Raw genomic sequence first — 55,638 nt, 5'->3', positions numbered from 1 at the left:
CTGGCTGGCGAGTGAGGCGTCGCTGCCGGCGTCGCGTTCCTTTTCACCGCGGCGCTCCCAGCCACGGGTATGAGCGACGCCACGGACCCGACGGCCCGAAACCGACTCGACGAGGCGGAGAGCCCGTATCTCCGCCAGCACGCTGACAATCCGGTCAACTGGCAGCCCTGGGACGAGACAGCCCTGGAAGCCGCCAGAGAGCGGGACGTTCCCATTTTCCTCTCGATTGGTTACGCAGCGTGTCACTGGTGTCACGTCATGGAGGAGGAGAGCTTCGAGGACGAGGCCATTGCCGAACAACTCAACGAGAACTTCGTCCCGATAAAGGTCGACCGCGAGGAGCGGCCGGACCTCGATTCGGTGTACATGAGTATCTGTCAGCAGGTGACCGGTGGCGGTGGCTGGCCGCTATCGGCCTGGCTCACGCCGGAGGGGGAGCCGTTCTACGTCGGGACATACTTCCCGCCGGAGGAGAAGCGCGGGCAGCCAGGCTTTGGCGACCTGCTCCAGCGCCTTTCAGGCTCGTGGTCGGACCCCGAGCAGCGCGAGGAGATGGAGAACCGCGCCCAGCAGTGGACCGAGGCCATCGAGAGCGACCTCGAAGCGACGCCGGCAGACCCTGAGGACCCCGCAGAGGACATCATTCAGACCGCCGGCACCATCGCCCATCGCGGGGCCGACCGGCAGGACGGCGGCTGGGGCTCCGGCGGCCCAAAGTTCCCCCAGAACGGGCGACTACACGCATTGCTGCGGGCATATGCTGACGGTGGGCAAGAAGACTACCTGAACGTCGTCGAGGAGACGCTGGACGTGATGGCCGACCGGGGGCTGTACGACCACGTTGGTGGGGGCTTCCACCGCTACGCGACAGACCAGCAGTGGGCCGTGCCGCACTTCGAGAAGATGCTGTACGACAACGCCGAGATTCCGCGGGCCTTCCTCGCCGGCTATCAGGCCATCGGCTCGGAGCGCTACGCGTCGGTCGTCCGGGAGACATTCGAGTTCGTCCAGCGCGAGCTGCAACACCCCGACGGGGGCTTTTTCAGCACGCTAGACGCCGAGAGCGCACCTCCTGATGACCCGGATGGTGACAGCGAAGAGGGGCTGTTCTACGTCTGGACGCCCGAGGAAGTCCACGAGGCTGTCGACGACGAGACGGACGCCGAGGTTTTCTGTGACTACTTCGGCGTCACGGAGCGGGGCAACTTCGAGGGCGCGACGGTGCTGGCTGTCCGAAAACCGGTAGCTGTGCTGGCCGAGGAGTACGACCGGAGCGAGGATGACATCACGGCGAGTCTCCAGCGCGCGCTAAACGAGACGTTCGAGGCCAGAAAGAGCCGACCGCGACCGGCCCGCGACGAGAAGGTGCTGGCCGGCTGGAACGGCCTGATGATTCGGACGCTCGCTGAGGGCGCGATTGTCCTCGACGACCAGTATGCAGACGTGGCCGCCGACGCCCTCTCGTTCGTTCGGAAGCACCTGTGGGACGCCGACGCGGGACGACTCAATCGCCGGTACAAGGACGACGACGTGGCTATTGACGGCTATCTGGAGGACTACGCGTTCCTCGGCCGCGGCGCGCTGACGCTGTTCGAGGCGACCGGCGACGTCGAGCACCTCGCCTTTGCGATGGACCTCGGCCAGGCAATCACGGAGGCGTTCTGGGACGACGAGCAGGGCACGCTCTTCTTTACCCCGACCGGCGGCGAATCGCTGGTCGCACGGCCCCAGGAACTGACCGACCAGTCGACGCCGTCGAGCACGGGCGTCGCCGTCGACCTCCTGCTGTCGCTGTCCCATTTCAGCGAGGACGACCGCTTCGAAAGCGTGGCCGAGCGGGTCATCCGAACCCACGCCGACCGCGTCTCCTCGAACCCGCTCCAGCACGCCTCGCTCACGCTGGCGACGGACACCTACGAGCAGGGCGCGCTGGAGCTCACGCTGGTCGGCGACCAGTCAGACTACCCGACTGAGTGGACGGAGACCCTCGCCAAGCAGTACATCCCGCGGCGCTTGCTGGCTCACCGGCCAGCCGAGAAAAGTCGTTTCGAGCAGTGGCTCGACACACTGGAGGTGGACGAGTCGCCGCCGATCTGGGCCGGCCGCACGCAGGTCGACGACCGACCGACGGTGTACGCCTGCCGGAACTTCGCCTGTTCACCGCCGAAACACGACCTCGTGACAGCGTTAGACTGGGGCGAAACGGCCGACGATTCGGAGTAAAGTTACGCCATCGCGTTTTCGATTTTGTCAGCGAGATACACCGCAATAGGGACCGGCTCTTCCTCGACGAATCGGGCGATCTCCTCGCCGTCGTGTTCGACGACGACCGTCGGAATGAGTTCGATGTCGTACGCCTCGACCTCCGGGCCGGTCTTCGAGCCGTCGTCTTCCTTCTCGACGGGGTAGTGGTGGACCTGCCCCTCTGGGACACCCGCGGCTTTCAGCGCCGCCCCGAAGTCGGGAAGCTGCGCCCGGCAGTCCTTACACCAGTCGCCGCCCCAGATCTTGTACTCGAACTCGTCAGCGTAGCGTGTGAGAACGTCGACGGTGTCAGCGTAGGCGTCTTCGACCCACACCGGATTCGGCTCCATGGTTTCGAGCGTCTGACTCATAACCGGCTGTATGTAGTCAGGGGGCTTGAAATCCCCGGCCACGAATTCCGCGAGTCAGACGAGCTTCAGCTAATACATCGGGATTTCAGTTGGGATAGGGCTGGACGCGCTAGCGGTCGACTGGAACAGTCGTCCGAATGTCTCGCGACGACCGGCCGATTTCGACGGTGTACGTTCCGGTGTCGACCGTCCAGCCGGAATTCGGGTCGTACCGGGAGAACGCCAGGTCGTCCAGCGTCAGTGCTACCGTCTTCTGTTCATCAGCATCTAACTGTACAGCCTCGAACCCGGCGAGTTCGCGCCGCGGGCGGTCGACGCCGTCCACGGACGGCGGTCGGACGTAAGCCTGAATTACTTCTCGGCCCGGCCGGTCGGCGGCGTTCTCGACTGGAACTGCGACCGTCCGCTCGCCTGTGGTTTCGGCATCGCCGTATTCGAACGTCGCATACGAGTGGCCGTGACCGAACGGATAGGTCGGGTCGGCGTCTTCGTCGTCGAAGTGTCGGTAGCCGATAAAGACGCCCTCATCGTAGTGGACTTCGTCGTCGACACCGGGGTAGCGGCGTTCGGCCCCAGCGGTCGGATACTCGCCTTCTGGGGCGAACGTGACCGGGAGCCGACCGCTCGGGTCACGGTCACCATAGAGGACGGCGGCCGCTGCGTCCCCGTCCGCCTGCCCGGGGTACCACTGTTCGAGGACCGCGGCCACGTCCTCGCGCCACGGGAGTTCCACGGGGCCGCCGGACCTGACGACGACCACAGTGTTCTCGTTGGCGGCCGCGACGGCCGAGAGGAGGTCGTCTTGCTGGCCCGGGAGCGCCAGTGAATCGCGGTCCCGCGCCTCCGTCGTCGCATCGCGGACAAACACCACGGCGACATCGGCTGCCGCGGCCGCGTCGACAGCGTCGTCGAGTGACGGGTCCTGTTGGGCGATGTCCGCTGCCGTACCGTCGGTATCGTCGTCCTCACCGACAAACGGCAGGAGGTCGAACAGCGAAACGGACTCTATCTGCGGGACGCCGAACGCTGTCGTGACTGCGCCCTCGGCGCGGGATTCGATTCCCGCGACTGGTGTAACCGAGTGGACCGGCGTCGTTTCGGAAGAGCCGCCCCCGCCCAGTTTCGGCTCGTCGATGTTTGGTCCGATGACAGCCACGTCCGCTCCGTCAGCCAGCGGCAGGACCCCGTCGTTATCGAGCAACACCGTTCCGCGGGCCGCCACGTCCGCAGCGATATCTCTGTGTCGCTGGCTGTCGAGTTCGCCCGCTTGGTCGTCGCTTGCACCGTCTTCGGCGGCGGTACGGCTGCCGTCCAGTCGCCCGAATCGGTCCATCTGACCGAGAACCCGCCGGACCATGTCATCAAGGCGTTCGGCCGGAACCTCGCCGCTGTCGATGGCTTCGACGAGCGGGTCGCCGAACAGGCCTGCGCGGGTCGCGTCCGGGATGCCGTCGGGCCACTCGAACTCCTCGGCATCATCCGCAGTGTCGCTGTTGGCGGCTTCCGCTGCCCCGGGGGCCGCCACCCCGGGCATCTCTACGTCCATGCCTGCGTTCGCCGCGCCGACAGTGCTCTCCAGCCCGTACCAGTCCGAGACGACGTAACCGTCGAACCCCCACTCGCCTTTGAGTACGTCGCCGACGAGGCGCCCGTGGTCACTCATGTGTGTGCCGTTCACTCGGTTGTACGCCGTCATCACCGACCCGACGCCAGCGTCAACAGCCGAATGGAACGGTGGAAGATACAGCTCTCGGAGCGTCCGTTCATCCACTTCGGTGCTGACGGTCGTGCGATGTGTCTCCTGGTTGTTGGCGACGAAGTGTTTCACTGTGGCGACGACATCAGCGGACTGGATGCCGTCGATAAGGCCGGCCCCGACAGCGCCGGCGTGGACTGGGTCCTCGGAGAGATACTCGAAGTTGCGGCCGCAGTGCGGGACCCGGATGATGTTCACGCCGGGCGCAAGCAGCGCGTCCTGTCCGAGCGCCGCTGCTTCGCGGCCCATCGCCGCCCCCTGTTGTCGGGCCAGATCGGGGTCAAACGTTGCTGCTGTCGCAATTGACGCCGGAAAGGCAGTCGCACGCTGTCCCTCGGCGCGGATTCCCAGCGGCCCGTCGACGAGGCGAAACGGCGGAATCCCGGCTTCCTCGACACCCGAAAGGTACCCCGTCGCTGTGCCCTCCGGGTCGGTTGCACCGCGAACGAGAGCGAGTTTCTGTGGACGGGACAGCCGGGCAAGTACCGCTTCAATGTGGTCGTCATCGGCCATACCGGAGTTCACGGCCGGGCAGGCCTTAGAGTGTCGACTGGTCAGGACGGCGTCTCGGGCGATTGGACCGACTGCGTTTCGAGCCCCGAAACAACGAGTTTCGCGCCACCGGACCGGCTTTCGGTCATCTCGACGGCCCACCCGTGAGATTTGACGACGTGCTGGACGATTGCCAGTCCGAGGCCGGTTCCCGACTCGGAGCTGGTAACGCCGTGTGTGAATATCTCCTCCCGTTCCTCGGGTGGGACACCGGGGCCGTCGTCGCCGATTGTGAACCCGTCCGAGGTGGCGTCAACACGTATCGTTACTCCTGTGCCCGCCGGTTCTACGCTGTTGTCGGATTCCGGCCGACTGTGCCCGTGCTCGGTACTGTCGTCGCCCCCTGGTCGACCGCCTGTGGAGCCATGCTCCACGGCGTTCCGAACCACGTTTTCGAACAGCTGTAGAAGTTGGTCACGGTCGCCGGTAATTTCTCTGTCACCGTCGATTTGCAGCGTTGCCTCGCCGGTGTCGACGTGGGCCCAGGCCGCCTTTGCCAGCGCCGAGAGCCGTAGCTCGACTCGGTCGGTCGTCTTCTCGTCGCGAGCGAAGGCAAGCACCTCGTCGATGAGGCTGCTCATCCGTTCGTGGGCTTCCTCGACGCGGTCGAACTCCTCGGGGTCATTGCGTTCTCGGGCCAGTGCCAGTCGCCCCGAAGCCACGCTCAGTGGGTTCCGAAGGTCGTGTGAGAGGACGGCGGCGAACTGGTCGAGCTGCTGGTTCCGGCGTTCGAGTTCTCGCTCCCGCTGCTTTTGTTCGGTGATTTCGTGGACGAGAAACACGCGCCCGACCAGTGTGTCGCGGGAGTCATACAGCGGGGTGAGCTGGACATCGAAAAACCGGTCGCGCTGCTCGATAACGGCCTGTGTTTCCTTGGCGTCGTCGTTCAGACCGCGGTACTTTTCCAGTAGCTCGGGCGACGTTTCGAGCGCGTCCTCGACGGATTGGCCGACGATAGTCTCCTCTCGAAGTAGCTGGCGGCCGGCGTCATTGGCCTCGATTATCTTGCTGTTCGTGTCGACGACGAACACGGCGCTGTTGAGCGACTCGACGACCTCTCGATAGGCGACCGGTGAGATGTCCAGCAATCGCCCCCTGAAGAACGCCCACGAGAGGGTGAGCCCAGTGCCCGCCAGCAACAGCGGTGTGAGTTCGATGCTGGTGTCGCCGAAGATGCTGAGGACGCTCCCGAACCACGGGAGGCCGATGGCCAGCAGGACGGCGTACACCTGCTTCCGGTACAGACCGCCGGAAACGAGTGCGTAGTGGATGATGAGCGCACTTGACACGGCGATAAGTGCGTAGGAGTACACCAGATGACCCCAGAAAACAGGCCCGCCGGTGATTTCCCAGCCGTACATAGCAGCGTCTGTCGGGCCAGAGATACTGTATATCGCGCCGTCGGGGCCGACAAACAGTGCAGCAAAGAACACGATGGGTTCGACAGTCAGTAGCGCGACGGTCCGCCGGCTGAGATAGCGGTCGCGGTCGGTGTAGGCCAGCGCAAATGCGAACAGGCCGGCCATCGCGGGCATCACACCGACGAACACGCCGTACGCGAAAAGCAGCGCCAACTCGGTTCCGCGTGTCAGAACACCGGCCGCAGCACAGAGGTCCCATATCGAGAGGCCGGCGAGCAGAACCGCGAGTGCGGTCCCGCCGCTGTAGTCGCGCCGCCCCCATGCGTACACCGACAGCGTCCCGAGGACAACGGCCACAGCCAGCAGGAGAAAGGCGTACGCAACGAGCAGCGTGGCCATTACCGTATAATCCGGCCCAGCAAGTAAATGGGTTCCGCCCAGTTCGAGGGGTTTACACACTCGCTCGGCATACCGGCGGGTATGCCTGTCGACAAGCAGGAGTTCGACGAGATACTGTCGTTCGAGCTCCACGAGCCCGCGGACATTCTCGACCCCGACAAACTGTACACCATCCCGGAAATCGCCCGCCTGCTGCAGGGCCTCCCGGCAGATGCCCAACTTAATGAGGCCAACGAGTCCGTGTTCATCGACTGGGCGATCCCGTGGATGATCTTCAATCAGGACGACCTCGTGATCGCCGACCCGCAGGACGATGATGTTGTCGGGCTGTACGGCCTCGCTGAGTCATGAAGCTCCTCGTTGCCGGCAGTGACCGGGTCGACGCGGGCAAGACCACGTTCAGCGTCGGCCTGCTCGAACGGACCAGCGCTCAGGGGTTCAAGCCCAGAGCGGGCAACAACTACTGGTTCGACCACGACGACTATCAGCGAGCGACAAACGAGGGGCGGCTGTACGGCAAGGACGCCAAGCGCCTCGCGGCCGCGTCACCGAGCGATGTCGCACCGGAAGAGATCAATCCGATTCACCGCCTCTGGCACCCCTCACCGGGAGCCGAGACGGGCCTGCTCGGGAAAGAAAACCAGCAGTTCGTCGTGGACCGGGTCGGCCGCCCGAGTACGGAAACGGGCGTCGAGTATGTCGTCAACGGGACTGTCGACATTCCGGAGTCCGTTGCCGAGCGACTCCCGCTTGCCGATGCGCCACGAGTAACCTCGATCGCCGATTTCAACGACCTGATGCGGGTGATGCACGTCGAGGCGCTGGAGTCGGTCGCCGCGGATATCGAAGCGACGGACCGGGCAGTCATCGAATCCTACGGCGATGTGGCTCGGCCGCTGTCAGGTATCGAACCAGATGCCGTGGCCGTCGTCGAACCCGGCCGAGCCCGCATCTACGACGGCGACCGATACAGCAAGGCCTGTCAGATCGCCACCGGTGGTCCCGGCGACGGGCAACTGGAGGAACGAGTGCCGAACGTCGTCGACCTCATCGAACAGGTCGCGGCAGTACGGCTCCCCGCGCTCGACAGCGAGCAGCGCAGTGACCCGGCGGCTGTCGCCGATGCGTACGACCACGCCTACGACGCCTTGCTGGCCTGTGCGTTCGACTAAAAGCTGTGCGCTGTCCCGCGATCTCAGAACTTCGCGGCCTGCAGCGCCAGTTCGATGTCCTGGTACGGCGCGTCGGTGATGCTGGGTCCGTGACCGGTGTGCATCTCCTGTAAGTCCTCGTCGGTGACCGACAGCACCCGCTCGATGCTGTCGACGAGCAGGTCCCGGTTGCCTTCGTCGAGGTCGGTCCGGCCGAAGCTCCCGTTGGCGAACACGAGGTCGCCGGCGAACAGGACGCCGGCGTCGTCCGAGTAGAAGCAGAGATGGTCGTTCTTGTGGCCGGGCGTGTGCAGCGCCCGGTAGTCGTGGTCACCTAGCTGTATCGTCTCATCGTCGGCGATAGCGTACTCGACGCCATCCTGATCCGTATCGTAGCCGTACACCGGTACGTCGAAGGCGTCGACGACGCTGTCGAGGTTCTCGACGTGGTCGTAGTGGGTGTGGGTGACGGCGACAGCGTCGATATCGTCGACGTGCTCTTCGACAGTCGACACCACGTCGAATTCGTTGCCGACGTCCACCAGCACAGTTCGGTCCCCAGTGACGAGGAACACGTTGCTCGTGAAGGCCTGTTGCCCACGGGCGAGATTTCGAATCATTACCCGCCTATTTGCCGTCGTCCCGGATGTGGGTATCGTTCTGTTACCGGTCGAGACGCGCTGCACGCCCGCACCCACAGGGCTATGTACGTGGATATGCAAACGAGGGATAGTAGAACATTATGTCAGATTCGGACCTACCTGTGGTGCTTATCGTCGAAGATGAACCAGATGTTGCCGAGACGTACAAACTGTGGCTGCAACAGGAGTACGAGGTCCGCATGGCACAGAACGGCGACGAGGGCCTGGAGCAACTGGACGCGGATGTCGATGTGGTGCTGCTCGACCGGATGATGCCCGGACTTTCTGGAGACGAAGTGCTTGAGCGCATTCGCGAGCGTGATCTTGGCTGTCGGGTGGCAATGGTCACCGCTGTCGAACCGGACTTCGATATTCTTGAGATGGGCTTTGACGCATACCTCTCGAAGCCGATCCGGAGCGAACAGCTACATGAGACGGTCGACAATCTGCTCGACCGCTCCGAATACGACTCGCTGCTGCAGGAGTATTACGCACTCGTCGAGAAGCAGGCGACGCTCGAAGCGACAAAGTCGAGCGCGGAACTGGCAGAAAGCAGTCAGTACGACGAGCTGAGCCAGCGAATCGCGGAGATGCGAGACGACCTCTCAGATACACTTGGTGGCATCGAAGACGACTCCGATTTCATCGCAACGCTTCGCGGACTGAGCGACGATGAAGACAACTGAGCGACAAACAATGTATGATCTCACCTCAGTACTAGAGTTCGATGCGCTCAGTGAGGTCCGGCCAGGGTCAAGCATCCTGATATCCGGCCCAGCAATGAGCGGGAAGGAACGACTCGCATACGATATTCTCGCCGACGGGTTGGACAGAGGTGACGGCGCGGTGGTCGTGACGACCGGTGACGGCGCGGGTAGCGTCGTCGAAGAGTTCCGTTCGCTCGTTCCCGACCTCGACGACTCACAACTCGGTGTCATCGACTGCCGGGGGGAGAGTGGCACGGACGAGGAGGTAATCGGTAACGCTCACGCGCATCACGTCTCTTCGCCCGGTGATCTCACCGGCATCGGTATCGGTATCACAAAGGCGCTTGAGGGGCTGCACAACGCCGGCAACGAACAGGGCCGTCTCGCCCTCGTCTCGCTGTCGACAATGCTGACCTACACGGACAAGAAGACCGTGTTCAAGTTCTGTCACGTGCTGTCCTCACGGCTGGACTCTGCTGGCTACATCGGCGTGTTTACCATCGACTCGGGAGCCCACGACGACCAGACCCTGCAGGTCATCAAGCAGGCGTTCGACGGGATGATCGACGTGCGCGACGCCGAGGGCGGCGGCCGCGAGGCCCGCGTACTCGGGCTGTCCGGCGAGCCGACCGACTGGCAGGACATCTGAGTACGGAGCCATCCACGGGCAGTCCGAAACGCCGTGTCGGTCCGGGAAGGAAGTATTTTGCCGCTCCGGGACACCCACCCGATATGGACGTCAAGCTGCTCGAAGCGACAGACGACCCCGAGGATCTTATCTGCAAGGCAGCACGCAACGACTACAGCGACACCTCCGTCGGCAGCCAGTCGTTCGAAGCGACGATGGCTGAGGTCGACGGAGACTCCCTTGAGGAAAAAAAGGAGACGCTCATCGGGCATCTCCTCGACCACGGCCACTTCGGCCCCTTCGAACACGCGCAGGCGACTTTCGCCGTCGAAGGCGTTTCCCGCTCCTGTATGGCCCAGATCACCCGTCACCGACACGTCTCATTCGATGTGCAGTCGATGCGGTACGTCTCCTTCGACGACGTGGACCCCGAAGCCGTCCGCGAGGGTGAACTGGTCGTGACGCCGCCGTCTGCGACGGATCCGGACTGGATCGGCCGGAACCAGCAGAAGGCAAGCGTCTCCGACGAAGAGTTCGAAGAACGCGCGGAGATATTCAAAGACACCATCGAGCAGGCGGTCGAATCGTATCAGGAGCTGCTTGAGCTGGGAATGCCGCCGGAAGACGCCCGGTTCGTACTGCCAATCGGCACCAAGGTGAACATCGTGATGTCGATGAACGCCCGAATGCTGATGCACGTCGCGGATATGCGAGCCGCGGCGGACGCACAGTGGGAGATCCGAGAGATGACCGAGGAGATGCTCGAGTTGGCGGCCGACTGGTGTCCCAAGACCTTCGAGTACTACGAACAGGAGATGAAGGGGCGCAAGAACCGGCTCGCCCCCTGACAGGTCCGGCACTTCTCTCGGCGGTTCAGAGCGACTGTCTCCGGCTACGACCATCGACAATTGTTGAATCGACCTTGATACTCACAACGGCAATAGCAAGACACAAGTCGTTTTGTTGCATAAACGGCCGGGTTTCAGAGTATCAAAAGACGAAACGAGTACGACACATTCATTACCGCACATCCTAGATGAACAATTGTGTCTTACGAGGTTGAACGTCCCACCCGTCGGTCGGGAACTGCGTCTGATGTGATGTGTACTGTCGACGATGTCGACGGCCAGCAGCGGTTCGTCATCGCCGATATTGCCCACGATGACACCTGGATTTCGATGGTAGCGGACGAGACCTGTACACTTACAGCCTGGCGATAACGGACGACCACCGGCTGAAAAGTTTTTGTTGGCTGCTCTGTGACGTAGGAGTATGGAATACGACGACATGCTTGACCGGGCGATGGAAGAGACGCCCGAGATTGATGGCACAAGCGAGCGGTTCGAGGTCCCGGACCCGGATATCCGACAGGAGGGGAACGTCACCGTCTACGAGAATTTCCAGTCGACGTGTTCCCGGCTTGGACGCGAGGACGACCACGTGATGAAGTTCCTCCAGAACGACCTCGGAACGAGCGGCCACATCGACGAGAGCGGTCGAGCGCGCCTGACCGGTGAATTCGATGCCACCCGTATCGAGGCGTCCATCGACGAGTACGTCGACGAGTTCGTGCTCTGCTCGGAGTGTGGACTGCCGGACACGCAACTGGAGCGGGAACAGGGTGCGCTGTTGCTCCGCTGTGAGGCGTGTGGCGCACGCTCGGCGACGAGCGAGTAGTTACTGCAGTCCTTTCAGCGTCTGCAAGTCGTTTTCTGTACGGGTGAAAACAGCGAGCCGATGGCTCGCGTGACAGTTCGGGCAGTGGAACGTCGTGTCGTGTCGCGGCAAGTCTGTCGGCGTCGACTCCCAGTCTTTCTTACACTCAGGACAGAGCAATCGCACGTACGCTTCCTCCATGTATGTTACTCACACACATAGCCAATGATAAAAAGCCTTGTCGTCTCCCCATTAGTCTGCCTTCATCCGAGCGTCAGGCCGGAAGGTCCTCGGCTTCGAGGAGTTCCTTGTATCGGTTTCGGATGGTCACTTCAGAGATGTCAGCGACGTCGCTGACCTGGCTCTGTGTGACCTTCTCGTTGGTCAGCAACGCGGCGGCGTAGACAGCCGCAGCGGCGATGCCGACCGGCGATTTGCCGGAGAGCATCCCCGACTGACGAGCACCTTCGACGAGGTCCCGTGCCTGTCGCTGGGTCTCCTCACTGAGGTCCAGGTCGGAGATGAACCGTGGGAGGTAGTGTTCCGGGTCCGCCGGCTGAACTTCGAGACTGAGTTCCCGGACAATGTAGCGGTAGGTCCGTGTGAGCTCCATCTTTTCGACGCGGGAGACACGGGCCATCTCGTCCAGCGACCGGGGGTTCCCGGCCATGCGAGCGGCCGCGTACAGCGCAGCGGTCGCAACGCCCTCGATAGAGCGACCCGGAAGGAGGTCGTCACCGAGTGCGCGGCGGTAGATGACGCTGGATGTCTCACGGACGTTCTGGGGGAGCCCCAGCGCAGAGGCCATACGGTCGATTTCGCCCAGTGCCTGCTTGAGATTGCGCTCCTTGGAGTCACGGGTCCGGAACCGTTCGTTCCAGGTCCGGAGCCGCTGCATCTTCTGGCGCTGTTCGCTGGAGAGGGAGCGCCCGTAGGCGTCCTTGTTCTGCCAGCCGATGTTCGTCGAGAGACCCTTGTCGTGCATCATGTTCGTCGTCGGCGCGCCGACGCGGGACTTGCGGTCCTTCTCGGCGGAATTGAACGCACGCCATTCCGGCCCGCGGTCGATCTCGTCTTCCTCAACGACCAGTCCACAGTCTTCACAGACTGTTTCGCCGTGCTCGGTATCCGTAACGACGTTGCCACTACATTCGGGACAGGTCTCTACAGCCTCCTGTTCCGTCGACTCGGTGATTTTCTCGTCTCGTTCTCGTGTGCTTGTCCGCGTTGTTGATTCACTCATGATTGGAAGTCCTGTTCTGCCGGGTGCAGAAATTTTAAGACTGGTTGGGGATTTGTCTTACCCTATAGTTAGTCCGTAAAGTATATAAATCTTTCGCCGACTTCTGGCATAAACCGCAGTACAGCGTCGTGGTAGGGTATAGCATGTCTCGATATAGGGATGTATAAAGTTGACGGTGGCCGCCAACGTCCGGACATAACGCATAATCGGGGGACTGCAACGCCGTGTGACTCCGTCGGTGCAGCGCTGAACGACCAGCCCACACCTTGCTCCAGTCATTCCAGTTCAGTCGAGAACGGCGAGTGGGTCCCGAAATTACCAGGTCAGCGGGAGTCACAGTGTGGTTCCGCACATCGTGGGGGAGTGATATGATGTAAAAAGCGATGTTACCGAGTAACACAGCTTAGCTACGGTTGTATACCAGATAGATACATACGGTGATGATGACGCCCTGTCACTGGAGCGGCCCACGACCGATTAATCGGGGGCGACCCAGACCACAAGGCCACCGAACTCAAGTGCCGCAACGAACGTCATCGTGCGACTGGAGCGAGGGGCCGTTTCGCAGTAGGGCAGCGACCTGCGGTTCGAACAGATAGTATTAGACGGACAGACAGCTCTCTGTGAGCGCCAACCACAGATCCATCTGGCCGCGGTTTCAGACAGTGAACAGATGTCCCTCGGTCGGGACATCAAAGAGCCCGATACGTGCGCCCGCGTCCAGCCACGCGTGCCCGTACGAGAACGACGCTAAGGCGTTCACGAGGTCGTCGTCGTCCCTGAAGTGACGCCCATCTTCAAGATACGCTGACGCCATCTCCTCGCACTCCAAGGCGGCATTGTGCATCGGTGTCCCTTCAGGGGGTGCGACTGATGCCGCATCAAGTGCCTCCGCGAGTAGTCCTTCGTAGCGGTCAGTCTTCTCTTCGATATCGGCAGCCATACCCTCAGCGAACGGTGGCAGCGGCCTAAGCGTGTCGTCCCAGCCCGCGTTCGGCGCACGACAACACAAGCTAAATACGGCCCGGTAGTCTAACTTGGCTAATGACAGAATCGGTCGAACACCGACGACTCATCGTCGCTGGCACAGGCGCAGCGGGACTGACAGCGGCCATCTACGCCGCCAGGAGCAACAACGACCCACTCGTTCTCGAAGGCGACGAACCCGGTGGGCAGCTCACGCTGACTAGTGAGGTCGAGAACTTCCCCGGCTTCCCGGAGGGCCTCTCCGGGCCGGACCTCATCAACAATATGAAAGAGCAGGCTGAGCGCTTCGGCGCTGAGCTGGAACACGGTATCGTCGCCGACATCGACGACAGCGAGCGGCCGTTCCGCGTAGAGCTGTCAAACGGCGACGTGTACACCTGCGACGCCTTCATCGCCGCCTCCGGAGCCAGCGCCCGCACGCTGGGCGTCCCCGGCGAGGACGAACTCATGGGCTACGGCGTCTCGACGTGTGCGACCTGCGACGGCGCGTTTTTCCGTGGCGAAGACATGCTCGTCGTCGGCGGCGGCGACGCAGCCATGGAGGAGGCCCACTTCCTCACGAAGTTCGCTGACACCGTCTACATCGCGCACCGCCGCGAAGAGTTCCGCGCCGAGGACTACTGGATCGACCGCGTCCAGCAGAAGGTCGACGAGGGCGAAATCGAGATCATGCGCAACACCGAGCTGCTGGAAATGCACGGCTCCCCCGAGGACGGCGTCGACCACGTCACCCTCGCACAGAACGACGAGGGCCATCCCAGCGAGAAGCTCGACGCCGACGGGACCGAAACCTTCGACTTCGACGTTGGTGCCGTCTTTATTGCAATCGGTCACACGCCTAACACCGACTACCTCGGAGACACCGGCGTCAAGCTGGACGACACCGGGTACATCCAGACCCACGGCGGCACCGGCGGCGACCAGACCGCCACCGACGTGGACGGTATCTTCGGTGCCGGCGACGTGGTCGACTACCACTACCAGCAGGCCGTCACCGCTGCCGGGATGGGCTGTAAAGCCGCCATCGACGCTGACGAGTACCTCGAAGCACAGGCCGAAGCTACCGCAGAGGCAGAGTCCGAAGCCGCCGCAGAAGCCGACGACTAGCGCGCCTGTTTCTCCGTTCTCACATCCACAGACCCTTTAGGATAGCCCCCGGAGTAAACCGCATGGCAACAGACACTGTCACGCTGACTATTGACGACGGCGAAGAGACCGACGAACTCACAGTTCCGAGCGAACTCGTGGACATCCTCCGCGAGTCACCGGACGAGACGGACCCGCAGGTCGTCGGCGACATCGCGATGTTCGGCATGACCCAGCGGATTCACAGCGCTGTCCACCACGCGCAGGGCGAGCCAGACGAGCAGATCGTCGCGCTCGAAGAGGAAACCGGCGAACTGTTCGAAGAGCGCTTCGGCCAGTCCTTCGCCGAGCTGACCGGCCACGACCACTAATTCTGTCGGCCAGTTCTTAGAACTGCCAGTGTAGCACCACGCCGTCGTCGACCCGTTCGACGTCGGCTAGCTCCGGCTCCGGGAAGTCCTCGATGAAGCCGTCGCCGTCGGCCAGCGTTGGCGCGTCCCGGCCGCCGATAACCTTCGGACCAACGTAGACGAACAGTTCGTCGACCAGCGCCTCCTCCAGCAGGCCGAAGATGAGTTCGCCGCCACCTTCGACCATGAGCTGGTCGATACCATCGCCTTCCAGCTTTGCAAGCGTCGTCGTGAGGTCGACCCGGTCCTGACCGGCAGCGATGACGTACGCGCCGGCGTCTTCCATCTCCTCGATGAAGTCCGGTGGCGCGGCTTCGCTAACGAGGAGGTAGGTCTGTGCGCGGCCGTCAAGCACTGTGGCGTCCGGCGGCGTGCGGATACGGGAGTCAGCGATGACGCGCGCGGGGTTTTCGGGGTCGCCACGCTCGGCCCGAGCGGCGCGGCGGTCGGCGTCGTCGACGGTCAGCGAAGGGTCATCGGCGAGAATTGTGCCGACGCCGACCATCACCGCGTCGCTGTCGGCTCTGAGCTGGTCGACGCGGTCGAAGTCGTCCGGGCCGGAGATAGCTATCTGTTCGCGGCGGCGAGAAGAGAGTTTCCCGTCCACACTCATGGCGGCGTTGACGACGACGTGCATACTCGTTCGTGCCGGCGACACGTCAAACGGCTTTTGGGTTACAGTCAGGAAGATGTTGTCTCGGGACGCTTCGAGAGCTTCCGGACGTCGAGTTTCTTTACCGTACCATCGGCGGTTTTCAGCTTTAGCACCGTCTTTTTCAGCACCAGTTCATCGACGTCAAGCGTCGTCTCACTGTTCCAGCCACGGAGTCGAACCACCCCTTCCTCGTCGATTTCAACGAACGTACGGGGCTTGCGCTGTGAGCCCATCGTCCACTCCTCGTCGCCGACGGAGAGTTCCTGTCCCCCGCTTTTCGACCAGCGGAACACGCAGGCGAACTGCTCGCGGGGTTCGTCCGCACGGTCATGGTCAACGCGGGTCCACTGCTCGAAGTCGACGCCGAAATGGGCGGCCCACAGTTCCAGATACTCGAAATCGAACTTCTTTTTGCCGTCGTTGTTCCGGCCACTCCGCCAGATGACGTGGGCCTCTGACGGCTTCGACCCGAACACGCTCCCCATGGTCAGGCTCCCCTATGCCCACACTCGCTATCAGTGGCGATAACTTTCTGTCCGGTTAGCTTGACGTGGCCAGTAGCGGAATTTTCGGCCGTTTGAAATGCACTAACTCGGTCAGGGAGCATATGCTGAGAGATTACAGTATCATAAATAAGAATTTTGGGCGATTTCAAACAGGTATCGACGGCTGTACCCTGCACGGCTGGCCGAAAACGCTTTTGAGTGCTCCCGTCGAACCGTCAGTCGATGTCTCTTGAAGACCATGCCGAGGAGCTCGCCTCCGACCTCGGTGTTGACAAAGAGGAGGTCACACGCGACCTGGAAAACCTCGTGAACTACTCCGTCCCGATGGACGAGGCCAAGCAAAGCCTCAGACGGAAGTACGGCGATGGCAGCTCGGGCGGCGATAGCACGCCGTCGAGCAAGGCCATCAACGAGGTTTCGACCGACGACTCGAACGTGACAGTCACCGCCGTGGTGCTCACGTCGGGTCGCCGGTCCATCCAGTACAACGGGGAACAGCACGTCATCCGCGAGGGTGAACTCGCCGACGAAACGGGGAAGATATCCTACACGGCGTGGGACGGCTTCTCGGGCGACCTCCAGCCCGGCCAGACCGTCCAGCTCGGCAACGCCGGCGTCCGTGAATGGGACGGCCAGCCGGAGCTTAATCTGGGCGACAGCACCGACCCGGAAGTCGTCGACGAGACGCTCGACATCGACTACGAGGTCGGCGGCCGCGCCGCGCTACAGGACCTCGCACCGGGTGACCGCGGCATCACTGTCGAGGTGCAGGTGCTGGAATGCGAACAGAAGGTCATCGACGGCCGCGACGGCGAGACGACGATTCTCAGCGGCGTCCTCGGCGACGAGAGCGGCCGGCTCCCGTTCACCGACTGGGAGCCCCACGACGAAATCGAGGAAGGGGCGTCCGTGCGCCTCGACGAGACGTTCGTCCGTGAGTTCCGTGGTGCGCCATCGGTGAACGTCTCGGAGTTCTCCGCGGTGACCGCGCTGGACCGCACGGTCGGCGTCACTGAAGACGCACCGCGGTTGTCAGTCCGTGAGGCCGTCGAGAGCGGCGGCCTGTTCGACGTGGAACTGGCCGGCAATGTCATCGAGGTGCGGGACGGCTCCGGCCTCATCGAGCGCTGTCCGGAGTGTGGCCGCGTCATCCAGAACGGCCAGTGTCGCTCCCACGGTGCGGTCGAAGGCGAGGACGACCTGCGGACGAAGGCCATCCTCGACGACGGAACCGACACCGTCACCGCGGTGCTCGATGACGAACTCACCGCCCGCGTGTACGGTGGCGACCTCGACGACGCCCGCGAGCACGCCCGCGATGCGATGGATAAAGAGGTCGTCGCCGAGCGCATCAGCGACCGCATCGTCGGCCGCGAGTACGTCGTCCGCGGGTCGCTGTCGGTCGACGAGTACGGCGCGAACCTCACTGCCTCGACCTTCGCCGAGGCCGACGACGACCCGGCGACGCGTGCGCAGGCCTTGCTGCAGGAGGCAGACACATGAGCGAATCCGGAGATAGCGGCCCCGGCCGCCGGGAGGTCGCCCATCGACTGTTCGCCGCGGAGTTCGATGACGCCGACTTCTCGTACTCCGAATCCGACGAGGAACGGGCCCCGAACTACGTCGTCACGCCGACCGGCGCGCGGGTCAACCGGCTGTTCCTCGTTGGCGTTCTCACCGAACTCGAACAGGTCAACGACGACGTGTTGCGCGCTCGCGTCGTGGACCCGACCGGCCCGTTCGTCATCTACGCTGGTCAGTATCAGCCCGACGAACTGGCCTTCCTCGAAGCCGCTGACCCGCCGATGTTCGTCGCCGTCACGGGCAAGGCTCGCACCTTCCAGCCCGACGACAGCGACCGGGTGTTCACTTCGGTGCGACCCGAGAGCATCAGCGAGGTTGACGCGGATACGCGGGACCGTTGGGTCGTTCAGGCCGCCGAGCAGACCGTCTCGCGCGTCGGACAGATGGCCAGCGCGAAACAGGCCGGTTTAGCCGGCGACGAACTCCGCCTTGCGTTACTCGACCGGGGCATCGACGAGAGCGCCGCGGCCGGCATCACGCTCGCGCTGGACCACTACGGCACGACCGGCGACTACCTCGACGCGCTCCGGACGACGGCGCTCGACGCCGCTCGCGTCGTCGCCGGCGACACGGACGAGGCGCAAGGGCTGTCGTTGTCACCAGACGACGGGACCGACGACCCGATTCCGCTCCTTGCCTCTCTCGACCTCGATACTGACGTTTCCACCCCGGAGACGGCGACTGAGGACGCAGAGGGAGACGCGACGGCAACCGACTCCGGCGCTACTGAGCCGACGACAGACGAAGAGGTGGCCGACGCGGCGGAAAAAGGTGCGCCCGCAGACGCTGCCGACGCCGAACCCGCGCCCGGTTCGCCCGGCGCACCGGCCGGCGACGAGTCGACAGAGCCAGACGCCGGCGCGGCCACGAGTGACGCACCCGTCGAGACGCCCGAGACAGCGACCGACGCCGCAGCCGACGAAACCACGCCGGGTGAGTCCGTGGGTGAGGACGTGTCCTCGACGCCTGAACAGAGCGAGCCCGTGGACGGACCACCGGTGTCGAGTGATCCGGTGACCGACGCCGACGCGATGGGACAGGACGAACCGGAGTCGTCGTCCGAACCCGACGACGGCGGTGACCTCGGCGACTTCGACACCGAGTTCGAACTGGACGAGGACGAACGCGAGGAAATCGAACAGGAGTACGGCACTGACTTCCAGAGCGGGACAGAAGTGGATGAGCCCGGCGAGGCCGACATCGAGACGCCGGACCACGAAGAACTGGCCGACGCGGCCCAGGAGGGCGCGCCCGCAGACGCCGCCGACGCCGAGCCCGCACCCGGTTCGCCCGGTGCACCGGCCGGCGATGAGTCCCCTGAGCCGACCGCTGACGCGGCCACAAGCGACGCACCCGCCGAGACGCCCGAAACAGCGACCGACGCCGCAGCCGACGAGACCACACCAGACGAGTCGGCGAGCGAGGACGCGCCTACCGAGGACGTGGACCTCGAAGACGCCGTCATGGCGGTCATGGATGACCTCGACGACGGCAGTGGGGCCGACCGCGAGGAACTCCGCTCGACGGTCGTGAGCCGCCACGGCGCGGACGCCGATGCCGTCGAGGACGCCATCCAAGACGCGTTGATGGGCGGACGCTGCTACGAGCCCGAGGACGGCAAGCTCACACCCATCTGACGCACCGAGCCGCGGTCCTTTTCTCCCCTGCGACCCAACCGAGCGCAGATGCGTGTCGAACCGCTTCCCGACGTCCCGGCGGCCACCGTCGATACTGACGGGGAGCGACTGCTGGCGGTGGCCGATTATCACGCCGGCATCGAAGCAGGACTCAGATACGAGGGGGTCGAACTCCAGTCGGCCGCCGAGGCCCGCCGGGAGCGGTTGCTGACATGCCTGAGACGCGCCCGGGCCGACCGGCTGGTCGTCATCGGCGACCTGGGCCACGCCATCGGCGACCCGTTCGCAGACGAGCGAGCGGAGCTCGAAACGCTGTTCGACGCCCTTGACGTGCCCGTGACACTGGTGAAAGGGAATCACGACGGCGGTCTGGAGCCAGTCTTGTCTGACCTCGACGCCGATGTTGAGGTAACACCGGGACACGGAACCCGTCTCGGTTCGGTCGGGTTCGCCCATGGCCACACCTGGCCTGCGCCGGACGTGCTCGAAGCCGACGTCGTCTGTGTCGGCCACGAACATCCCGTCGTCCGACTCGAAGACAGCGTCGGTGGGGCCCAGAAGGAGCGGGCCTGGCTCCGCGGCTCGCTGGTGACTGAGCCCTTTGCCGAACAGTTCGACCAACCAGTCGAGAACGCGCCGGACATCGTCGTCTTTCCGGCGTTTAACGACCGCTCCGGCGGGACGTGGGTCAACGTCGACGGCCAGGAGTTCCTCGCCCCGTTCCTGCCCGAGGGCATGGCGGATACCGAGGCGTTCCTGCTTGATGGCACGCGGTTAGGGGCCTACCGACAGGTCTGAGCCAGCGTTCTGTACCCGCCTATATTTCCGAAAGCGCCGCTTCGAGTTCGTCGACCAGTTCTGTGTTCCCGAGGAACGTCGGCGTCCGGTCGTGGATACCGTCCGGTTCAACGTCGAGCAACGACTGCGAGCCGTCGCTAGAGGCCCCACCGGCAGCCTCGACGAGGTACGCGAGCGGCGCTGATTCGAAGTGGACCCGGAGCTTGCCGTTTGGATACCCCGACGTCACCGGATACCCGAACAGCCCGCCGTATTCGAGCACCTGTGCTAGGTCGGCGACGGTCGCGCCGCCGTAGCGGAGCTTCAGGTCCCGCTCGAAGGACTGGGCGATGTCGTTGAACGCGTCGCTTCGCTCGCCAGTCTTGCCCGCTAACCCGACAACAGTCGCCTCTGCAGGCAGTTCGAACTGGCCCCAGCGCTCGCTGTGCCCATCCCGGAGGAGGTGCTCCTGAACGACATCGCGGTCGGACCGGGCGATTGTCAGCGTCGTGTATGGGCCGTACAGCACCATCAGCGATGCGACCATTTCCCGGCCCGCCGCGGGCAGTTCAGCGTCGTAGACCCCGATTATCGTCCCCACGGAGTTGTTCGAGGCGAGGTTCGAGGAGCCATCGAGCGGGTCGATGGCGATGCTGTAGCCCTCGCCACAGTCGACCACGTCGCTACGTTCCTCGCTCGCGTACGCGCCGATGCCGTCGATGTACGCGAGTGCGTCGAAAAACAGGTCATCGGCCCACACGTCGCCACCGACCTGTTGCTCCCCACTCGGGTTCTCGCCAGCGGCTCTGTTGGCGTAGTTCGCCAGGTTCCCGCTAACGTAGTGGGCCGTGTCCTTTACCGCCCGTTCGATCTCATCAAGCGTGTTCACAGGCCATCACCGGCCGCAGTTGCACAGGCGTCAGTCATGGTTCCACATATCCCAGGGCAACGACATAAGGCTGTACCCGTTCTCCCCCGCAACGCCCGCAGTGCTCTGGTTACCGATGGGGGACGAGAGAATGTGACACAACGTGTTTAAACCGGTGTAGTCGCTAGAGAGGGGCGATGACTGACGGGGTCGCTCGCGGCGATGACGCCTTCACTGCGCTCGGGCCGGCCGTCCGCAGTGCGCTCTCCGAGCGCGGTTTCACGACGCCGACCGACCCACAGCGAAAGGCGATTCCAACTCTGGCTGACGGGCGAGACGCGCTAGTCGTCGCCCCGACCGGAACCGGAAAAACTGAAACGGCGATGTTGCCGGTCTTCGACGCGCTGGCCGAATCCGAGGACCGCTTTGGCATCGGCGCGCTGTACATCACGCCGCTCCGGGCGCTGAACCGCGACATGCGCCAGCGCCTCGACTGGTGGGGCGAAACGCTCGGCCTCGAAGTGGACGTTCGCCACGGCGACACGACTGACTACCAGCGCCAGAAGCAGGCCAACGACCCGCCGGACGTGCTGGTGACTACGCCGGAAACGCTACAGGCGATGCTCACCGGGTCGAAGCTCCGGACAGCGCTAGAGGATGTCGAGCATATCGTTATCGACGAGGTCCACGAACTCGCCGCGGCCAAGCGCGGCGCACAGTTGACGGTCGGTCTGGAGCGACTCCGGGAACTGTCCGGGCGGTTCCAGCGAATCGGCCTCTCGGCGACCGTCGGCGACCCACACGAAGTCGGCCGGTTTCTCACTGGCGGCCGAACCTGCGCCATCGTGGAAGTGGACATCGGCAGCCGGCTAGATATCGAAGTGGTTCGGCCCCAGATTACTGACCGGGACGAGGAACTGTCGAGCTCCCTCGTCACCGACGCGGGAACGGCTAGCCACGTCCGGTTCATCGCGGACCTCATCGACGAAAACGAATCTGTCCTGCTGTTTGTCAACACCCGACAGACAGCGGAGGCACTGGGCTCGCGGTTCAAAGAGCTGGGAACCGACCTCGGCGTTCACCACGGCTCGCTGTCGAAAGAGGCCCGGATCGACGTGGAGGACCGCTTCAAAGCCGGCGACCTCGATGCCCTGCTGTGTACGTCCTCGATGGAGTTGGGCATCGACGTGGGCCACGTCGACCACGTCGTCCAGTACGGCAGCCCCCGGCAGGTGTCCCGCCTCGTCCAGCGGGTCGGCCGCGCCGGCCACCGCCGGGACCTCGTTTCCTCGGGCACGGTCGTTACGACTGACACCGACGACACGCTGGAGGCGCTGGCGATTGCGAGACAGGCCGAAGCCGGCGATGTCGAGCCCGCCGAAATCCACGACGGGAGCCTCGACACAGTTGCCAACCAGATCGCCGGACTGGTGATGGATACCGGCGAAATTCGGGCGATGCGGGCCTTTGATATACTTACCCGTGCGTACCCGTTCCGGGACCTCGACGAGGCCCAGTTCAAGCAGGTCGTCGAGGAACTCGCGGCGAACAACGTCATCTGGCTGGACGAGGACCGGGACACCTTAGAGAAGCGCCGCGGCACCTGGCAGTACTTCTACCAGAACCTCTCGATGATTCCCGACGAGGCTACCTACGACGTGGAGGACGTGGCCTCAGGCCAGCAGGTCGGGACCCTCGATGAGAAGTTCGTCGTCAACTTCGCCACGCCCGGCGAGGTGTTCGTCCAGCGCGGGGAGATGTGGCGCATCACGAATATCGACGAGGAAGAGGAAGTCGTGACCGTCTCACCCATCGAAGACCCCGCCGGTGAGGTCCCGTCGTGGGTGGGGCAGGAGATTCCAGTTCCGAGAGCCGTCGCCGCGGAAGTCGGCGAACTCCGTCGCGTGGCTGGTCGGCAACTCCAGAACGGCGCGGACACCGAGGCCGTCGCCAGAGACGTGGCGACTCGCTATGCCGCCGGCCCCGAAACCGTCGTCGACGGGCTCTCACAGGTGAAAGAACACGAAGGGCCGATTCCGGACGACACGACTATTCTGGTGGAGTTCCATGGCCGGGAGGTCATCGTCAACGCTTGCTACGGGCACAAAATCAACGAAACGCTGGGCCGGGTCCTCTCGGCGCTGCTCGGTCAACGGGCAGGGTCATCGGTCGCAATGGACGTCGACCCGTACCGGATTACGCTGGAGGTCCCGCGCCGGATCACCGCCGGCGATGTCATCGAAGTCATCGAGGACACCGATCCTGACCACCTCCCAGCGCTCATCGAACTCAGCCTGAAAAACGCCGACGCGCTGAAGTTCAAGCTCGCGCAGGTGGCGACGAAGTTCGGCTCGCTCAAGCGCTGGCGGGGCCGGGGGTCGACTGACTTCGGCCGTGACCGCCTGCTGGCAGCGCTTGAGGACACGCCGATGTATGACGAAGCCCTGCGCGAGGTTCGCCACGAGGACCTCGCTATCGAAGCGACAGCCGACCTCCTCCGAGATATCCAGCGCGGCGACGTGGCGCTGGAAACGGTGGGCGAACACACGCCAATCGGGACCGGCGGGAACTCATCCGGACGGGAACTCCTCTCACCGGAGAACGCCGACGCGAGCGTCATCAAAACCGTCAAGGAGCGCATCCAGAGTGACCGCGTCATCCTCGCATGTCTGCACTGCAAGAAGTGGGACCGCAAACAGCAGGTCAAGCGCGTGCGGGATCAGCCGTCGTGTCCGCAGTGTGGCTCGACCCGCATCGCCGCGCTGAATCCGTGGGCCGAGGAAGTCGTCTCGGCCGTCCGGACCGACGACAAGGACGAGGAGCAGGAGAAGATGACCGAACGAGCCTACCGCTCGGCCTCGCTGGTCCAGAGCCACGGGAAACGGGCGGTGGTCGCGCTGGCCGCCCGCGGGGTCGGGCCCCACAACGCCGCCCGCATTATCAACCGCCTGCGAGAGGACGAAGACGAGTTCTACCGGGACATCCTCCGACAAGAGCGGGAGTACGCACGGACGCAGTCGTTCTGGGGTTGAGGGCGGCACAGTACGCCAGCAGGCTAACTCAGTTCCCGAATCGCTTCCGCAAGTCGTGGCTCGATAGCGTCAGGGTCAGGGGCTTCTATCGTGAGTTTCGTGTGTCGCTCGTCGGCATCGGTCATCTCCGAGAGCAGCCCGGCATTGCGGTCGACTTCTAGGTACACCGTGAGCCGGTCATCGTCGAACACCGGGACGATTTCGACCTCATCGACCTGGTCGGCGAACTCGCCGCGCTGGGGCCGGAACTCGAACTCCTGCGCGAAGTTCGCCGAAGTAGTGAACAGGCTCCCGGCTGTCGCCTCACAGGCCGAGGCATGGAGCGAGAAACCGAGCGAATCGAGCGCGTCGAACACCGCCTGCGTGCGGTGTGTCGGTTCGACTTCGATGTAATCCTCGTCGCCGGGGTCGACCGCCATCGAGATGTCGAGGCCGGTTTCGATTTCAACGGCCGTCGAGCGCGTGGTCACCGGCGTCTCCCGGGGAATATCGATAGTAGTCTCGAAACGTCGTTTCTCGCCCGCTTCGATAGTGAACGGCTCCGTGAGCTGCCACTGGTCGATGATGGCGTCCTTGTACCCCTCGTCGGACTTGTATTCAGTTTCCAGCGCGAAGTAGACCGCATCGATGTTCTGGTCTGTCGATCCGCCCTCAACATGGACTTCGGCCCGGACGGATTCACCGGCTCTGACGGAATCTGTGGGCAAAACCGTGTCTACCGTAGCAGACCCGATGCCGATTCTGGAGAGCACGTCTTTCATTGGCATTGTTCAATTCAGCCGTCATATGGTATAAGGCTCAGGGAGTTGCAGGGCGAATAAATAGTCTGTCGGCGGATACAGACACGTCTGCGTATGGCGGCCGGTCAGCACACAGGGCCGGCCACAGTGACCGGCATCTGCAACAGAGAGACACTCGATCAGGTATCAGAAACATCCTGACCAAGTATGACAAGCCCTGCAGTGTTGTTGTCCAGATCAGTCAAGGAGTGAGCGCGGAACTCATACCGCTGTTGCTGACCGCTGTCGAGGCAGAGGCTGGCCGTGATAGTCGTTCGGCCAGTGCGGAGCGCATCGTCAACCGCGTCAGCAATCGTCTCCCGCTCTTCGTCGGGAAACAGGGCAGTTATCGGCGTTCCGACGGCTGTCTCTTCGGTGTTCCCGGTAAGCTTGAGTGCACGATGGTTACAATGCTTGAGGCGGCCATCTATATCGGTGACGAACAGCGGCTCATCGAGCGCATCAAGCGCCTGTTGCATGACGGCCCGTTCTTCGCGTAACTTCTGCTCACGGGTGTAGCGTTCGGTGATATCGGTAAACGCGACGACAAGCTGCTCAACCTCGCCGTCTCTGATGATCGGCGTGGTATTGACTTCATGAACAACGTCGCCGACTGGATGAGTAAGTGTCACCGTATATGTAATTGTCTCACGCATGGCGACACATTTCCGATACGCGCCGGCGACCGCTCTGGAATTCTCGTAGCCGAGTGCCTCCTGTGGGGTCTTCCCGATAAGTTCCGACTCTGCAAGTCCGGTAAACTCAAGCACCCGTGAATTACACCGCCGGAAGCGAAACCCGTCTTGTTCGACATCAACAAGCAAGAGCCCGTTCCGCGCGTTCTCGAAAACGGCAGCATACTCCTCTTTGGTCTCGCGTAGCTGTTGTTCTGAGCGATTGCGGGTGACAGCGTTGTTAATGCGGTTGGCCAGTAGCTCGTACTGCTCAGTCCCGGATTGTTTCTGTAAGTAGTCAGTTGCACCGGCAGAGATCGCATCGCTTGCGATTTCTTCGCTTCCTCGGCCAGTAAACAGGATGAATGGGAGCTTAGCGTGTTCCGCCCGGACGGCCTCTAAAAACTCAAGTCCGTCTATCCCGGGCATCTCAAAGTCAGAGACAATGCAGTCAGGGGAGAGGTCGCTGAGCAGCTGTAGCCCTTCTGTCGCGCTTGCGGCAGTCACCACGTTGAACCGACTGTCCTTGCGTTCAAGTAGGTCGGCAGTCAGGCTAGCAAGCCCCTTGTCGTCGTCAACGTGTAGAATATCAACGCCCCCCATATGTCACGGTGGGCTTGTACTGGATTATTTCTTTCTATCACTTAGAATACAATCTTCAGCCGGAAACCCACGGCAGAGACAGCGATTTGACTGCATGGGTCGTGCTACACTGTGATAGAGTATTAGCGCTCCCCACATCTGTATTCTGCTAATATGACACTATCCGGGTCACTCAAACCGCTCGATGTGTAAAGGAGAATATGACCGAGTGGCGTGACGCGTCGGACCCCGCCTGCCCGGAATGTGGCGAGCCGCTGGAGCCCACGGCAATGGCCTGTCCACACTGTAACGCGTCGCTACTCACTGACGAACAGGCCGAAATGCTTGACGAGCGCCTGACCGAGACGCTGGAGTCGATGGATTCCGGGACGCCAACGTGGGCGGTCGCGCTCACTGGCCTCTCCCTCGGTATCGCCATTGCGCCGCTCGTGCTGTACGCCGTCGTCATCCTCGTCGGCGACCTCTCGCTTCCCGTGGCCGTCGGCGTCCTGTTAGCGGGCTGGCTCGGCCCGGCGGCGTATCTCTCGCGGCTTCGCAATCCCAGTGAGGTGCTTGCCCGCGGGCTATACCTCGTCGTCGCCGGCGTGGCCGTGGTTGTGCTTGTGGTCGGCTACGAAGTCCTCCTGTCAGATGGGCCGTCGGTGGTCTCGGAACAGACCGCGCTTGTATCGCTCGGTCTGGCGATTCCGGCAGCACTGGGGGCGCTCATCGCACGCCGTGCCGCTCGGCGGGCTGACCGGCAGGCCCGCGGGGAACCGGGGCCACTGCACGAGCGCTTCGGTATCGACGACGACGAGCCCGACAACTGAAAACGCCTAAGCGGGCCGCCGTTCTCCACCCGTGCATGCGACTGGAGGAGTACTGGGGCATCGGCCCGAAGACGTCCGAACTGCTCACCGAGGAGCTAGGCGTCGAGCGGGCCATCGAGGCCATCGAGTCGGCGGATACACGAGCGCTAACTACGGCTGGCCTCTCCCGGGGGCGAGCGACGCGCATCCTCCGGCGGGCGACCGGGGCCGAGTCGATGGACCTGCTCGCCACCAGAGATACCCGCGACGTGTACAAGGAACTGCTCGACCTCGCCGAGGAGTACGCGGTCACGGCGGATGCGGCGGACAGCATCCGGGTGCTGACGCCGCTGCCGACCCGCGAGGCGATGGCCGAGCGGCTGGACGACGTGCTCGAAGCGCGGGACACCTGGGCTGACCTCTCCGAGTCGGACCAGCGGGCCGTCCTCAGCGCGTTCAGCGCGTACGACGCCGGTGGGGGTGAACTGGCCGCGGTCGACGTGGCGCTCGCCCTCCGGGACACCGGCATTGAAAACGGCGTGTTCGAACCGCTAGCGGCCCTCGACGGCGAGTCGCTGACGGCCGGACGGGCGGCGCTCGCCGGGCTCGCGGGCGACGGCGAGTCCGTCGGCGAAGGGGCCGATGAAGAACTCGACCGCCTGCGCGACCAGCTCGGACAGATAGAGGACCTTGCAGCGGCATCGATGGAAGTCGTCGAAGCCGTGCAAGAAGGCGCACGGCGACCCGACGAGTTCCAAGACGCGCTCGTCCGTCATGTCACGAGCGAGACGGGCATCGACGCCGCCCGCGTCCGGGATGCGATGCCCCGTGAGGCGACCGACGCGCGGGACTTCGTCGACGTGGCGCTCCGAGACCTCCGGAACACGCTACGAAGCGACGTACAGAAGCGAGAGGAAGCCGTTGCCGACCGGCTGGAAGACGACCTCGCGGACGCCCGTGAAGACATCGACGCCGCAGTCAAGGCGGTGGACGACATCGCCTTTTCTGTCTCGCTCGCCCGCTTTGCCATCGCGTTCGACCTGACAAGGCCCAGCTTTGTCGAGGACCGCAAAACTATCGCGGTGAAGCGAGCACGGAACCTCACCATCGCGGACGTAGAGAGTGTCCAGCCGGTCACCTACGCTATCGGCGACCACACGCTAGAGTTGGACCGGGCGAACCAGCCGCCCAGCGGCGACCGGGTGGCTGTCCTGACCGGCGCGAACTCCGGCGGGAAGACGACCCTGCTGGAGACGCTGTGTCAAGTGCAACTGCTGGCCCAGATGGGGCTTCCGGTTCCCGCTGAGGCCGCCGAGGTCGGCATCGTCGACACGGTCGTGTTCCACCGTCGGCACGCGTCGTTCAACGCCGGCGTTCTCGAATCGACGCTGCGCTCGGTTGTGCCGCCGCTGACCGAGAGCGACCGGACGCTGATGCTCGTCGACGAGTTCGAGGCCATCACCGAACCCGGCTCCGCCGCCGACCTCCTCCACGGACTCGTGACGCTGACTGTCGACCGCGACGCCTTGGGCGTGTTCGTCACCCACCTCGCGGACGACCTCGAACCGCTGCCCATCGAGGCCCGTGTCGACGGCATCTTCGCAGAAGGGCTGAATCAGGACCTCGACCTGCAGGTCGATTATCAACCTCGCTTTGGGACCGTCGGGAAATCCACGCCGGAGTTCATCGTCTCCCGACTGGTCGCGAACGCGAGCGACCCGGTCGAGCGCAGCGGGTTCGAGACGCTTGCCACAGCCGTCGGTGAGGAAGCGGTCCAGCGGACGCTTTCGGACGCGCTCTGGACCGACGAGTAGCGCGGTTACGACAGCGAACTGGCGACAGCCCGCTCCTCCGCTTCGACTGCCTCGGCGACGTTGTCAAGCAACTGCCGAACTTCTCGACGGTTGTACCAGCGGATGAGCGGCGCGAGGAGGAACTCCGGGAGCGGCCCCGGAACATCGTAGTCGGCCGTATACATGAGTCGCGTGCCACCGCGCTCCGGTTCGAACCGCCAGTCGATCCGCCCCGTCAGGTCGCCGTCCATGTCGTAGACGATTCGTTCGGGCGGCTCGTACATCGATGCTCGGACCTCGCCGTTAAACGTGAGTCCGAACATCCTGTACTCGTAGGCGGCGCGGTTCCCGCTGTTCGGCAGCCGCTCGATGCGCTCGGCGCGGGACAAACTTGGCGTGACGGCCGCCTGATTCGACGGTTCGTCCATGAACGTAAAGACCGTCTCGACTGGCGCATCGAGCCAGCGGTCGTCGGTGGTGTGGACCGTCATATGTGGGAGTTCGCGCTCCAGTATCTTACAGGCTCGGCCACACAGGCCAGCAGACTAGTCCGGATACGGACGACTGCGACCGGGTCCCGGGGCTACAGCCGCCGGGTGCGGCGTGACTGTGCTCTGCTCTTCGAGTCGCGTCGCCGCCTGTCGATGACAGTGGCGAGGTAGAGGTTGTGCATACGTGTGGAATTCCCGGCAGGACTCGAACCTGCGCCGGGCGAGAGCCCGGGTCCGGTTGGGATATTCGGGAAGACGGGAGAGAGTGGAGGGCTGCGCTTACGCGTCACCGGTCACGTCGACGCAGTTGACTGCCATCACGCCGAACCCCGCCTGCAGGAGTTCGGTGCGGCCGTCGGCAGTGTTCCGTTCGTCGTCGACCCGCAGTGTCAGCGACACATCGGCGTCGACCCGGATGTCGGTCCAAGTGGGACGCACGCTTGTCACACGGTCAACGGCCACGTCTTCGACGCCGTCGACGGCCGCAAGGACGCCGGCGACACCGGCTTCGAGGGTCTCGGACCCGCCACGCGGAACGCGCAGTGATACGTCGGCCGATACCTCGGTCGGGGGAGTCGCCTGCAGCGACATAACGCCGACGGCCGGAGTCGAACCGGGCCGAAAGGGCACTCACCAATCGAGTCGCGTCGGTCGGGGACTGCGCGGGTGGCGGGCGCGTACGTCCGGCGCGGAGCGGCCGGTAGGGGATTCCCACACCGGGACGATGGGGAACCCGAGGGCTGGACAGCGAGAGAGCGACACGATACAGTGCAGGCTCAGGGCCGAGTGGCGACACGCTGACAGACCACACTGGGCGGTGCAGGCCTCTCAGACGGAGCGGCCAAGCGGGGGGTAGAGCCTCGCCGCTCGACAGTGAGCCAAATCGAATCCCCACCGCAGTGCGGCGTCCGTGAGTGGGACGCCGGTCCCACGGCGGCGAACCAGTCTATGGTGCCACGGGCGGAATCTTCACCGAGCGGGTGTCCGCGGCGACCCGTTCCCCGATAAGGGATGCATACTCGACCGTAGCGTCGAGGCTACGTTCGATGGCCGACCGCCCGCTGTACAGCCAGCGAGCGAACGACGTTGGCGCGGGAACGGGAATTGCGTAGGTCATGGGTCACCACGTCGGTGAAAGCGACGTATATGTGACCAGAACTGGTGATATATTAAATCTGTTTCAGACATGATACCAAATAACAACCATTCGGCGGTCGCTGGCAAGACAGCAATCGACAGCCGGTGTCAGTCGGCCGCTGCTGGTTGCTGTGGCGGAGCCGGTCCATCGGCACTCGTATCGCCGTGTGAGGCCGTGCCTGCCAGCGTCCGCGTGGAGTTCCCCACGACGAGCAGACTGCTGGCCGTCATCGCCAGGGCCGCAAACAGCGGGTTCAGGACGCCAAGCAGCGCGAGCGGGAGCGCCACGGCGTTGTAACAGAACGCCCACGCGAGGTTCTGGCGGACCCGCGTCCGGGTTGCAGCTGTCACCGAGAACACGTCAGGGACGGCTCGCAGGTCGTCCGTCGTTACGACCGCGTCTGCCGCATCGGCGGCCAGTGACGTGCCCGACGCCATAGCGATACCAACGTCGGCGGCAGCCAGCGCCGGGGCGTCGTTGCTCCCGTCGCCGACCATCGCGACGGTTCCGCGGGACTGTAGTCGCTCGACGACTTCGGCTTTCGCCTCGGGCGGCACCCCAGCGAACACCTCGTCGACGCCGTCGTGGCGCTCGAACGGAGTGGCGGCTTCGGGCCGGTCGCCAGTAATGACAACCACGTCGCGGTCGCGAGCAAGCGCCGAGACAACTGACTCCCAGTGCGAGCGGAGCCTGTCGCCCGCAACAAGTACGTCTCGCGCTTCGCCGTCCCAGCCGACGAGCGCCGGGACACGCCCGTTCTCGGTCGCGCGTTCACACCGGCTCCGGAGGTTGGCGGGCACGTCGAACCCGAGGTCGTCGAACAGTGCTTGCGTCCCAACGACAACGTGGTCCCCGTCAACCGTCGCACTGACACCCTGCCCCGGGTGTTGTTCGAACCCGGAGATATCCGCGTCCGGGACCGGCACGGCGTCCGTCACAGCCTCGGCGACGGGATGCTCCGCGAACTGCTCGACTGCAGCCGCCCGAGCCATCGCCCCCTCGTCGGCCCGCTCCAGCAGTTCCATCTCGCCGGTCGTCAGTGTGCCCGTCTTGTCGAAGGCGACCACGTCCGCGTCGGTCGCGGTCTCGAACACCGCGTCGCCGGTGACGACAGTCCCGCCGTCGAGCGCCCGACGGATACCGGCCGCGGTCGCAAGCGGCGTCGCCAGCCCCAGCGCACAGGGACAGGAGACCACGAGCACCGCCAGCCCGGTCAGCATCGCGTCCGTCAGCGTTGCGCCGGTGACGAGGTGCCCGCCGGTGGCGAGCACAGCCAGAACGACCACCAGCGGGACGAAGACGGCGGCGATGCGGTCGACCAGCCGCTGAACGCCGCCGCGCGTGCTCTGGACCTCCCACAGGAGGTTCGTCAGCCGGTCGACGGTGCTCTCGGCGTCTGGCCCGACCCGCACGACGACGCCGCCCTGCGTGACCAGCGACCCGCCGATGACCTCGTCGCCGTCCGTCTTCCGGACAGCCAGCGACTCGCCGGTGACGAGTGACTCGTCGACAGCAGCAGTCCCCTCAAGTACAGACCCGTCAACGGGAATTCGCTCGCCGGAGCGGACGACGACTTCGTCACCGGCCGACAGCGACCCCACGTCGACCTCCTCGTGGCCCCCATCGGTGCGCCGTCGCGCGCTATCGGCCCGCTGTGTGGTGAACTCCGTGAGCCGGTCCAGCGCGCGTCGCCGGACCCGGTCCTGATAGTAGTCGCCGACCGAGACGGCCATCACGATGACCGTCGCCACGTCGAAGTACACCTCTGTATGTCCCAAAATGACGGCGACGACGCTGTACAGGAAAGCGGTCACGGCAGCCATCGCCACCAGCAGATCCATGTTCGGCCGGCCGGCCCGGAGGCTGACGTAGGCCCCGCGAAGCAACGGCCACCCGGTGTACCCGACCACAACACCGGTCATCACGGCCATGTTCCACAGCAGGTAGTCCCCCGCCTGCCCTGAGGGGTCGAACAGCAACAGGGACGAATCGACGCCGAGATAGGCCGGGTAGAGAAAGAGGATGTACCACAGCATCGTCATCATCCCGAAGAAGCCGCCGACGATGAGACGCCCCTCCAGTTCGTACTCGTCGTCGGTTTCCGTGGCCTGCAGGCTGGCGTCGTAGCCGGTGCCGGCCACTACCTCGGTGAGGTCCGACTCCGAGAGCGCATCAGCGTCGTAGGTGAGTTTCATCGTCCCCGTCGGGTAGCTGGCGGCCGCGGCGGCAACCCCGTCGTGGTCTGTGGCCCGCGCTTCGAGGAACGTCTCGCAGGTCGCACAGTGCATCCCGTCGACAGAAACGAAAGTCGTCTCGCCGTCGGCGTCGTCCGGGTCGGGGCCAGTGTCGGCGGCGTCGCGGGTCTCCGTCGCCGGGTCGTCGAGCGTCCGTGCGACTTCCAGACAGCCGCGACAGCAGAACGTCCCCTCGACCGCGTCGTCGGTGACTGGCGCATCGACCGGCAGGTCACAGAGCGTGCAGTGAGTCATGTCCAAGGCATCGGCAGGGGTGGTTTCGGGATAGCAATACCAAACGCCGCCAGTCCGTTCGACAGCGGGACGAGCGCGAGCGCGATGAAAACGATACCAAGTGCCCGGTGCAACGTCGCGCGGTGGCCCGGCGACAGCGTGCCAAAGGCGGTCCCGTAGGCGAACACCAGCGGAAACGTCCCGAGGCCAAGCGCGGCCAGCGAGAGCCCGCCGGTGAACGCAGAGCCGGTCGCAAACGCGTAGAGGAACGCCGGGTAGAGCAGCGGACAGGGGAGCAAGCCGTGCATCGCGCCCAGTGCGACCATCCCCGGGCCGTCGACCCACCGGTCGACTCTGGCGACAAGCGACGCGGAGAGTCGCTGGAACAGGTCCCCGACCAGCGGTAGCGACCGGGCCACGTCGACGGCGCGGCCACGGGAGAGATACCCCAGCCCCACGGTGATGATAGCGAGGCCGACGAACACCCCGACGGCCCCCCGGACAGCGGTCCCGAGGCGCGCAAGGCCGGCGACGTCGTACAGCACACTGCCGGCAGCGCCAAGCACTGTCCCGACGAGCGCGTAGCTCAGCGTCCGTCCGGCGTTGAACAGCGCGTGCTGACGTATTTCGTGGCTTGATACTGGCCCGCCGTCGTCAAGTCTATCGGCGTAGGTGGTGACTAACGGTCCGCACATCCCGAGACAATGGACGCTCCCGACGAGCCCAAGCCCGACGAACGCCGCGAGGCCGGCTGTCTCACCGGAACTCAGCCCCGCCGTCCCGAACTGCATATCAGGCGGGACTCGGCTCTGTCGGTTTTGTCATCAGGAACAGACTACCGGCAATGATGACGACGCTGATCAGCGAAAGCGCGACGATGGTGCGGCCGGTTCCCTGCATATAGTACGCGACCGGCGCGAGTCCGAGCAGCGCCAGCAACGTTACGAGCCGAGGGCTTGACGCAGACATATCTGGCCGTACGTTAGAGGGAATATAAAAAGAAATGGGTCGTTCCTGACGACTGAAAACACCATCTGGGGTTTTTTTAGGTAATCTGCTATTCTCCCAGATATGGTACGGCACGAAGCTAGAAGCAGCCAGCTGCCAGATTCGCACGACGCGGTGGGGGTGCGACAATGGCGCTGAGTCGGCGACAGTTCGTCGGTGCCGCAGCCGGGACAGCGGCGCTGGCCGCGACCGGCACGGCGACAGCACAGGAGGAACCGGACTACGGCGGCTGGTTCGACGACGTTTCGAACTACGACGGGACCGTCGACAAACGAGGCCAAGACACCGTCACGATCACCGTCGGCGCGCAGGGTAACAACGGCGCGTTCGCCTTCGACCCGCCCGCCGTGATGGTCAGCCCGGGCACAGAGGTCGTCTGGGAATGGAATGGAGAAGGTGGCGGCCACAACGTCGTCTCTGACGGCGACGGGCCGCTCAATTCCGGAAGCCCGGTCAGCGAGGCCGGAACGACCTACAGCCACACCTTCGAGTCGGAGGGAATGTTCAAATACGTCTGTGTCCCCCACGAAACGCTTGGGATGAAGGGCGCTGTCGTCGTCCGGTCCGGTGGCACCGGTGACGGCAGCTCCGGCGGACAACAGCAGCAAGGCCCACCCGAGAACCCGGATTACGGCGGCTGGTTCGACGATGTTTCGAACTACAACGGAACGACTGTCGACAGGACCGACGCCGATAGCGTCGAAATATCGGTCGGCGCACAGGGCAACAACGGCGCGTTCGCCTTCGACCCGCCAGCGGTTCGGGTGACACCCGGCACCGAAGTGACGTGGACCTGGACCGGTGAAGGCGGCGGTCACAACGTCGTCTCAGACGGTGACGGCCCGCTTGAGTCCGGTGACCCGGTCAGCGAATCCGGGACCACATACAGCCATACCTTCGAAGAGATGGGCGTGTACAAGTACGTCTGTACACCCCACGAATCGCTCGGGATGAAGGGCGCTGTCGTTGTCGGTGGCCCGCTCGATGGTAGCGGTGCCGGCAGTGGGGGCGAAAGCGGACAGGAGGGTGGCGGTATCGAACTCTCCGGCCCGCAGTGGCTTCTCTCAGGCTCGGTCCTGCTGGCGTTCTTCTCGCCGCTGCTGTTTGCCGTTGCGATGCGACGCCGCCAGAACGGGCGGCCGCCACAGACGGGAGACAGTGGCGAGCTGCGTCGGGCGACCGGCCCGGAGCCGGTTGAAGAGGCTGCAGAGACTGAACCGGCCGTTGAGCTGGGCCACGACGAGTACGACCCGAAGGGAACAGCGGCGCTGGTCGCCTTCTACTTCGTGTTGATCGGCCTGCTGTGGGTGTTCATGTACTTTGTCGAGTTCCTTGGCCGTGTCTCAATAATCGGGTGATATCATGCAGGTCCATAGATTCGAAAAAGTCTGGCTCGGTGCAGCGCTACTGCTCATCGTCGGTTTCATTGCAACCATCGCGTACGGCTCGGTCGGCGTTGGTGTCGGAATGGTCGACGATTCGGGCGGACAAATAAGTGCGGAAGCGGTACAGAACGGTAACACTGGGACTCAGTTCGACGACCCCGGTGTCGTTCAGACGGGCGAAGATAAGTACACCGTGTACGTCGTCGCCCGGCAGTTCCAGTTCGTTCCAGGAAGCGGTGACAATCCGGTTCAGGTGCCAGCAGGTGCCAACGTAACGTTCAGGGTGACCAGTGCAGACGTGGTGCACGGCTTCTCCGTGGTCGAAACCAACATCAACACGATGGTCATCCCGGGACAGGTCTCTGAGGTCTCGGCCCGGTTCAACGAACCCGGTACCTACGGGCTTATCTGCCACGAATACTGCGGGGCGGCCCATCACACGATGGGTGGCTCCGTCGAAGTGGTCCCGCCAGAGGAATACGATATGCAACAAGAGAACATTGACCAGTCTGCGGATGATGCACAGGCTCAGGAGGAGGCGGATCAGTAATGGTGTTCGTCGACTCCTATCCGAAAACGTCGAAGCTCGTCCGTAGCGAGTTCATTGTGGCATTCGCCGCCCTTGGAATCGGTGCGCTGTTTGGCATCATCCAGTCGCTTCACCGCACTGGCGTGTTCCGCGGGTTCATCAGTTCGGCGGACTACTACACGATCCTGACGGGCCACGGCGTCTTGCTGGCGCTCGTGTTCACCACGTTCTTCATCGCGGGGCTGTTCACGTGGGCTGTCGCTAACAGCCTCGAACGCGAGTTGCCACACCGCATCGCCTGGTCGGCCTTCTGGATAATGCTCACGGGAACAGTGCTTGCGGCCGTGTCCATCATCGGCGGTCTCGTCGGTGCGCCGTCGATTCTGGGTCACGACCTCAAAGCGGATGTGCTGTTTACCTTCTACGCCCCGATGAAGGCGCACCCGGCGTTCTACATCGGTGCCGCGCTCATTATCGTCGGCTCGTGGGTCGCCGGCCTCGCGTACTTCAAGGCGCTGTGGGAGTGGCGGTCTGAGAACCCGGGTGAGCGAATCCCGCTGCAGACGTTCATGGTCGTAACGACGATGCTGATGTGGTACGTCTCCACCATCGGCGTCGCCGTCGAGGTCGTTGCTTTCCTCATTCCGTGGTCGCTCGGACTGATCCAGAACATCGACCCACTGCTGACGCGGACGCTGTTCTGGTACTTCGGCCACCCGGTCGTGTACTTCTGGCTCATGCCGGCGTACCTCGTCTGGTACACGATTCTGCCGAAGCTGGCTGGCGGGCGACTGTTCAGTGACCCGCTGGCCCGCGTGGTCTTCGTCGCCTTCCTGCTGCTCTCGACCCCGGTCGGCTTCCACCACCAGTACACCGACCCCGGGATTCCATCGGGGTACAAGTTCATCGCGATGACAAATACGATGTTCCTGCTGTTGCCCTCGCTGTTGACCGCGTTTACCGTGGTCGCCTCTGTTGAACACGGGGCTCGCCAGCGGGGTGCAAAGGGCTACCTCTCCTGGCTTCGGAATCTGCCGTGGGGCAAGCCTGCCTTTGCCGGCTGTATGCTCGCCGGCCTGATGTTCGCAGCAGGCGGCTTCTCCGGTATGATCAACGCCGGGATGAACATCAACTACCTCATCCACAACACCATCTGGGTGCCCGGCCACTTCCACCTCACCGTCGGGACGGCGTTCGCGCTGACGGCAATGGCTATCAGCTACTGGCTGGTCCCACAGATTACGGGGAAGAAACTCCAGCTGCGGGGCCTCGCTTCGCTTCAGCCGTACGTCTGGTTCGTGGGCATGGCAGTGATGTCGAACGCGATGCACCGCGCTGGCCTCGCGGGCATCCCGCGACGGACTGCCGAACCAACGTACGACGAGTTCGCGTTCGAGGGCGTCGCCGGAACGGTCGGCGAAATGCGCCTTCAGATCGCCATCGGCGGCTTCCTCCTGTTCGTCGGCGCAGCGATGTTCCTCATCGTCATGGCCGACACCCTGCTCGCTCGCCGTGGCGGGACGCTATCGGTCAACGGCCACATTCCAGAACCGCTGTCCGGCGCGGACCACAGCCCACGCATTCTGGACAACTACAAGCTCTGGACGGCGATTGCCCTGCTGCTCATCGTGATTGCCTACGGGCCGCCACTCGCCAGCATGGTTGCTGACGGACTATTCGCACCCGGTAGCCCGCCAATCCCAGTCTAACACCACTTCATTACTCTCTCATCATGTTCGAAGACGTCGACGGTCCGGAGCAGAAGACGCTGTTACGACTCCTCATCATCGTCGGAATCGGCTTGCCGATCCTCATTGAGGTCGTTACCTTCGGGAGTATGATGGGGCATCACCTGATGGGAGACACTGGGGGTGAGGCGGTCCCTGAAACGCCGACAGCGGCCGAATCCGGTGCCAGCGTTGGTGACCCGATTCTGGAATCCGCCAACGTCTCAGCCCGCATCGATGCGGCGTCTGTCGTCACCGCTGACGAGGGGTGGCGGTTCACGCTCACAGTGAACGTGACAAACACCGGGTCAGACCCCACAGCGGTTCGTCTCGACAGCGTTACCACCCGCAGCGGAGAGACAGTTGCGGACACCGCGAGCACTGGACAGCTACCAGTGGGGGACACTGACGACGTGACCAAGTCGTGGCTCCTCCCGCCCGGTGAGCGCCCGGGCACCGTCGCTGTAACGGTGTTCGTGTACCCGGACGGGGAATCAGTACAGTCGACACAGTACACCGTCGCGCTCGGCGACATCCCCGTTTCGAACCGCTGACCGCCTCACCCGTCGACAGGGTCGCCACAGGACGGACAGGTGTCCGCGTCGGGCGGCAGCGACTCGCCGCACTCGCTACAGTACGACTGCCCGGCGTCCCGGCCGCCCGGCGTGAAGACGGACGTATCATCCATCCACGCTTCGTCGGTTGCTGAAGCAGCCTTATTCGTATCGTCGGGCCCCGCTGTCTCCGAATCAGTGTCTGTCCCGCTGTCGTCACCCGCCGTTTCCGGTTCTTCCCCGCTATCCGATGACTGCGCGTTGTCCGGTGCCGATTCGTGAGCGGGCGGTTCCGCCGCCGGGACCTCGTCGGGCGAAAACACTCGGGTCCCGGTGTGTCCCAGTGACTCTTCGTCGCTACCAGTATCTGCGGTGTCAGCCCTGTCCCCAGTCTGTTCCCGAGAGTCTGATTCAGCGTTGACAGTCCGCTCGGCAGTTGGACGCTCGGTGCCGCTTTCCGCCGTCCTGACCGGTGGCATAATCGGGAATCGCTGGTCCGGACGGCGCTGCGGGTTCGAAAGCGGCGCGCGAATTCTGACGACGGTCCCGGCGAGCAGCTGGAAGAAGAGGTACGCACTCGCCAGCACACCCGGGACGGCAACTAACAGGGGTGTGGCCTGTGCTGGCTGGACACCGGTCAGTTGGAGCGCTGTTTCAACCACGGGACTGATGCCAGTCTGGGTCAGCCACGGGGACAGCGCCGACAATACGCCTGGTGCGGTGACCGTCTGGACCAGCCACCCAGTACTAAGCGAGACTGCGCTTACAAACACCAGCAGCGACAGGAATGTGGGGACCGAAAGTGTGTACACACGGTGGCCGTACGCGACGGTCCGGACGACCAGATGCACTGTTCCGAACAGTGCAATCACCGTGAGCGGGCGTCGCTGACCGAGAATGAGACTTACCAGCAGGCAGCCAAGGAGCACACTGCCGGGGATAGCGAGCAACACACTCGGGTGGTCCAGCCGATACGCGTCGGCAAGGTTGCCGTGCCTGTTCCGGAGCCGTCGGTTAATGAGGACGACGGTCGCCAGTGACGGACCGACGAGCCAGAGACCGCCGGCAAGCACAGTGCGTAGCGAAACAGTTCGGCCAGCAAGTGTCACAAGAACAGTTTGTTCGAGTCCCGAGAACTGCGCCAACAGCAGCCCCGTCGCAAGCACCCAGCCACCGTAGACGAGCCATGCCAGACCGACACCCACAAACAGCCAGGTTTCAGTTCGCAGTAGTGCAGCGGACTCGCGGAGTTCCAACCCCAGTCGACCACGCTCCATCAGCCTGATATTTTCCGACCGACCGCTTAATTGTGGGTGGTCACGCCGCCCGAATCGTCATCGTCACAACACCTGACAGTTCGAGTTCATCGCCCGGTTGGATCGGTTCCCGGTCGCCTTTCTGCAACTGGGTCTCGTTCAGCCGCGTCGGGTTGTCCCCGAGGTCGACCAGATAGTATCCTTCCGACTGGCGGTCGAACCGGACGTGTTCGCGGTGGATTCGAACCGCTTCGTCTTCCGGTCGCCCGGCGTCCAGTAGCGCCGCCCGGATCTCCCGGCCGATGCGGTCCCCGTCCTCAACAGTGATGTCTCGACCCTCGACCGAGAGGACGAGTTTGTCCGGTACGGTTGCGTCATCGGTGGACTGTGACGCGAGTGTGTCGACGGCGTTACCCGTAGCTGCTGACTCACTCTCTGTCTCAGCGGTAGTTGCCGACCCTGCTGTCGAATCAGCCGTCGACGTGTCACGCCCGCCACGATGTGCGTCTAAATCCTCCCCACAGTTGACACAGAAACTGGCGTCGTCGTCGACAGCGGTGTCACAGGACGGGCACGCGTCAAGCGACCCGTCATCCCCCGGTGTAATATCCTGTACGTCGGCACCGCAAGCGACACAGAAATTCGCGTCGGCGTCGAGTTCGCGGTCACAGTCCGGACAGGTAATCGTTGCCGAATCGTCATCTGCCTCCTGAGTTTCGTCGAATATCTCGTCGTCCCCATCGGAGTCACTGCTTGGCTGATCCGGCGTGTCGTCGGCCTCGTTGTGTTCTCTCTCGGTGGTCGGCTCGGCCTCAGTGTCGGCTTCCATTTCGTGTTCTGTCGCCGTCTCCGTCGTCCCCACCGTCTCGTCTTCGGCCTCGGGTGCCCCAGTGTCCGAGGCCGCATCCGCCGATGCTTCGTCGTCGCTATCATCGTCGACAGTGTTCCCACCCGGGGTGTCGGTTTCGTCGCTAGCCGCCACCGACCGGCCATCCATCGGGTCCGCCTCGTCCGTGCCTTCCGGTATCAGATCAGCGTCGTCCGGCACCCCATCGTCAGTCTCAAAATCAGCAGCGCTTTCGTCGGTGTGTTTCCACTCACCACAGTCCGGGTTTGTGCACCATCCGCCCGCGACTGTCGGATCAAAGTCCTCGTCGCATATGGGGCATTTTACCGTGCGGTCGGATTCAGGCATGGATTTCGTTAGGTCCTACAAAGTCGAGAAATAAAATACTTGTCCCACGAAACTTTCTCTCTATTCGTCTGTCATAATCACTGTGTCACGTTCGGAAATATCGAGGTCCGGATCGATATCTCGAACTGGCATCCCACCGCTTTCCGGTGTTTTCGGGAGCGCACTGTCAGCAAACAGGAGCACGGAGATGTTGTCTTTCCCGCCGCGGTCGTTTGCCAGTGATACGAACTCTCGACTCGCCGCATCGAGGGACGATGCACCAAGGACCACGTCACGGATTTCCTCGTCGGTGACGACCTCGTCGCGGATACGCTCGGCCACCGACTCGGCGTGGTCCGAATCGACGTACTCTTCGTACAGTTCCGGCGCATCGGTCTGTGCATCGATGAGTCCGTCGCTGGTCGCCAGCACTGTGTCTTCTTCGTACAGCCGGACCGTTCGCGTGTCCACCCCGACAGTCGCCTCGTCAGGGTCCTCGTAGCCGGACCCGCCCAGCGCGCGTGTGATTTCGTTCCCGTTGGGGTGGACGTGCGCCTCCACAGGGTCGATTTCGTCGCTGTCAACCCATTCCTGAACTACGGCGTGGTCTCTGGTCAACGGCGAAATCGTCTCACGGGCACTGTTGACGACGTAGGCTCGGCTATCACCGACCCAGCCGTAATGGAGTTTGCCGTCGGCGTAGATCCCCGCGACAACTGTCGTGTAGGACTGTGTCCCGGTCTCGTTTGCGTACCTGATAATCTCGCGATGGGCCGCCGTAATCGCCTCCGCCACGGCAGTTTCGAGTTCCCGTTCACCGGGCGGGTCCGGCAGGACATCACGGGCCACATCGACATCGAAGTCACCGGGATAGCTCCGGGCCGTTCGGATCGCCACAGGAGCAAGGTGTTCGGCCACGATAGTCGTCGTGATGTACGACGCGATGTCGCCGGCGTCGTGCCCGCCGGCCCCGTCAGCGACCACGAACACGCCGGCCGAGCGGTTCATCGGTTGTCCGCTGCCATCGGTTTCGGACGTATCCGCGTCGTCAATGTCAGCACCGTCCGTGTCGGCAGCCGTATACGCCGCCGTCTCAGTACCGGTTGTCTCGTCTGTCGCATCCGCCGTCTCGCTGTCGTCTGCTGTGGCTGGGTCCTGTGACTGGGGTCTGTCTTGCCCGCGGTAGCCGTCCCGATGGCCCTCCTCGAACACCGTCAGCGAGACGCTGTCCTCGTTGATGCCCTGTCCTCGCTTCCTGTCGCCGATGTCGTAGTTCGTGCTGTATCTCATGACTCCTCCGGATGGAACTCGAACGTGACCCCGTAGGTCGGATGAACCAGCGACACCAGATCGCCGTCAGTCAGTGTCACTGACTCGGGGGGCACGTCACCGTGTCTGTCGGTCGGGTCCTCGCCCTCAGAGCGCAGGCGGTTACGTCCGGGTTCAGAGAGGACCCGCTGCCAACCAGCCCCTTTCTGGACGAACGTCCCGTTGAGACTCCGGTCGTGGAGAGACCACTCGCCGTCCTCGATATCGAACTGTACCTGCACCGAGGAGATGTACTCTCCCTGTGGGTCTTCGATTGTTATCGATGCCGGGGGGCCGCTTGCGCCCTGTCGCCCGATAGTGTCGCCCGGTTCGACGGTGAACTGCCTGTTCGCCTGAATGTACGTCACCGACGCCGTCGCGGGCGGCGTTGGATCTCGTCGTTCGAGGACCTCTTTGAGGACGGTCGCGTTCCGGTATCGGTCGCGGTAGTGTGACTGCGTGGCCCTCTCGACAATTTCAGCCAGATAATCGTCGCAGTCGGCCCCAAACGCCTGCGGGTTCACGCCGTCCTTTTTCGGAACGCTCCCTTTGAGCAGGAACAGGAGGATTTTTCCGATCGAGTACACGTCCGACCAGGGGCCCTGCCGAACGTCGGTTCGGCTGGCTTCAGCGACTTCCCGGGGCTTGAACGGCCCCAGAATCGTTGTCCCGGTGTTCCCGGAGGACGGGTCCTCCGTCGCATCGAACCCCGTCGCCGTATTGAAGTCGATCAGCGTGGGCGTGATATCGGGCGTGAGCATCACGTTCTCGGGTTTCAGGTCCCGATAGACGATCTCGTTTTCGTGAAGAAAGCCCATCGCGTCACAGAGGTCGATGCCGATCTGTCGGACCTGTTCGCTGTCGTCGATTGGACCGTGCTGGTCGATGACTTCGTCGAGTTCGATCCCGTCGACAATTAGCTGGACGACCAGAAATGGAACGTCACGCTCTGTGACCTGGTCGTAGTAGTCCATCACGTTCTCGTGGCCGCCGGCCCGGCGGATACGTTCCAGCGAGCCGACCTCCTTTTTAAAATACTCCTCGATGATGTCGGGGTCGTTCTGGGATTCGGTGTAGTTGGGGTATTTGACGGCGACCGATTCGCCGCTGTCGATGTCCGTAGCACGGAACGCCTTTGCGAACCCCCCTTTGCCGAGGAACTCCTCGAGTTTGTACTGGCCGGCGATGACATCACCGCTCTCAGGTTCCCAGGTCATGAATTACCCGTTTCTCCGGCCAGTAGCGGCCCTGCCGACACCGCAGATTGGGACAGTCACTTCTGGATGCCCTCGTCAGTGACAATTTTCGTCGCCCTGTTTTGCTCCTTGCGCCCGCCTTCCATCACGATACGCGTCTCTCGCTCTGCTGTCTGGACGGCCTCGGTGTCCTCGCCGTGGATGCGCGTCATCCGCTCCAGTTGTGTCTGGGCTTCGGCGACGTTGCCCTTGCCGAGTTCCGTCTTGATAACGGTCTGCCGGTGGTCCACATCGACCTGTTCGTTGTGTTCGGCCAGTTTCGACTCGTCGTCGGTGTAGTCGACGGTGATTGATTCCCGCGTCGTCTCGCCGCCGGCGTGCAGTGTGACATCCGCCAGGGACACAGCGTCTTGCGGGTCGTTAGCCGGAGCGTGTATCTTTAGCACGACCCGCTGGGTCTCCCGGTCAAGCAGGTCGGGCAGCGGCACGACGGCCGTGTTGTCCTCCCAGTCGGGGTTCACGGACTGCGTCTGTGGGAGCGAGCGGTACACCTCGCTCACCTCAACGCCGTCAGCCACGTCGAGTTCGAGACGAGCGTCGGGAGCGACAACGGTCCCGGCCTCCTCGACTGCGTCGCCGAAGAACGACTCGATGTCACCGGCAGCATCCAGATGTGTCCATTCGCCGCGGGCAACGGTCCCGAGCGTCCGGATCGTCTCCTCGCGGTAGTCGCTCCCGATGCCGGCCGCCTTGATTCTGATACCCTCAGTGTCGATTTCGCGAGCTAGCGTCCCGAACGCTTCCGGGTCGTGGGAGTTGTCTTTCCCGTCAGAGAGGAGCAGGACCCGCCGGGCCGTGTTGTCGTCGGTCGGTAAATCCTGCAGGGACGCCTTCGCTTCCAGCAGGCCGCTGTACATATCAGTGCCCCCGCCAGCAGAGATGTCAGCGACCGCGTCTACTGCCGTTTCGCGCGAAATAGTGCCCCACCGCGTCGGCGCAAGTACTGTCGTAACCTCGTTGTCGAAGGCGATGATCGAGACGTAGTCGTCCTCGTCGAGGAGTCCGAACACCCACTCAGCGCCGGCGCGTGCCTGCTCGATGTCGTTACCGGCCATCGACCCACTGGCGTCGATACAGAGGGCAATCTGTCGCGTGGGTGGTTCCTCCAGCCGTCCGGGCTCGACTTCGATTTCAGCAGTCAGTTTCGCCCCGCCCGTCGGCACGTAGGGTCGGTTGACCTCGCTCACGACAGTAGCGGTCATACTGGTAGATGGGTCGTACGGAGTAGTTATATGTTTCCCTCAAATCGAGGGAAAAAAGGTCCACCCACTATCTGAGCCGGTAGCCTGTTGCTACTATTTGTCCCCCAGTAGTAGGTACTATCTACGCTACCTGTTGCGCCGTCTCGACTCGACTCCCGACCCAGAGAAGGGTTCCGAGTAGTGCCACGACAGTGAGGGGGAGGAGCCACTGGAACAGCGAGAGAAGCCCAGCGCTTGCCTGAATACCGACAACGAGCAGGATAGTGGGGCCACAGCAGGCAAACCCGGAAAGCAGTCCTGGTAGTCCCGACATAGCCCCTGCACCCGGGCCGAGACGGCAGGCCGATGGGCCGCGCCACGCGACGATGGAGACGGCGAGGTTGAGTCCGACCAGCGCTGCCAGAACTGCCCCGAGAAGCATATTCAGCGGCGCGACGAGCAGTTCGACCGGGCCGACGACCACCAGTGCGATCGGTTCCCACTGGAACGGGCCAACCTGCCGGAACGCACGGACAAGCGGGTTACTGACGACAGACACCTCGTATCCGGATGGGCCGAAGCCGAGATGTCTGAGGCCAGCGAGATACAGCAGGAAGTACGCCAGTCCGGACACACTCAGAGACACCCGTCCGTCACGGCGGCTGAGCGCCCCGCTGACCGCAACGACAGTGTTCCGAAACAAGCGTTGGACGCTGGCAGCTGCACCTGCCCCGTCGGTCGGGCTGTCAGTTGACATACCCACTCTCCGGATAGAAGCCGGCCCAGGCGAACCACATCGCGTCGAAAGACAGCGTGCGGTCCAGCGGGAGCGAATCGGCATCATATGCCGTCCCGTCGATCATGTAGCCGTCGTCCGACGCTGCAACTGACATCGATTCTGGGTTCGCGTACACGTACCCGCTGGCGAGGTCGGTATCGGCGACCGCGACGTACGGTGTGTCGTCGATACGGCCGGTCAGCACGCGCTGACGCAGCAGTGTTTCCTTGTCGAACGCGAGTCCCCCGGTTTCAGTCCGGGTCCCGATGACGACAGCCTTCGGGTGAGCGCGACTGTCGCTGTGCAGGGGTTCAAACAGTGTCCGGGTGCTCGAATAATAGCCGCGCTTCTCGTTGTACTGGCCGTACGGGTCGACACCGTAGCGCCGCGAGAAGCCGGTGTCTTCGGTGAGGATGCGTGTCTCCGGGTACGCGCTGGACCAGCGGCTCCATGTCGTCCAGATGACCCGGAACTCCCGCAGCGACTCGCCAGTTAATGGGCCCGTAATCGCTGTCGCCAGCATCTGTGGCCACCAGCTATCGGTGCCCCGGTCGTACATCGTCAAATTCGAGTTCACAAGCCGCCCTGAGACGCCGAACTCCACTGGACCACGCTCGAACCCCTGTGCGGTGCCCGTCAGCGGACAGTACGTCACGGCGACGGGGTCGCCGGCGATGGTGTCGTTCACGATCTCGTGGTGAACGAGAATGTACTGCGGGTAGGCTTTCGCCTCCCCGTTGCGGACCACGCCGAACACCGGGTCGTCCGGGGCTAATCCGTCCGGGGGCGTATCCGCAAACGTCGGGTCGTCGATGGCTGGAATCCCGTCTTTGGGAACACCGCCGCTGACGATATTCTCTTCGAGTGTCCCGATCTCGTAGTCCAGATGCAGGCGGCTATCAGTTGTGGGTGGTTCTGAGCCGTCGTTCCGATCAGTTGCCATCGACGCCGTGCTGGTTCCAGTGCTGGAGTCGGGTTCCGAACCACCTCCAGCGGTAGCACCCTCATCCCCAACACAGCCTGCGCCGCCGAGCGTCACACCGGCCCCAACTGTCGCAAGAAATCGTCGGCGGGAAATCCTCATGTTATGTGTGAGTTTTCCAACCACTAAACCTCGCGGTGAGGTGCCGGTAACTTCCTGTTCGGCCGCTCATCGAGCGGATCCCGGTGACCGGACCGCCTAATTGACGAGGCCAGCGGTCAGCGACGAGACGTACGCCAGTTCATCTTCGTTCACGCCGTGGCCCATCCCCTCGTAGATGCGTTCCTCCACGTCCCCGTTCAGACGCTCGAAGACCGAGGCTGTGACGTGTACGCGTTCTTCGGGAATGTGTGGGTCGACATTGCTACAGCCCAGAAACACCGGCGTCTCCTCGATGTCGCCCTCGTACTCGCTTTCGTCGATAGACTCACCGATGAGACCGCCGCTGAGGGCCACGAGACCGCCGTAGCGCTGTGGGTTGCGAGCTACGAACTCGCTCGCAAGACAGGCTCCCTGTGAAAAGCCCAAGATGAGCACGTGATCAGTCGGAATCCCGGCTTCTGCTGCCTTCGTGACGGCGTCTTCGATAGCCTGCAGCCCCGATGACCGTCCGGGTTCATTCTGCTCGACCGGCGAGAGGAACGAGTTGGGATACCAGGTGTTTCGCGCGGCCTGAGGTGCAAGAAGAGCCAGCCCGTCCTGCTGGAATTCCGCCCCCATCTGGACGATGCTCCGAGCCGTCGCGCCCCGACCGTGGACCAGCACCGCTGCCGCGCTCGCCTCCGACAGCGCGGTTCCCGCAGTCACGAGCTGCTGGCTCTGATGCGGGTCGCTCATTGCTCTCCTCCCGGTCGTCGGCTGGGTCCTGTCACGCCCACACAGTCAGTTTCTGCTTCCGTTCGTCCACCTGCCGAAGCCAGCCATCGTATCGTGTGCATATCCCAGATAGCGCGCGAAGACACTTGACTTGGCACATCAGTCAATCGGTCGAAATGTCCCGTGTACGGGTTCGCAGGCGGAGTTCAAAATCGACGGGCGATGGTAAGTCAGCAACAGTTAGGCCTACCCGGCCAATCTCGGTGTCCGATGGAAGCGCCGCCTAATCCATACCGATAGTAGGCGTAGACAGCCCATAACCCTGAGTGCCAGTCGCAGACACCCGCGGTGAGTTTGCAACGGCAGTGTTCGGCTCGTTGTGGTCCATCGCTGAAAAGCGTGCTTTGCTAGCACACGCCTACAACTTTGGAGAAATGGTAAAATTTAGTGTAAAACACTCAAAATATACTTCGTGGCGAGAATTATTCATAAACTATTACGTAGTACTAGCAGAGACGTGTGTTAACCTTCATCAGAGTAGTACTATAACCTTCGAGTTGTTACCTTGGGTTGACTATGAAAAAGCAGGAGCTCATCCACCTTCACGGCCTGCTTGCACAGGTACAGAACCACTACGAAGCCGAATCCGGGACAGAAGTGGACCACGACGAATACGAGGAACTGGGCGTCAAGCCGACATCGATTCACAAGTCGAAAACAGACCACAAAGCCGCTGTCTTTGCGATTGCTGACGGTATTGCCTCCGAGATGGCCGACGAGACTAAAGAGCCTGTTTCTGCCGCCGCGGACTAACGGTTCTCAGTAGTTTCTACGCAGTTCTCCCGCCAAGCAATGCCATTAGTGACCGTATAACAGCTCTCAGACTTATATTAGAATATCTATACGTCGAGCGTATAGTTAGATATGCCCTTGCTGCTCGGTAGCCTGGCTACTCGTCGATTAATTCCTCGAACTCGGGTAACACGTCGTCCGATTCGTCCGCGGATTGGTCCGACGGCGGGTCATCGGCGTCAGCTTCCGACTCTGCGGACGAGGACTCGTCTTCTGTCGTCTCGTCGGACTCCTCCGGAATCTCCTCGATTTCGAGCACGTCGAGCGGGATATTCTCGAGCCGTTGCCCGATCTCCTTGCGTGCAATTCGGGCGGCATGTTCGTCTCGTTCGACGTTGAACACGGTCATCTCCAGTTCGAGTGCGACGAGACTCTCATCAGCTGCGAGAAACGCGGGTTCCAGTGTCTCACCGCAGTGTGGACAGTGCCGATCCCCCATGTTGATCTCGACGTAGTTGAGGTCAGGGTTCAGCATCTCCCCCGTTTTCGAGATGGCGATACGAACTGCCTCGTCCGCAGATGCCACGTCGTACACTGGGACTGCGGCCTCGACAACAACTCGGCAATTCATGCCAGTATGTTTGTTTCCCAATATAATGAAGGTTAGCCCTGAACCAGAGTGTACCACACGCGACGGATATCGGGTGTCAGAGAGACGGAGCGCCCAATCGAGCGGGACACACACGAGCACGCCAAAACGTCACGACGACAAAACCAGTGACAGGTAAGACAACTGCAGTTCCTGAACTGCTGGTACACGTGCAACGCCAGTGCGAGTGGAACTCGTAACGCCATTACCTCCGGGTCCGTACACGTAGACAATGGAACAAGGCGTCATCGATGTCGGGTCGCTGGCAGGCGGTATCGATTTGCAGGCAACTGTCGAGAGCGGGCAGTCCTACCTCTGGGACCGCGATGACGGCAAAATGTATCAGCGCGATGGGGCAACTGGTGGGGACGCATGGTACTGGACAACAGTCCGCCGCGATGGGTCACCGGAGGTCATCCGCGTCCGACAGCAAGATGGAATGCTCGAATGGGAATCGACAGTCGACGCCGAAGCGGACCTCAGGCGACTCCTTCGGCTTGACGACGACCTCGCTGCAATTCGCTCGACAGCACCGGACGACGACGTGGTCCAGTCGGCCTATGAGACGTTCTGGGGGATGCGACTGGTTCAGGACCCTCCGTTTGGGTCCCTCATCTCGTTCATCTGTTCGGCACAGATGCGTGTCGCCAGAATCCACAGTATGCAGCAGGCACTCCGTGACGCATTCGGCGAGGAGGTCGAGTTCGGCGGGCGAACGTACAGCGCCTATCCGACGCCATCGGCGCTGGCCGAAACGACAGAAGAACGACTCCGGGACCTCGGGCTGGGCTATCGTGCGCCGTACGTCCAGCGCACTGCGGAGATGGTCGCAGGCAGCGAGGCCGACCCCGAAGAAGCCGTCGGCCTCGACTACGAGGACGCCAGAGAATCGCTCACCCGCTTTGTCGGCGTCGGCGATAAGGTCGCAGATTGCGTGTTGCTGTTCTCGCTTGACTACCTCGAAGCGGTCCCGCTAGACACCTGGATCCGGACGACAATCGAGGAGTATTATCCAGAATGTGAGCGGGGGAACTACGCCGACACGTCGCGGGCCATCCGGGGCGCACTGGGTGGTGAGTACGCCGGCTACACGCAAACGTATCTGTTTCATTACCTCCGAACGGGCAGCAACGAGGACTGACACGCGTGGCGGAAGGCGACAGTATAACGAAGGCCGCCGGCAAATCCTCGGATATGGCACACACGCGAGCACACGTGTTCGTCTCCGGTCGTGTTCAGGGCGTCTATTACAGAGCGACCACGCGGGAGCGCGCACAGGATCAGGGAGTCAACGGATGGGTCCGTAACCTCGACGATGGCCGCGTCGAAGCGGTGTTCGAAGGCCCCGACGCCGACGTAGAAGCGATGGTCGAGTTCTGTCACGAGGGGAGCGAACGCGCGAACGTGACCGACGTCGAAGTCGAGTACGAGGACCCGGAGAGTGTCGACGGCTTCGAGGTCCGCTGGTAAGGCGCCGTCCCGTAGAGTTACTTCACTGGCGGGCGAACCCGCGGATATGCTCACCGGCTCCGAAATGGGTGTCGTCGATGAGAACGCTGCCGCGCTCGGTGTCCCGCGCAAGCAGTTGATGGAGTCGTCCGGCCACGCCGTCGCACGGGCAGTCCGTCCCATCGCTGACCCCGGCGAACAGGTCACCATCGTCGCTGGTCGAGGGAACAACGGCGGAGACGCGCTCGTCGCTGCCCGGTTCCTCGACGAGTACGACCTTCGCGTCCTGCTGCTGGGCCGCCCGGGTGCCATCTCAACGACGATTGCTAGAGAGAACTGGGATGCCCTCCAGCACGCCGAGTATCCGATAGAGACGGTCAGGGATTCCTCGGCACTGGACCTCGGGACCCCTGATGTCGTCATCGACGCGATGCTGGGCACGGGTATCGCTGGCGACCTCCGGGAACCAGCGGCGACGGCTGCCACAGCGATGAACGAGAGCGATGCGACCGTCCTCTCTGTAGACGTCCCGTCCGGCCTTGACGCCGAAACGGGGCGGCTGGCCGACAACGCCGTCGACGCCGACCACGTCGTCACGTTTCACGACACCAAGCCCGGCCTTCCGGACCTCGACGTCCCGGTCACCGTCGCCGACATCGGCATCCCCGACGCTGCGGAGTTGTTCATCGAGCGGGGCGACCTCACCCGCCTCGAACGGGACCCAGCGAGCCACAAGGGCGACAACGGCGAGGTGCTAGTCGTCGGTGGCGGCCCGTACACCGGTGCGCCGGCGCTCACGGCCCAGGCCGCCCTCAGAAGCGGGGCCGACCTCGTCCGGGTCGCCTGCCCGGCCGTCGTCGCGCGCGAAATCCAGTCCTACAGCGAGAACCTCATCATGCGGCCGTTCGACGGGGACCACCTCGCGCCGCACCACGTCGACCGCCTCGCCGAGCTGGCGGCGGACCACGATACCTTGATTGTCGGGCCGGGGCTCGGGAACGCCGACGCGACGCTGGATGCTGTCGCGGACCTGCTGTCCGGATTTGCGGGGACGGCCGTCGTCGACGCTGACGCCCTGTCAGTGGTCCCGGACACCGAAACGGACGCGGACCTCGTCTGCACGCCCCACCAAGGCGAACTGCTCGGTATGGGTGGGGAGACAGCCGAAGACTGGCGAGAACGAGCGGACCTCGTGGAGTCCTTCGCAGCGGAGGTCGGCCAGACACTGCTTGTCAAAGGCCCGTACGACATCGTCTCCAACGGTGAGCGGACCCGCGTCGGTCGGACGGGCAATCCGGGGATGACAGTCGGCGGAACCGGTGACGTGCTCGCGGGCGTGACGGGCGCACTCGCCTCCGTGCAGGACCCACTTGACGCGGCCGCTATTGCCGCCTATACTGTCGGCAGCGTCGGCGACCGCGTCGTCGACGACCGCGGCTACGGGCTGGTCGCGACGGACCTGCTAGACGAGATACCGAGCGTTCTGTGGCAGCGAGACGCAGAGCCGTAGCCGTAGTCAGGCCGACGCACCGACCAAGTCCCCCGCTTTCGCCCGGGACTGCTCGATGATGGCCGGCCGCGCTTCGAACTCGATGACAACTTGGTCGCCATAATCGACCGTCTCGACGCTGGCGTGGTCGTGAATCCACGAGACGAGACTCATCGTGTCGTCGGTCATCGGGAGCACGAGCCGCTCTCGTTCGTAGTCCGGCAGTTCGTGGTCGATTCGCTCAGCCAGGTCGTCGATGTTGAGCCCCTGCTCGGCGCTGACGGCGACAGGGTTCGGGGCTAGCGACGAGAGCGCGTCTCGCTTGCGACGGACCTCCTCGTCGTCGACCATGTCGGTCTTGTTGAGGACCGTGACGATGGGGGCTTCGTTGCGCTCGTACAGCGTGTCGTGGCTCGTCACCAGTTTCTCCCGGATTTCCTCGACCGACTCGGAGACATCGACGACGAGCAAGACGAGGTCGGCGTGGTACACCGACCCCAGCGTCGACTTGAACGATTCGACGAGCCAGTGTGGGAGGTCTTGAATGAACCCTACCGTATCGGTGACCAGTACCTCGCGTTTGCCGACCTCGGCGCGGCGAGTGGTTGTCCCGAGCGTTGTGAACAGACGGTCCTCGCTCTCGGCCGTCGTGTCGAGGTCGGGGTGGAGGTCGTCGTTCTCGTCGACGTCGAGGTCGTCGGCGAGGCGGCGCAGGAGCGTCGACTTTCCGGCGTTAGTGTAGCCGGCAAGTGCAACGAGGTCGAAGCCGGACTCCCGGCGCTGTTCCCGCCGATGGCGCTCGGTCTCCTCGATGGATTCCAGTTCGTCCCGGATGTTGGAGATCTGCTTTTTGATGTCCTCTTCGCGGGACTCGTCGTACTCGCCGAGCCCCATGAACCCCGGCCGCTCGTCGCGTTTGGCCAGGCTGGCCTTGGCTTCGGCACGCGGGAGTTCGTAGCGAAGCTCCGCGAGTTCGACCTGAAGCTGGGCTTTCCGCGTCCGGGCTCGCTGGCCGAAGATTTCGAGGATGAGCCGGAAGCGGTCGATGACGCGCACCCGCTCTGGGAGTTCGTTCCCGATGTTGTACGTCTGGTACGGGCCGAGCTGATTGTCGAAGATGACGACAGCGGCCCCTTCGCGGGCGACCGCGTTGCTCAGTCGCGTTACCTTCCCCTCGCCGAGGTGGTACGCCGGGTCCTCCGTTCTGGTCTGTGTCACTTCGCCGACAACGTCGTACCCGGCCGCCCGGGCAAGGTCCCGGATTTCCGTCGTGTCGGCGGTGCCACTGTCGACGCGCTTCGCGATAACCGCTCGTTTCGTGGTGTGTGTCGCCGTCACTCGTTATGGAAATACGGCGTCCGATTATTTAACCCCCCGGGCGGCTCACAGCGTCGCCCAGTGCGCTGGCAGAAAGGCGGTAAAATGGCAGATGCCGCGGGTAGCGGCGGTCGATTGCTAACCGTTGCCCGTTCTGTCTCGCGATGTCTGAGACAGCCACCACGGCAGTGGCGTTCGCTCCGGCTTATTCGAGGTCGAAGCGGTCGAGCTTCATGACCTTGCTCCACGTATCCACGAAGTCGTGGACGAGCTTCTCTTCCGCGTCGGCAGAGCCGTAGACTTCCGAGATGGCCCGGAGCCGGTCGTTCGAGCCGAAGATGAGGTCGATGCGTGTGGCTTCCCACTTGACCTCGCCGGTGTCGCGGTCGAGACCCTTATACCGGTGTTCTGAGTCCGCTGCCGGCTCCCACTCCGTGCCCATGTCGAGCAGGTTCACGAAGAAGTCGTTGGTCAGCGTCTCCGGCTCGTCGGTGAAGACGCCGAGGTCGGTGTCCTGATAGTTCGCACCGATCGAGCGCATCCCACCGATCAGGGCCGTCAGTTCCGAGGCCGTCAGGTTCAGCAGGTCCGCGTTGTCGACCAGCACTTCCTCCGCCGGTCGCGTGATGTCGTCCTGAATGTAGTTCCGGACCCCGTCGACCTTCGGCTTGAGAGCGTCGAAGGAAGGGGCGTCGGTGTGTTCCGGTCCCGCATCGACGCGGCCGGGTTCGAACGGGATCTCGACGTCGTAGCCGGCGTTCGCTGCCGCCTGCTCGACGGCCGCGTTGCCGCCCAGCACGATCAGGTCAGCAAGCGAGACCTGCGTCCCGTCGGAGCGCGAGTCGTTGAACTCCGTCTGGATGTTTTCGAGCGTCCCCAGAACCGTCTCCAGTTGCTCCGGCTCGTTGACTTCCCAGTTTTTCTGGGGTTCGAGTCGGAGACGAGCGCCATTAGCGCCGCCGCGCTTGTCGCTGTCGCGGTAGGTCGATGCCGACGCCCACGCAGTCTTGACGAGCTGGGTGATAGAGAGGTCCGAGTCGAGGATTTCTTCCTTGAGCTCGGCGATTTCGGCGTCCCCGATGAGGCTGTAGTCAGCGTCCGGGAGCGGGTCCTGCCAGATCATCTCCTCGTCAGGAACCTCCGGACCAAGGAACCGCTCGGGCGGCCCCATGTCGCGGTGGGTCAGCTTGTACCAGGCCTTTGCGAAGTTCATCCCGAACTCCATCGGGTTCTCCTGGAAGGTCTCCATGACCTCTCGGTAGTCCGGATCTCGCTTCAGGGCGATGTCCGTCGTGAGCATCATCGGCGTCTGCTTTTCGTCCGGGTCGTGTGCGTCCGGCACGCTGTTTTTCAGCTCTTCGCTCTTGGGTGCCCACTGCCACGCGCCGCCGGGACCCTTCTCCGGTTCCCACTCGTAGTCGAGCAGGTTGTTGATATATCCCATGTCCCACTCGGTCGGCGACTGGGTCCACGGCCCTTCGATACCGCTTGTGATCATCTCGCCGCCCTTGCTGTTCCCGTTCTTGTTCTGCCACCCGAGACCCTGCTGCTCGATTGGGGCCGCTTCCGGCTCGGGACCGAGGTTCTCTTCGGGGTCGTCAGCGCCGTGGACTTTCCCGAACGTGTGTCCGCCGGCGATGAGTGCGGCCGTCTCCTTGTCGTTCATCGCCATGCGGTCGAACGTCTGCCGGATGTTCTTCGCCGATGCTTCCGGGTCCGGGTTGCCGTCCGGCCCTTCCGGATTCACGTAGATGAGGCCCATCACGGAGGCACCGAGGCCCTCCTGTATCTCGCCCGGCTCGTCGAACCGCTCCTGTGTCTCGAACTCGTCTTCCGGCCCCCAGTTGACAGCCTTATCTTCCTCGAAGGCGTCCTCGCGGCCGCCGGCGTAGCCGAACGTTTTGAATCCCATCGACTCGATGGCGACGTTCCCTGCGAGAATCATCAGGTCGGCCCAGGAGATCTTGCGGCCGTACTTCTGCTTGATCGGCAGGAGCAGCCGTCGCGCCTTGTCGAGGTTCGCGTTATCAGGCCAGCTGTTGATCGGTGCAAAACGCTGTCGACCGCCCGCCGCGCCGCCGCGGCCGTCGGCGGTTCGGTACGTCCCGGCGCTGTGCCAGGCCATCCGGATGAACAGCGGGCCGTAGTGGCCGTAGTCGGCCGGCCACCAGTCCTGCGAGGACGTCATCAGCTCTTCAAGGTCCGACTTCACCGCTTCGAGGTCGAGTTTCTGGAACTCCTCCGCATAATCAAAGTCAGCCTCCACCGGGCCGACATCCCGAGCGTTCTGGTCGAGAATCTCGAGGTTCAGCTTACTTGGCCACCAGTCCTGGTTAGATTTTGGTCGCTTCGACCGTCCGCCTGTGGCGCCGCTCATATCAGAGTTCGGTGTTTCTGCCATCTTAACAGTAAGTAAGATTCGTCGGCAGCATACAAATCTTTGGATATGAGTAAAGAAATAGCATCGTGTGAAAAACATTCTCCCTGAATTCTGTGGGACGTCCGGGGAGCAGCGATGTCAGACCTCTGTAGCAGAAGCTGTGTATAAAAGGAGCGCCCTAGGGGGAGCACAAAGGATTTAAAAACAGGCGGTCAGGTACGCGGTATGGGTGAGTTCGTACTCCAACTAGATGGGTTGGGCCTCCAGCAGATGGGCCTCGAATTCGGTGGCGGCGGCCTTATCGGCGGTATCATCGGGTTCGCCGCAAAGAAGGTCGCAAAGCTCATCGCCGTCATCGTCGGCATCGAGCTGGCGCTGTTCAAGTTCCTTGAGACGCGCGGGATTCTCGAGGTGAACTGGAACGCGATAGGCGGGGCCGCACAAAACGCGACTGGCACCGCCGGGAACGCGGCGGCGACGCAACCGCCGTCCTGGGTCACGTCGCTGCTTTCGGCCCTGCCGGTCAGCGCTGGTTTCACGGCCGGCTTCCTCGTCGGATTCAAGAAGGGATAACGCGACGCCGCGGCGTCAGCCGCGTGTACTGATGTCGTCTTCGTCTTTGA

General features: G+C 63.3%; 56 protein-coding genes (2 of these 56 running past the window's edge). 26 read left to right on the top strand and 30 right to left on the bottom strand.

Annotation, left to right across the window (positions count from 1 at the left end; genetic code table 11):
* Both G9C82_RS00570 and G9C82_RS00565 read left to right on the top strand, forming a co-directional pair.
* On the top strand, nucleotides 1–15 hold the final stretch of the coding sequence (locus G9C82_RS00570) for a hypothetical protein (RefSeq protein WP_004960980.1). 249 nt of this gene lie to the left of the window's left edge; the window shows 15 of its 264 coding nt (coding positions 250–264); its start codon lies off the left edge, out of view; its stop codon occupies nucleotides 13–15.
* A gap of 54 nt (nucleotides 16–69) precedes the next feature.
* The gene (locus G9C82_RS00565) at nucleotides 70–2,223 is read left to right on the top strand and encodes a thioredoxin domain-containing protein (RefSeq protein ID WP_127013091.1); all 2,154 of its coding nucleotides are present in this window, start codon (nucleotides 70–72) and stop codon (nucleotides 2,221–2,223) included.
* A gap of 2 nt (nucleotides 2,224–2,225) precedes the next feature.
* Here G9C82_RS00565 and G9C82_RS00560 read toward each other — a convergent pair whose 3' ends face one another.
* The 3 genes from G9C82_RS00560 to G9C82_RS00550 all read right to left on the bottom strand — a co-directional run bounded on the left by G9C82_RS00560 (nucleotide 2,226) and on the right by G9C82_RS00550 (nucleotide 6,683).
* Nucleotides 2,226–2,615, bottom strand: a complete 390-nt coding sequence (locus G9C82_RS00560) for a thioredoxin family protein (protein WP_007190149.1) — start codon at nucleotides 2,613–2,615, stop codon at nucleotides 2,226–2,228.
* Nucleotides 2,616–2,724: 109 nt separating this feature from the next.
* Nucleotides 2,725–4,884, bottom strand: coding sequence for a glycoside hydrolase family 3 protein (locus G9C82_RS00555; RefSeq protein WP_127013090.1), 2,160 nt, complete (start codon nucleotides 4,882–4,884; stop codon nucleotides 2,725–2,727).
* A 41-nt stretch (nucleotides 4,885–4,925) separates the two neighbouring features.
* Nucleotides 4,926–6,683 (bottom strand): histidine kinase N-terminal 7TM domain-containing protein, encoded by a 1,758-nt coding sequence (locus G9C82_RS00550; protein WP_127013089.1) that lies wholly within the window; start codon nucleotides 6,681–6,683, stop codon nucleotides 4,926–4,928.
* Between the two features lie 27 nt (nucleotides 6,684–6,710).
* Between G9C82_RS00550 and G9C82_RS00545 the strand changes: the two genes are divergently transcribed.
* A complete protein-coding gene (locus tag G9C82_RS00545; RefSeq protein ID WP_004960968.1) occupies nucleotides 6,711–7,034 on the top strand; it encodes a DUF5827 family protein in 324 nt (107 codons plus the stop codon).
* Entirely contained in the window at nucleotides 7,031–7,855 is an 825-nt protein-coding gene (locus G9C82_RS00540) for a hypothetical protein (RefSeq protein WP_004960965.1), read from the top strand. The genes G9C82_RS00545 and G9C82_RS00540 overlap by 4 nt, the downstream gene beginning before the upstream one ends.
* 23 nt (nucleotides 7,856–7,878) lie before the next feature.
* Here the strand turns inward: G9C82_RS00540 and G9C82_RS00535 are convergent, their stop codons facing one another.
* Entirely contained in the window at nucleotides 7,879–8,454 is a 576-nt protein-coding gene (locus G9C82_RS00535) for an MBL fold metallo-hydrolase (RefSeq protein WP_004960962.1), read from the bottom strand.
* Nucleotides 8,455–8,576: 122 nt separating this feature from the next.
* Here G9C82_RS00535 and G9C82_RS00530 point away from each other — a divergent pair, with 122 nt between their 5' ends.
* From G9C82_RS00530 to G9C82_RS00510, 5 genes are all read left to right on the top strand, one after another.
* Nucleotides 8,577–9,161, top strand: coding sequence for a response regulator transcription factor (locus G9C82_RS00530; RefSeq protein WP_007190145.1), 585 nt, complete (start codon nucleotides 8,577–8,579; stop codon nucleotides 9,159–9,161).
* A 10-nt stretch (nucleotides 9,162–9,171) separates the two neighbouring features.
* Nucleotides 9,172–9,831, top strand: coding sequence for an ATPase domain-containing protein (locus G9C82_RS00525; RefSeq protein ID WP_007190144.1), 660 nt, complete (start codon nucleotides 9,172–9,174; stop codon nucleotides 9,829–9,831).
* Between the two features lie 83 nt (nucleotides 9,832–9,914).
* A complete protein-coding gene (thyX, locus tag G9C82_RS00520; protein ID WP_007190143.1) occupies nucleotides 9,915–10,658 on the top strand; it encodes an FAD-dependent thymidylate synthase in 744 nt (247 codons plus the stop codon).
* 198 nt (nucleotides 10,659–10,856) lie between these two features.
* Nucleotides 10,857–11,030, top strand: coding sequence for a hypothetical protein (locus tag G9C82_RS00515; protein ID WP_164734731.1), 174 nt, complete (start codon nucleotides 10,857–10,859; stop codon nucleotides 11,028–11,030).
* A 52-nt stretch (nucleotides 11,031–11,082) separates the two neighbouring features.
* Complete coding sequence (locus tag G9C82_RS00510) at nucleotides 11,083–11,487, top strand: translation initiation factor IF-2 subunit beta (protein WP_007190142.1); 405 nt, start codon at nucleotides 11,083–11,085, stop codon at nucleotides 11,485–11,487.
* On the opposite strand, the gene G9C82_RS00505 is transcribed toward G9C82_RS00510, so the two are convergent.
* The 3 genes from G9C82_RS00505 to G9C82_RS00495 form a co-directional block, all read right to left on the bottom strand.
* Nucleotides 11,488–11,667, bottom strand: a complete 180-nt coding sequence (locus G9C82_RS00505) for a hypothetical protein (RefSeq protein WP_004515550.1) — start codon at nucleotides 11,665–11,667, stop codon at nucleotides 11,488–11,490. It lies immediately after the preceding gene.
* Nucleotides 11,668–11,740: 73 nt separating this feature from the next.
* Nucleotides 11,741–12,709: a transcription initiation factor IIB family protein gene (locus G9C82_RS00500; protein ID WP_007190141.1), complete on the bottom strand. Its 969-nt coding sequence runs from the start codon at nucleotides 12,707–12,709 to the stop codon at nucleotides 11,741–11,743.
* Between the two features lie 658 nt (nucleotides 12,710–13,367).
* Nucleotides 13,368–13,652, bottom strand: coding sequence for a DUF357 domain-containing protein (locus tag G9C82_RS00495; protein WP_004960922.1), 285 nt, complete (start codon nucleotides 13,650–13,652; stop codon nucleotides 13,368–13,370).
* Between the two features lie 101 nt (nucleotides 13,653–13,753).
* Between G9C82_RS00495 and G9C82_RS00490 the strand changes: the two genes are divergently transcribed.
* Nucleotides 13,754–14,803, top strand: coding sequence for an NAD(P)/FAD-dependent oxidoreductase (locus G9C82_RS00490; protein WP_127013088.1), 1,050 nt, complete (start codon nucleotides 13,754–13,756; stop codon nucleotides 14,801–14,803).
* Nucleotides 14,804–14,865: 62 nt separating this feature from the next.
* A complete protein-coding gene (locus G9C82_RS00485) occupies nucleotides 14,866–15,153 on the top strand; it encodes a hypothetical protein (RefSeq protein ID WP_127013087.1) in 288 nt (95 codons plus the stop codon).
* Nucleotides 15,154–15,169: 16 nt separating this feature from the next.
* Here the strand turns inward: G9C82_RS00485 and G9C82_RS00480 are convergent, their stop codons facing one another.
* Together G9C82_RS00480 and G9C82_RS00475 are read right to left on the bottom strand one after the other, a co-directional pair.
* On the bottom strand, nucleotides 15,170–15,829 hold the full coding sequence (locus G9C82_RS00480; protein WP_004960917.1) for a 2,5-diamino-6-(ribosylamino)-4(3H)-pyrimidinone 5'-phosphate reductase: 660 nt from the start codon (nucleotides 15,827–15,829) through the stop codon (nucleotides 15,170–15,172).
* A 44-nt stretch (nucleotides 15,830–15,873) separates the two neighbouring features.
* The gene (locus tag G9C82_RS00475) at nucleotides 15,874–16,332 is read right to left on the bottom strand and encodes a hypothetical protein (protein ID WP_007190139.1); all 459 of its coding nucleotides are present in this window, start codon (nucleotides 16,330–16,332) and stop codon (nucleotides 15,874–15,876) included.
* 243 nt (nucleotides 16,333–16,575) lie between these two features.
* Here G9C82_RS00475 and G9C82_RS00470 point away from each other — a divergent pair, with 243 nt between their 5' ends.
* From G9C82_RS00470 to G9C82_RS00460, 3 genes are read left to right on the top strand one after another with little or no spacing between them, the layout of a single operon-like run.
* The gene (locus G9C82_RS00470; protein WP_121303187.1) at nucleotides 16,576–17,856 is read left to right on the top strand and encodes a Single-stranded DNA binding protein; all 1,281 of its coding nucleotides are present in this window, start codon (nucleotides 16,576–16,578) and stop codon (nucleotides 17,854–17,856) included.
* Entirely contained in the window at nucleotides 17,853–19,574 is a 1,722-nt protein-coding gene (locus G9C82_RS00465) for a hypothetical protein (RefSeq protein ID WP_127013086.1), read from the top strand. Before G9C82_RS00470 ends, G9C82_RS00465 begins: the two co-directional genes overlap by 4 nt.
* Nucleotides 19,575–19,622: 48 nt before the next feature.
* Nucleotides 19,623–20,372 (top strand): metallophosphoesterase, encoded by a 750-nt coding sequence (locus G9C82_RS00460; RefSeq protein WP_121303189.1) that lies wholly within the window; start codon nucleotides 19,623–19,625, stop codon nucleotides 20,370–20,372.
* Between the two features lie 19 nt (nucleotides 20,373–20,391).
* Here the strand turns inward: G9C82_RS00460 and G9C82_RS20990 are convergent, their stop codons facing one another.
* Nucleotides 20,392–21,240: a class 1 fructose-bisphosphatase gene (locus G9C82_RS20990; RefSeq protein ID WP_127013085.1), complete on the bottom strand. Its 849-nt coding sequence runs from the start codon at nucleotides 21,238–21,240 to the stop codon at nucleotides 20,392–20,394.
* 176 nt (nucleotides 21,241–21,416) lie between these two features.
* Here G9C82_RS20990 and G9C82_RS00450 point away from each other — a divergent pair, with 176 nt between their 5' ends.
* Nucleotides 21,417–24,251 carry a DEAD/DEAH box helicase gene (locus G9C82_RS00450; protein WP_127013084.1) on the top strand — a complete coding sequence of 945 codons (2,835 nt, stop codon included), beginning with the start codon at nucleotides 21,417–21,419 and terminating at the stop codon, nucleotides 24,249–24,251.
* A 23-nt stretch (nucleotides 24,252–24,274) separates the two neighbouring features.
* Here G9C82_RS00450 and G9C82_RS00445 read toward each other — a convergent pair whose 3' ends face one another.
* A complete protein-coding gene (locus tag G9C82_RS00445; RefSeq protein WP_127013813.1) occupies nucleotides 24,275–25,012 on the bottom strand; it encodes a sporulation protein in 738 nt (245 codons plus the stop codon).
* 158 nt (nucleotides 25,013–25,170) lie between these two features.
* Nucleotides 25,171–26,307: a PAS domain-containing protein gene (locus G9C82_RS00440; RefSeq protein WP_127013083.1), complete on the bottom strand. Its 1,137-nt coding sequence runs from the start codon at nucleotides 26,305–26,307 to the stop codon at nucleotides 25,171–25,173.
* 200 nt (nucleotides 26,308–26,507) lie between these two features.
* On the opposite strand from G9C82_RS00440, the gene G9C82_RS00435 reads away from it, so the two are divergent.
* Nucleotides 26,508–27,116 (top strand): zinc ribbon domain-containing protein, encoded by a 609-nt coding sequence (locus tag G9C82_RS00435; RefSeq protein WP_007190132.1) that lies wholly within the window; start codon nucleotides 26,508–26,510, stop codon nucleotides 27,114–27,116.
* A gap of 35 nt (nucleotides 27,117–27,151) precedes the next feature.
* On the top strand, nucleotides 27,152–28,909 hold the full coding sequence (locus G9C82_RS00430) for a DNA mismatch repair protein (protein ID WP_127013082.1): 1,758 nt from the start codon (nucleotides 27,152–27,154) through the stop codon (nucleotides 28,907–28,909).
* Between the two features lie 5 nt (nucleotides 28,910–28,914).
* On the opposite strand, the gene G9C82_RS00425 is transcribed toward G9C82_RS00430, so the two are convergent.
* From G9C82_RS00425 to G9C82_RS00400, 6 genes are all read right to left on the bottom strand, one after another.
* Nucleotides 28,915–29,379 carry an SRPBCC family protein gene (locus tag G9C82_RS00425; RefSeq protein WP_127013081.1) on the bottom strand — a complete coding sequence of 155 codons (465 nt, stop codon included), beginning with the start codon at nucleotides 29,377–29,379 and terminating at the stop codon, nucleotides 28,915–28,917.
* A gap of 279 nt (nucleotides 29,380–29,658) precedes the next feature.
* Nucleotides 29,659–29,970 (bottom strand): hypothetical protein, encoded by a 312-nt coding sequence (locus tag G9C82_RS00420; protein WP_004960882.1) that lies wholly within the window; start codon nucleotides 29,968–29,970, stop codon nucleotides 29,659–29,661.
* A gap of 355 nt (nucleotides 29,971–30,325) precedes the next feature.
* Nucleotides 30,326–30,496: a hypothetical protein gene (locus G9C82_RS00415; RefSeq protein WP_004960881.1), complete on the bottom strand. Its 171-nt coding sequence runs from the start codon at nucleotides 30,494–30,496 to the stop codon at nucleotides 30,326–30,328.
* A 128-nt stretch (nucleotides 30,497–30,624) separates the two neighbouring features.
* On the bottom strand, nucleotides 30,625–33,006 hold the full coding sequence (locus G9C82_RS00410; RefSeq protein WP_127013080.1) for a heavy metal translocating P-type ATPase: 2,382 nt from the start codon (nucleotides 33,004–33,006) through the stop codon (nucleotides 30,625–30,627).
* Nucleotides 33,003–33,776, bottom strand: coding sequence for a sulfite exporter TauE/SafE family protein (locus G9C82_RS00405; protein WP_004960875.1), 774 nt, complete (start codon nucleotides 33,774–33,776; stop codon nucleotides 33,003–33,005). The genes G9C82_RS00410 and G9C82_RS00405 overlap by 4 nt, the downstream gene beginning before the upstream one ends.
* Before the next feature lies 1 nt (nucleotide 33,777).
* Nucleotides 33,778–33,954 (bottom strand): hypothetical protein, encoded by a 177-nt coding sequence (locus tag G9C82_RS00400; RefSeq protein WP_164734733.1) that lies wholly within the window; start codon nucleotides 33,952–33,954, stop codon nucleotides 33,778–33,780.
* A 167-nt stretch (nucleotides 33,955–34,121) separates the two neighbouring features.
* Between G9C82_RS00400 and G9C82_RS00395 the strand changes: the two genes are divergently transcribed.
* The 4 genes from G9C82_RS00395 to G9C82_RS00380 are packed head-to-tail and all read left to right on the top strand — an operon-like array spanning nucleotide 34,122 to nucleotide 38,188.
* On the top strand, nucleotides 34,122–35,351 hold the full coding sequence (locus tag G9C82_RS00395) for a halocyanin domain-containing protein (RefSeq protein ID WP_127013079.1): 1,230 nt from the start codon (nucleotides 34,122–34,124) through the stop codon (nucleotides 35,349–35,351).
* Nucleotides 35,352–35,355: 4 nt separating this feature from the next.
* The gene (locus G9C82_RS00390) at nucleotides 35,356–35,928 is read left to right on the top strand and encodes a cytochrome c oxidase subunit II (RefSeq protein ID WP_004960864.1); all 573 of its coding nucleotides are present in this window, start codon (nucleotides 35,356–35,358) and stop codon (nucleotides 35,926–35,928) included.
* The gene (locus G9C82_RS00385) at nucleotides 35,928–37,616 is read left to right on the top strand and encodes a b(o/a)3-type cytochrome-c oxidase subunit 1 (RefSeq protein WP_007190126.1); all 1,689 of its coding nucleotides are present in this window, start codon (nucleotides 35,928–35,930) and stop codon (nucleotides 37,614–37,616) included. Before G9C82_RS00390 ends, G9C82_RS00385 begins: the two co-directional genes overlap by 1 nt.
* A gap of 23 nt (nucleotides 37,617–37,639) precedes the next feature.
* Entirely contained in the window at nucleotides 37,640–38,188 is a 549-nt protein-coding gene (locus tag G9C82_RS00380) for a hypothetical protein (protein ID WP_004960860.1), read from the top strand.
* A gap of 5 nt (nucleotides 38,189–38,193) precedes the next feature.
* On the opposite strand, the gene G9C82_RS00375 is transcribed toward G9C82_RS00380, so the two are convergent.
* The 8 genes from G9C82_RS00375 to G9C82_RS00340 form a co-directional block, all read right to left on the bottom strand.
* Nucleotides 38,194–39,465, bottom strand: a complete 1,272-nt coding sequence (locus tag G9C82_RS00375; protein WP_127013078.1) for a zinc-ribbon domain-containing protein — start codon at nucleotides 39,463–39,465, stop codon at nucleotides 38,194–38,196.
* Nucleotides 39,466–39,505: 40 nt separating this feature from the next.
* Nucleotides 39,506–40,639 carry a zinc ribbon domain-containing protein gene (locus tag G9C82_RS00370; protein ID WP_127013077.1) on the bottom strand — a complete coding sequence of 378 codons (1,134 nt, stop codon included), beginning with the start codon at nucleotides 40,637–40,639 and terminating at the stop codon, nucleotides 39,506–39,508.
* A gap of 60 nt (nucleotides 40,640–40,699) precedes the next feature.
* Nucleotides 40,700–41,908 carry a PP2C family serine/threonine-protein phosphatase gene (locus tag G9C82_RS00365; RefSeq protein ID WP_007190123.1) on the bottom strand — a complete coding sequence of 403 codons (1,209 nt, stop codon included), beginning with the start codon at nucleotides 41,906–41,908 and terminating at the stop codon, nucleotides 40,700–40,702.
* Nucleotides 41,905–43,143, bottom strand: coding sequence for an FHA domain-containing serine/threonine-protein kinase (locus tag G9C82_RS00360; protein WP_007190122.1), 1,239 nt, complete (start codon nucleotides 43,141–43,143; stop codon nucleotides 41,905–41,907). Before G9C82_RS00360 ends, G9C82_RS00365 begins: the two co-directional genes overlap by 4 nt.
* Nucleotides 43,144–43,199: 56 nt before the next feature.
* On the bottom strand, nucleotides 43,200–44,384 hold the full coding sequence (locus G9C82_RS00355) for a VWA domain-containing protein (protein WP_007190121.1): 1,185 nt from the start codon (nucleotides 44,382–44,384) through the stop codon (nucleotides 43,200–43,202).
* Between the two features lie 121 nt (nucleotides 44,385–44,505).
* Nucleotides 44,506–45,120: a hypothetical protein gene (locus G9C82_RS00350; RefSeq protein ID WP_011223473.1), complete on the bottom strand. Its 615-nt coding sequence runs from the start codon at nucleotides 45,118–45,120 to the stop codon at nucleotides 44,506–44,508.
* A complete protein-coding gene (locus tag G9C82_RS00345; protein ID WP_174789820.1) occupies nucleotides 45,110–46,225 on the bottom strand; it encodes a DUF3179 domain-containing protein in 1,116 nt (371 codons plus the stop codon). Before G9C82_RS00345 ends, G9C82_RS00350 begins: the two co-directional genes overlap by 11 nt.
* Before the next feature lie 96 nt (nucleotides 46,226–46,321).
* Nucleotides 46,322–46,960, bottom strand: coding sequence for an alpha/beta hydrolase (locus G9C82_RS00340; RefSeq protein WP_007190118.1), 639 nt, complete (start codon nucleotides 46,958–46,960; stop codon nucleotides 46,322–46,324).
* A gap of 555 nt (nucleotides 46,961–47,515) precedes the next feature.
* Between G9C82_RS00340 and G9C82_RS00335 the strand changes: the two genes are divergently transcribed.
* A complete protein-coding gene (locus tag G9C82_RS00335) occupies nucleotides 47,516–47,752 on the top strand; it encodes a UPF0058 family protein (protein WP_004592453.1) in 237 nt (78 codons plus the stop codon).
* A 136-nt stretch (nucleotides 47,753–47,888) separates the two neighbouring features.
* Here G9C82_RS00335 and G9C82_RS00330 read toward each other — a convergent pair whose 3' ends face one another.
* Nucleotides 47,889–48,362 (bottom strand): DUF555 domain-containing protein, encoded by a 474-nt coding sequence (locus G9C82_RS00330; RefSeq protein WP_004960839.1) that lies wholly within the window; start codon nucleotides 48,360–48,362, stop codon nucleotides 47,889–47,891.
* Nucleotides 48,363–48,612: 250 nt separating this feature from the next.
* Between G9C82_RS00330 and G9C82_RS00325 the strand changes: the two genes are divergently transcribed.
* From G9C82_RS00325 to G9C82_RS00315, 3 genes are read left to right on the top strand one after another with little or no spacing between them, the layout of a single operon-like run.
* Nucleotides 48,613–49,521: a DNA-3-methyladenine glycosylase gene (locus tag G9C82_RS00325; RefSeq protein WP_127013076.1), complete on the top strand. Its 909-nt coding sequence runs from the start codon at nucleotides 48,613–48,615 to the stop codon at nucleotides 49,519–49,521.
* A gap of 5 nt (nucleotides 49,522–49,526) precedes the next feature.
* Nucleotides 49,527–49,850 carry an acylphosphatase gene (locus tag G9C82_RS00320; RefSeq protein ID WP_127013075.1) on the top strand — a complete coding sequence of 108 codons (324 nt, stop codon included), beginning with the start codon at nucleotides 49,527–49,529 and terminating at the stop codon, nucleotides 49,848–49,850.
* 46 nt (nucleotides 49,851–49,896) lie between these two features.
* Nucleotides 49,897–51,339 (top strand): NAD(P)H-hydrate dehydratase, encoded by a 1,443-nt coding sequence (locus G9C82_RS00315; protein WP_127013074.1) that lies wholly within the window; start codon nucleotides 49,897–49,899, stop codon nucleotides 51,337–51,339.
* Between the two features lie 6 nt (nucleotides 51,340–51,345).
* On the opposite strand, the gene hflX is transcribed toward G9C82_RS00315, so the two are convergent.
* Both hflX and katG read right to left on the bottom strand, forming a co-directional pair.
* The gene (gene hflX / locus G9C82_RS00310; protein ID WP_007190114.1) at nucleotides 51,346–52,656 is read right to left on the bottom strand and encodes a GTPase HflX; all 1,311 of its coding nucleotides are present in this window, start codon (nucleotides 52,654–52,656) and stop codon (nucleotides 51,346–51,348) included.
* A gap of 184 nt (nucleotides 52,657–52,840) precedes the next feature.
* The gene (gene katG / locus G9C82_RS00305) at nucleotides 52,841–55,036 is read right to left on the bottom strand and encodes a catalase/peroxidase HPI (RefSeq protein ID WP_127013073.1); all 2,196 of its coding nucleotides are present in this window, start codon (nucleotides 55,034–55,036) and stop codon (nucleotides 52,841–52,843) included.
* A 204-nt stretch (nucleotides 55,037–55,240) separates the two neighbouring features.
* Here katG and G9C82_RS00300 point away from each other — a divergent pair, with 204 nt between their 5' ends.
* Nucleotides 55,241–55,588, top strand: a complete 348-nt coding sequence (locus tag G9C82_RS00300) for an FUN14 domain-containing protein (protein ID WP_004960824.1) — start codon at nucleotides 55,241–55,243, stop codon at nucleotides 55,586–55,588.
* A 15-nt stretch (nucleotides 55,589–55,603) separates the two neighbouring features.
* Here the strand turns inward: G9C82_RS00300 and G9C82_RS00295 are convergent, their stop codons facing one another.
* Nucleotides 55,604–55,638 carry the 3' portion of a ribosome assembly factor SBDS gene (locus G9C82_RS00295; RefSeq protein WP_004960822.1) on the bottom strand. 694 nt of this gene lie beyond the right edge of the window, so 35 of the gene's 729 nt are visible here — the last part of the coding sequence; the start codon falls outside the window, past its right edge; the stop codon is at nucleotides 55,604–55,606.

The organism is Haloarcula sp. R1-2 (genome assembly GCF_011627385.1).
Classification (GTDB): domain Archaea; phylum Halobacteriota; class Halobacteria; order Halobacteriales; family Haloarculaceae; genus Haloarcula; species Haloarcula marismortui.
The sequence above is the reverse complement of the archived record's forward strand: the minus strand, read 5'-3'. Positions and strand labels throughout refer to the sequence as shown.

Coding starts and splice junctions, on each gene's coding strand:
- G9C82_RS00565 (WP_127013091.1), top strand. CDS start 70: ATGAGCGACGCCACGGACCCGACGGCCCGAAACCGACTCGACGAGGCG.
- G9C82_RS00560 (WP_007190149.1), bottom strand. CDS start 2,615: ATGAGTCAGACGCTCGAAACCATGGAGCCGAATCCGGTGTGGGTCGAA.
- G9C82_RS00555 (WP_127013090.1), bottom strand. CDS start 4,884: ATGGCCGATGACGACCACATTGAAGCGGTACTTGCCCGGCTGTCCCGT.
- G9C82_RS00550 (WP_127013089.1), bottom strand. CDS start 6,683: ATGGCCACGCTGCTCGTTGCGTACGCCTTTCTCCTGCTGGCTGTGGCC.
- G9C82_RS00545 (WP_004960968.1), top strand. CDS start 6,711: ATGGGTTCCGCCCAGTTCGAGGGGTTTACACACTCGCTCGGCATACCG.
- G9C82_RS00540 (WP_004960965.1), top strand. CDS start 7,031: ATGAAGCTCCTCGTTGCCGGCAGTGACCGGGTCGACGCGGGCAAGACC.
- G9C82_RS00535 (WP_004960962.1), bottom strand. CDS start 8,454: ATGATTCGAAATCTCGCCCGTGGGCAACAGGCCTTCACGAGCAACGTG.
- G9C82_RS00530 (WP_007190145.1), top strand. CDS start 8,577: ATGTCAGATTCGGACCTACCTGTGGTGCTTATCGTCGAAGATGAACCA.
- G9C82_RS00525 (WP_007190144.1), top strand. CDS start 9,172: ATGTATGATCTCACCTCAGTACTAGAGTTCGATGCGCTCAGTGAGGTC.
- thyX (WP_007190143.1), top strand. CDS start 9,915: ATGGACGTCAAGCTGCTCGAAGCGACAGACGACCCCGAGGATCTTATC.
- G9C82_RS00510 (WP_007190142.1), top strand. CDS start 11,083: ATGGAATACGACGACATGCTTGACCGGGCGATGGAAGAGACGCCCGAG.
- G9C82_RS00505 (WP_004515550.1), bottom strand. CDS start 11,667: ATGGAGGAAGCGTACGTGCGATTGCTCTGTCCTGAGTGTAAGAAAGAC.
- G9C82_RS00500 (WP_007190141.1), bottom strand. CDS start 12,709: ATGAGTGAATCAACAACGCGGACAAGCACACGAGAACGAGACGAGAAA.
- G9C82_RS00495 (WP_004960922.1), bottom strand. CDS start 13,652: ATGGCTGCCGATATCGAAGAGAAGACTGACCGCTACGAAGGACTACTC.
- G9C82_RS00490 (WP_127013088.1), top strand. CDS start 13,754: ATGACAGAATCGGTCGAACACCGACGACTCATCGTCGCTGGCACAGGC.
- G9C82_RS00485 (WP_127013087.1), top strand. CDS start 14,866: ATGGCAACAGACACTGTCACGCTGACTATTGACGACGGCGAAGAGACC.
- G9C82_RS00480 (WP_004960917.1), bottom strand. CDS start 15,829: ATGCACGTCGTCGTCAACGCCGCCATGAGTGTGGACGGGAAACTCTCT.
- G9C82_RS00475 (WP_007190139.1), bottom strand. CDS start 16,332: ATGGGGAGCGTGTTCGGGTCGAAGCCGTCAGAGGCCCACGTCATCTGG.
- G9C82_RS00470 (WP_121303187.1), top strand. CDS start 16,576: ATGTCTCTTGAAGACCATGCCGAGGAGCTCGCCTCCGACCTCGGTGTT.
- G9C82_RS00465 (WP_127013086.1), top strand. CDS start 17,853: ATGAGCGAATCCGGAGATAGCGGCCCCGGCCGCCGGGAGGTCGCCCAT.
- G9C82_RS00460 (WP_121303189.1), top strand. CDS start 19,623: ATGCGTGTCGAACCGCTTCCCGACGTCCCGGCGGCCACCGTCGATACT.
- G9C82_RS00450 (WP_127013084.1), top strand. CDS start 21,417: ATGACTGACGGGGTCGCTCGCGGCGATGACGCCTTCACTGCGCTCGGG.
- G9C82_RS00445 (WP_127013813.1), bottom strand. CDS start 25,012: ATGAAAGACGTGCTCTCCAGAATCGGCATCGGGTCTGCTACGGTAGAC.
- G9C82_RS00440 (WP_127013083.1), bottom strand. CDS start 26,307: ATGGGGGGCGTTGATATTCTACACGTTGACGACGACAAGGGGCTTGCT.
- G9C82_RS00435 (WP_007190132.1), top strand. CDS start 26,508: ATGACCGAGTGGCGTGACGCGTCGGACCCCGCCTGCCCGGAATGTGGC.
- G9C82_RS00430 (WP_127013082.1), top strand. CDS start 27,152: ATGCGACTGGAGGAGTACTGGGGCATCGGCCCGAAGACGTCCGAACTG.
- G9C82_RS00425 (WP_127013081.1), bottom strand. CDS start 29,379: ATGACGGTCCACACCACCGACGACCGCTGGCTCGATGCGCCAGTCGAG.
- G9C82_RS00420 (WP_004960882.1), bottom strand. CDS start 29,970: ATGTCGCTGCAGGCGACTCCCCCGACCGAGGTATCGGCCGACGTATCA.
- G9C82_RS00415 (WP_004960881.1), bottom strand. CDS start 30,496: ATGACCTACGCAATTCCCGTTCCCGCGCCAACGTCGTTCGCTCGCTGG.
- G9C82_RS00410 (WP_127013080.1), bottom strand. CDS start 33,006: ATGACTCACTGCACGCTCTGTGACCTGCCGGTCGATGCGCCAGTCACC.
- G9C82_RS00405 (WP_004960875.1), bottom strand. CDS start 33,776: ATGCAGTTCGGGACGGCGGGGCTGAGTTCCGGTGAGACAGCCGGCCTC.
- G9C82_RS00400 (WP_164734733.1), bottom strand. CDS start 33,954: ATGTCTGCGTCAAGCCCTCGGCTCGTAACGTTGCTGGCGCTGCTCGGA.
- G9C82_RS00395 (WP_127013079.1), top strand. CDS start 34,122: ATGGCGCTGAGTCGGCGACAGTTCGTCGGTGCCGCAGCCGGGACAGCG.
- G9C82_RS00390 (WP_004960864.1), top strand. CDS start 35,356: ATGCAGGTCCATAGATTCGAAAAAGTCTGGCTCGGTGCAGCGCTACTG.
- G9C82_RS00385 (WP_007190126.1), top strand. CDS start 35,928: ATGGTGTTCGTCGACTCCTATCCGAAAACGTCGAAGCTCGTCCGTAGC.
- G9C82_RS00380 (WP_004960860.1), top strand. CDS start 37,640: ATGTTCGAAGACGTCGACGGTCCGGAGCAGAAGACGCTGTTACGACTC.
- G9C82_RS00375 (WP_127013078.1), bottom strand. CDS start 39,465: ATGGAGCGTGGTCGACTGGGGTTGGAACTCCGCGAGTCCGCTGCACTA.
- G9C82_RS00370 (WP_127013077.1), bottom strand. CDS start 40,639: ATGCCTGAATCCGACCGCACGGTAAAATGCCCCATATGCGACGAGGAC.
- G9C82_RS00365 (WP_007190123.1), bottom strand. CDS start 41,908: ATGAGATACAGCACGAACTACGACATCGGCGACAGGAAGCGAGGACAG.
- G9C82_RS00360 (WP_007190122.1), bottom strand. CDS start 43,143: ATGACCTGGGAACCTGAGAGCGGTGATGTCATCGCCGGCCAGTACAAA.
- G9C82_RS00355 (WP_007190121.1), bottom strand. CDS start 44,384: ATGACCGCTACTGTCGTGAGCGAGGTCAACCGACCCTACGTGCCGACG.
- G9C82_RS00350 (WP_011223473.1), bottom strand. CDS start 45,120: ATGTCAACTGACAGCCCGACCGACGGGGCAGGTGCAGCTGCCAGCGTC.
- G9C82_RS00345 (WP_174789820.1), bottom strand. CDS start 46,225: ATGAGGATTTCCCGCCGACGATTTCTTGCGACAGTTGGGGCCGGTGTG.
- G9C82_RS00340 (WP_007190118.1), bottom strand. CDS start 46,960: ATGAGCGACCCGCATCAGAGCCAGCAGCTCGTGACTGCGGGAACCGCG.
- G9C82_RS00335 (WP_004592453.1), top strand. CDS start 47,516: ATGAAAAAGCAGGAGCTCATCCACCTTCACGGCCTGCTTGCACAGGTA.
- G9C82_RS00330 (WP_004960839.1), bottom strand. CDS start 48,362: ATGAATTGCCGAGTTGTTGTCGAGGCCGCAGTCCCAGTGTACGACGTG.
- G9C82_RS00325 (WP_127013076.1), top strand. CDS start 48,613: ATGGAACAAGGCGTCATCGATGTCGGGTCGCTGGCAGGCGGTATCGAT.
- G9C82_RS00315 (WP_127013074.1), top strand. CDS start 49,897: ATGCTCACCGGCTCCGAAATGGGTGTCGTCGATGAGAACGCTGCCGCG.
- katG (WP_127013073.1), bottom strand. CDS start 55,036: ATGGCAGAAACACCGAACTCTGATATGAGCGGCGCCACAGGCGGACGG.
- G9C82_RS00300 (WP_004960824.1), top strand. CDS start 55,241: ATGGGTGAGTTCGTACTCCAACTAGATGGGTTGGGCCTCCAGCAGATG.